Source organism: Acidimicrobiales bacterium (genome assembly GCA_036378675.1).
Lineage (GTDB): Bacteria > Actinomycetota > Acidimicrobiia > Acidimicrobiales > Palsa-688 > DASUWA01.
Genome location: DASUWA010000055.1, coordinates 56,452 through 114,122 on the forward strand (window position 1 = coordinate 56,452; position 57,671 = coordinate 114,122).

The following is a 57,671-nucleotide window of genomic DNA, read 5'->3' on the forward strand; positions in this document are numbered from 1 at the left end:
AGGCGAGGAGGGGGTGAGCGTTTTCAACCGGCGGCGCGAGGCGCCGGCTGCGATGGCCGCGCTTGTGTCGGGGCTCAAGGCTGAGGTCGTGTTGATCTCCGGGAGCGACGAGGGGTGGATCCCCGTCGAGGACCTTGCCGACATGGCGTCGGGATGTGGGGCGGTCGAGATTCTGGCGTTCGACTCGCGTCGCTACATCGGATCGCAGATCGGGGTATTCGACCCTCAGGGGAAAAAGGTCGGCATCGCCGGCAGAGCGCGCAACACCGAATTCCTGGTCGTTGCGGGGCCGGCGAAGGTCGTCTCGCGTATGTGCGTGGGGTATCCCACGGCCACCCGTGAAGGGTTAGCCGGTTAGGAGCTCGCGTGCGCCGCGGTCGGTGGAGGGGTGGCGCAGCTTGGACATCGCCCGCGCCTCGATCTGGCGGATCCTCTCCCGGGTGAGGCTGAAGTGCTCGCCGACCTCGTCCAGGGTGCGGGGCTCGCCCCTGTCCAGACCGAAGCGAAGGCGGAGTATCTCCCGCTCGCGCTCGTCGAGGGCTATCAGCATCTTGTTCACTTCGCCCGACAGGAGGGCTGCCGCAGCCGCGTCGAAGGGGGAGACCGCCGAGCGGTCCTCGACGACGTCGCCCAGCTCGGCGTCGCCGTCCTCGCGAAGGGGCTCGGACAACGAGAGCGGCTCGGCGGCGTGACGCAGGATCTCGGTGACCTTCTCCTCTTCGAGCTCAAGGTCGGCCGCAAGCTCGGCGACCGTCGGCCGGCGCCCGAGCTGGCCTTCCAGCCGGCCCCTCGCCTTAGTGACCCGGGTGAGCAGGTCGCCGGCGTGGACCGGGAGACGCACGGTGCGGCCGGTGTTGGCGATGCCTCTGGTGATCGCCTGACGGATCCACCATGTGGCGTAGGTGGAGAACTTGAAGCCCTTGCGCCAGTCGAACTTCTCGACCGCATGCATCAGACCGAGGTTGCCTTCCTGGACCAGGTCCAGCAGGGGCAGTTCGGCAGCCTGATACTTCTTGGCGATAGACACGACCAGCCGGAGGTTCGCCTTTACGAACGTCTCGGCGGCGTCGTCGCCTTCGCGGATCTGGCGGCGCAGCTCCCGCTTGCGCGCGGGAGTGACGGTCTTACCTGACGCCATCTCGGCTCTCGCCTCACGCCCGGCCTCGATGGCCTGGGCCAAGCGCGCTTCGTCATCCTTGGTGAGAAGTGCGTGCTTCCCGATGTCGTTCAGATAGAGGCGGACCAGGTCCTCCTCGGGCTGAGCGGCGTGGTTGTTGGGCAATCGTCCTCGTCTCTCGATCTACCCGGGCAGAACAATTCGGCGATACCCGCTAAGGCTGGCAGGGGGCCTTCTTAGGTTCGCCAAGGGATTCACATAGTACCTGACCAGGGGCTGTCCGTGAAGGGATATCTTGGCGTTGCTTGCGGTCACAATCAGCTTTCGTCGGGTCGGCAGTAGGGTGTGGCGGGTGAGTGCTGAGGCTGCTTCCCCAGCGTCGCCGGAGGGTGTCCCAGTGACTGTTGTGCAGAGTGCTTCGCCGGAGGAAACCGCGGTTCCTGCTTGGCTCAGCGACTACGAGCAGGGGCTGTGGAGAAGGCTCCTTGCCGCCGAGTGCCGGCTGCGGGAGAGGCTTGATCGGGAGCTGCAGGAAACGCACGGCCTGACCCTCGGCGACTACGACGTGCTGGTCCACCTGTCCGAGGCGGAGGGCGGGTCGTTGAGGATGTCGGAGCTGGCGGAGAGGTTGTTGTTGTCGCGGTCGGGGCTCACCCGGCGGGTGGATGGGTTGGTCAGGGCGGGCTGGGTCGAGAGGAAGTCCTGCCCGGACGACGGGCGAGGGTCGCTGGCCGTGCTCACCACTGCCGGCCTGGAGCTGTTGCGATCCGCCGCGCCGACCCACGTGGCCGGCGTTCGCCGCTATCTGATCGACCCGTTGGCAGGGATCCACGGGCTCGCCGGCCTGGACCGGGGCCTGGCCGCGGTCGAGGAGGCGTTCGGCGAGCGCCTGAAGTCCGGCACGGACAGGTGAACCTCCGCGCCGTTCAGGTCGGCGTGCTGCCGGTGACGAAGTCGCCGCCCTGCTCGATCCACCCTTTGGTGCCTCCCGCGACCGACACGGCGTTATAGCCCGCGTCAACGAGGGCCTTGGTGGCCGCGAGGCTTCTGCCGCCGACGGCACATATGACATAGAGAGGGTCCGCTTCGGGAATGTCGTCCTGGCGCTCGGACAACTCGCCGAGGGGGATGAGCACAGCCCCGGGAACGTGGGCCTCCTCGTATTCGTCCGGATTGCGCACATCGAGAACGGTCGCGCCGCCGGCGTAAGCCTTGGCGAACGTCTCCAGGTCGACTTCGAGCGGATTGGGGGAATCCTGCATGGCAACCATTGTGGCGCACTCAGGCGTACACGGGTTCAGGCGACCCACCTGGGCTAACCCCGGGATAATCGCCGCCTCAACCGCTCCGACCGGGCGCGGACCAGAGCGGCAGCGCGTTCCTTTACGATTTGCCGCGCGCCCGGTTGCGTATAAAACGGCTGCATGAACCACTCTTCGCAAACCGATCCTTCGCTCTGACGTTCGTACGCCACCCACTTTGCGTCTCGCGATAGCTCCTTCCACCGCGGGTCGAGTGCGAGGAAACGGTCTAGAACGTCAACGGCCGGGAGGTGCAGGTCGTCGATGAGAACAACCCCTCCGACGCGAAGCCGACCCGCTCCGTAGTACCAATCGATTATCGGTGCTGGAAAACCGTGGCAGCCGTCGATCAACACGACATCGAAGTCCGACCCGTCGCCAGGCAGATCGGGAAGGCCCCGGTCGGAAGGTTCCGCCACGAACGTGACCGTGTCTGTCGGAATGGCCTGATCGTGGCAAAAGGCGACAATCGCATCGATCTCCTCTTGTCCAGGAGCCACACACGTGTGCAGTGTCCGCCACGCCGCAAATAGGACTGTAGAGATGCCGGCTCCCGTTTCGAGGGTCCTGTAACCCGGCTTACACAGATCCGCAAGGAACCGGTAACAGCTCTCGTCGGTCGACCACACCCCTGTGAGCGTCCCCGCGTCAGCATCTCGCTGCGACATGTAATGAACGAGCGGCGGATCCGCGAGCAGTCTGCTCACGGCCTGTTGGCGCTCAGACGCATCCTCAGCTGAGGTAGGGCGCATGACGAGAGACACCGTAGCCACGGCCAAGGCCGTGCCGCACAAGAGAACGCACGGCAGAAGTCACGGGTTCAGACGGCGGATATTCCAAACGCCCGCACTGAGCCTGTATTGGAAGCGATCGTGCAGGCGATCCCGGTGGCTGACCCAGAACTCCATCTCGTACGGCGCGACTACGTACCCACCCCACCAGGGCGGGCGTGGAACGTCACGGCCGGCGAAGCGGGCGGTGACCACGTCGAGGTGCTCGTCAAGGTCGGCGCGACTAGCGATCGGTTCGCTCTGCTCAGACGCCCAGGCGCCGAGTTGTGCCGCGCGTGGGCGTGTAGCGAAGTATGCGTCTGATTCGTCCGCTGACACCATCGACGCGGTTCCGATGACACGGACCTGCCGCTCGAGGACTCTCCAACGAAAGGCCAGGCCGACGTTCGGGTTCGTTGCGATCTCTTTGGCCTTGCGGCTGTTCCAGTTCGTGTAGAACACGAAGCCGCGACCGCTGAAACCCTTGAGCAGGACGAACCGGACCGCCGGTATCCCGTCGCCCACGGTCGCGACGGCCATAGCGTCTGGTTCCGGCTCCCCGGCGGCAACGGTCTCTCGATACCACGCGTCGAACTGGCAAATCGGATCCGGGTCCAGGTCGTGCTCGCCGAGGAACTGTTCTGTCACGGCTGATTCGCCCGATGGTTGTTAGAGGGGCTCGATGCCCAGGTCTTCCCACGTGAGGAGCGGCGCCCACTTGATGCCCGCTGCGGCGAAGCGCTCCGAGACCTGAGGGCTTCGGTCGAGCAGCGCCGTCGCTGCGACTATCTCGGCGCCGAGTTCGGCGACCTTCTCAACGGCTTTCAGCAGGGATGCGCCGGTGGAGACGACGTCTTCCACGATAAGGACCCGATCACCCTGATCGAGGCGAGCCCCCTCGACCCACGCCCGCCTGCCGTGGCCTTTTGGTTCCTTGCGAACGGAGAACCACGACGCTCCGCTGACTATTGCGATTCCGTGAGCTAGCGCGTCGGCTCCCATCGTCGGACCGCCGACCGCGTCGAAGGGCTCACCGATCGCTTCCACGGCCGCGTCGCTCACCTCTCGTAGCGCGGCGCCGGACGCGACTGCGAACTTTCCGTCGACGTAGTCACGGCTCCACCCGCCAGAGCTCAGTTGGAACGGCTCTTCGCGTCTTTCGTATCCGGTTGTCCGGACTAGGTCCGCCAGGGCTCGGCGAGTGGAGAGGTTGACCGGCATGGGCGGAGTTTAGGTGGGCCTTGAAGAATCTCCGAATGTCCCTTATACCCCCCTATTCCTGCGGTGAGGGGGCGCCGATATCACTGACTGGGAAAAACCCGAAGGCCGAAGATTCGGTCATATCGGGAACTCAGCGAAGGGACTAGACCGGAATAACTCCTGTTGGGGTGGTCAGGACCTCCGCGAACCGTCATAAGAGGCCATTTACCCGGTCTCTCCGTTTGCAGCACATTTACACACCTAATCGGAAAATGATCGCAGGGGGTAATAGACCAAAATGAGACGCACGGCCAAGTTGGCCATTCTCGGGGCAAGCGTGGCGGCCGTTGCAGCAGCCGCAATCGCACCGGCCATGGCCTCCGTCAACGTCCAGTTGACCACCAGTTCCGGTACCAGAACGTTGAACCTCTATCAGCCGGATGGCACAACGCCTCTGACAAGTTCCGACCTGTCCTCTGGCGCCAGCAACTTCCTCGCCCAGGTCACCGACAGCACCTATTCGAACAAGGGCTTCAACGTGCAGGCGACCATGTCCAACCTGTACCAGTGGTCCGCCAGCAACCCCGCCAACGGTGGTTACACCTGCTCGTCGATGGTGCCGTCCTCGGCGATCAGCCTGTCCTCCCCGGCGAGTCTCTTCACTCTCGGCGGGGTGAGCGCAAACCTGACGCCGGTCTTCCAGCTCTCCGGGATCCTCGACAGCTCCGTCATTCCGCTTCTGGGGCTGAACACTGTCAACTTCGGCACCTTGTCGCCGCCCGCCACCGTGAACGGGCTGCTCCCTTCAACCCCGCTGACACAGTCGCAGCTGACCGGCAGCAACGTGACCAACCTGTTCGGCTCGACGCTGAACGGCGTCCTGAACAAGCTCCCACTCAACCTGGCGAGCAACACGATCGGCGGCAGCTTCGCGAGCCCGGATGTCCATCCAACGTGTGACTTGGCGGCCGCAGGTGCGACACCAGTCCAGATCATGGACTGGGCGGCGGATCCCGCCGGCGTGCTCGCCGATGTGAAGAGCCTCATCACGGGGGTAACCGGCGCTGCTCCGAGTCTCACCACCCTCATCAACGACGGTTACCTGACTTCGGCTCAGGTGTCGACGGCTTTGCAGGGCGTACCCAGTCTTGTGAGTGATCTCGGTGTCCTTGGTATCACCAACAACCTCACGACCATCGAGAACACCCTGACCGCTTCGATCAGCAACGTGACCACCCTTGCGAACTCACTCGTGCAGTCAGGTTCCTACACCTCGAGCCCGACACTGTCGGTGAACACCTCGGGGATACCTGCCGGCACCTACAAGGGCGTGATGACCGTCACGCTGCTCGACCAGTAGGCACATGAAGACGAGGATCCGAATCCTCGTTGTGGCAGTAATCGCAGCTGCCGGCGCGCTCACGATGAGCGCGCCGGCGCATGCGGTCCAGACCACGACCTGGGGAATCACCGCTGCGCCGAACGGCAGTGGGCAGAGGACTTCACTCTCCCATCCCGCCGACGGCTCCACCGTCCATGACGCGGTGATCGTGTACAACCGGACTGCTAAGCCGATCACGATTCACCTGTACGTACTCGGGACCAACTACGCCAACGGTTCTTACCAATTCACTAAGCCGACAACCGGGCTTGGAGCAGCAACCAGCCTTAGGCAAAGCACCGTCCAACTTCGGCCGTACCAGGAACTGCGTGTGCCTGTAACGATCCGCACGCCCCGGGGCGTCAAGTCGACGACGCTCGCCGGCATAGGTGCCGAGGCTGCGGGCGTCAACAACGGCGACTTGACCATCATGGAGCAGCTCGTGGTCCTCGTGAAGGCCACCCCGAGCAACCACCTAATTCCTCCGGCCATCACCAAGGACCTGTTCCCCTGGGCGCTGATCGCCATCGCTTTGATTGCCGTGTCCGGCGGCTTTGCCGAGCGGGAGCGTCGGAAGAGCAAGAACGCCGGCACAGAGCTGCGCCGTCCACCGGTTCCAGCAATGGGGCCCTCATGACGGCATATGTTGCGCAGGTCGCTCCGGGTCAGGGCCCGGTATCAGTCAGCATGACCATCAGTGGTTCAAGTCCTACGACGACCGTCCCGACAGCTACACCTCCGGGGCCGACAAGCCCGGGTGTCTCGACGTCCCCGCCGCACAAGCCGTTGCCTCTGACGGGAGCACCGGTGCTGGCGGGTGTCGACCTTGCTCTACTGCTTGCGGTTGCTGGGGCAACTTTCGTGACCGTGGCCAACCGGATGGTCAGCCGGACCGCCGTCAGGCCAGGCTCCTAACTCGGGGCCTGGCCTTGTCTGCCCGCTAGGGAGTCGGGCAGGTTTGGGCGTAGGCGCAGTCGTTGAACGACTGACCATCCGCCGCGAGCGGCGATGGGGTCGCCTCGTTTATCAATCCCGGCGACAGGATCACGGTTGTCGGATTTCCTTCGGCGATGGTCTGCGTGGTGCCTGCGGTGAAGCTATTGGTCGGTCCGAAATGCACGGTGCCGACGGGAGCCAACAACGTCTGCAACACCACCAGGGTCGGGGCCTCGAGGATCCACTCCGCCGAGGATCGTGAGGAGCTGTACGGGACGGTTTTCGAAAAGTTCCACTTCCCAGAATCGACCACGGAGATATTCCAGTTCGAGCCCGAAGCCTGAGTGATGTCTACGCTGACCTGATCACCCGGCGTGACAGTGCAGTTTGGGTCCCCGGCGCAATTCGTGAGTTGCGTCTCACCGTCCGGAAGCAGTTCATACCACGCGAAATATTGCGGACCGAGGACCGGGTTGTCGGGCAGCGATTGCTCGGAGATGCCGGCCTGGATCAGGTCGGTCGAACCCGGCACGAAGCCGCCGATACCAGCCCAGGTCGCGGCGAACCCGGGAGGAACGAGGCCAGCTGCAGGCACCGTGAACGTAGATGAGACTCCGGTTACCGGAGCTGAGGGGGTCACTGCATATCCGGACCAGTTCAGGCTGTTGACCGTGTCGGCCCGCATGGGAAGGAGGCTGTGGGACTTCGCTCGGATCATGACTCCGGTCAGAGCCGACGTCGGGCGGCCACTGGCCGACACCTTCGTCATCCCTCCACTCGCCACCACCAAACCTGCAAGTCCGACAGCAACGACGATGAGCTTGGACGCTCGAACCCGCATCAAACCTCCCCAGTCAGGACACCACCAGGCATCTTCCCAGTGGGTGGCCGTGGATAACTTACCCTGATATTGCCTCAGGCGGAACTGGGTTGGGCGGCGGCCAACCCAGCCGGGAGCCTCCCGGAATGAACCACGGTGAGAGATTGAGTCGCACGAGTTAGGGCGACGTAAAGCGATCGCAAGCCTTGCGGAGACTCCCGAGCGATCCGTTCGGGTTCCACCACGGTCACCGCGTCGAATTCGAGGCCCTTTGCATCCTCGACGCCCAAAAGCGAAACCCTCTCGTCGAGCGCTCCCTGCCCGACTCGGCCCACCGGGATGCCCACGGATTCGAATGCGTCTGCCAGAGCGTCCAGCACCGAGGGTGGGGCGAGCACCCCGATGGTCCCGGCGCCGGGTCCACGATCGGCGTCGAGTGAATCGAGTTCCCGTTTCAGGGCTCCGACCGAAGCGGCCACCAACCCTTCGTCCGGGAGATCGGCGCCTGCCGGGACCGGGACGGTCAGAGGAGGATGGCCGCTGGCTCGGACCGCTTCGGGCGGACGCATCCCGGGTGCGACCTGTGCCAGGATCCGGGAAGCGAGGTCCATGATCTCGGCGGGTGTCCGGTAGTTGACGGTGAGCTCGGAGAGGCGCCACCCGCGCCGGGCGGGTAGGTGCTCGACGACCTGGGCCCACGACGCCGGGGCCCAGTTCCCGGTCGCTTGGGCGACGTCGCCGACGACCGTCATCGACCCGGAGAGACTGCGGCGTCCAACCATTCGCAGCTGCATAGGCGACAGGTCCTGAGCCTCATCGACCACCACGTGACCAAAAGCCCTGATCGGATCCTCGGCTTCACCCTCGCGCCGCCGCCGGCGGGGTCCGAGGAGGGCGAGGGCTTCATCGAGAAGGGCAATGTCGGCGTCGGTCCACGCGATCGGAGCGTTCGGCTCGCCTCGGTCCCGGCGAAGCAGTGCTCTTTCCTCAGCGCTGAGGAGGTCCCGCGCCGCGAGGTCGATCAACGCGGTAGCGCCAAATAGGTCATGGAGAAGCTGTTCGGGGCTCAGAACCGGCCACATACGGTCGAGCGCCTCGGTCATGGCCGGCTCACGGCGCAGAGAGCGCCCCAGTTCCTCGGCGGTCAGCGGTTCCGAGGCAAAGTCGTGATCCGAACTCTCGCCGTTCGGCGCTGCTTGATCCAGCAAGCTTCTGTACAGCACCGATTCGAAAGCCCGGCGCCGGGCGTTGTGGCCCCCGGGGCGCCGGCGGGCGGCGGCGACGATGTTGGCCGACATGCGGGGGGTTATCCGGAGTACTCGTGAGCCGTAGGGGACCTCAGTGGTGTGACGGAGAGGCCGCTCGCGATTGGACACCGCACGCGCGATCACCTTGGCCATCCGTACGTCGCCCTTCAATCGGGCGACGTCGTCGTCTTCCCTTCCGGTGGGCCGAGTTCCGGGGTATAGGGCGGTGACCGTGGAAAGCTCGACCCCGTTTTCGTCTAGGGACGGAAGCACGTGCTCGATGTAGCGGAGAAACGTCGGGTTTGGTCCGACTACCAGTACGCCCTGGCCTTCCAGTGGGAACCGGTGGGTGTAGAGGAGATAGGCGGCCCGGTGCAGAGCAACCGCGGTCTTTCCGGTTCCAGGACCGCCTTGGACGACGAGGATGCCGGCGAGCGGGCCCCGGATGATCTCGTCCTGCTCGCGCTGGATGGTGGCGACGATGTCTTGCATCCGACCGGTACGAGAACGCTCGAGGGCGGCGGTGAGCACCTGGGGTCCAGAAAGGCCGAGGCTCGCCCCGGAGTCGCTCCCCTCTTCGTCGAAGTACTCGTCCTCCAGGTCGAGGACACTCCTACCTTCGGTAAGCAGATGCCGCCGGCGACGCAGACCCATCGGATGGGCGCCGGTTGCCCGGTAGAAGGGCTCGGCGATGGGAGCCCGCCAGTCGACCACCAGCGGCTCTTGGTCGCGGTCGGACACTGCCAGCCGCCCTATGTGGAAGTCCTCCGGCCCGTCTGGGCTGGCCTTGTCGATGCGCCCGAACACGAGCGATGCGTCGCCGATATCGAGTTGCTCGAGGCGGCCAAGGCTGTTACGCACCCTTATGTCCCTTTCCGTAACGGCCTGGAAGGTGCCGCCCCTCTCTCCGAAAGCGTCTTGAAGCATCGCGGCCGTCCTGGCCCGCATGGCGGCTAGCCGCTCATAGGCGAGATCCACGTGTGCCTGCTCGGCCGGAACGTCCGGGTGGGTCATATGGGAACCAACGAGTCTGCGCGCTTGGGAAGACTTCCGCAAGCCACTCGACGCTCAATGACGAATCCCGCGCAAAGAGAAACCTTGACTAGCTTCCCAACAATGACACCGGCAGGCGGCGACACCGACCCCTTCCTGGCGGCATGCCAGGGCAAGCCAACCCCTTACGTCCCGGTGTGGTTCATGCGGCAAGCCGGCAGGGCGCTGCCTGAATATCGGGCCCTCAGAGGTTCCGACAGCATCCTGGACGTCGTCAAGAGGCCAGACCTGGTCGTCGAGCTGACCCTGCAGCCAGTACGCCGATATGGCGTTGACGCTGCGATCCTCTTCTCCGACATAATCGTGCCGGTCGCCTCCGTCGGATTCGGAGTTGACGTCGCCCACGGGGTGGGACCTGTCGTCGAGCGACCCTTCCGTTCCTCGGCCGACCTCGACAGACTCCGTCCGCTCGATCCCGAGGAAGACGTGCCCCACGTCTTGGAGAGCGTGCGGTTGCTCTCACAGGAGTCTCCGGTGCCCGTGATTGGATTCGCCGGAGCTCCCTTCACCGTTGCGAGTTACCTCGTCGAGGGTGGCCCGTCCAGAGATCACGCAAAGACCAAGACGCTGATGTACTCGGCTCCTTCGCTCTGGGCTGAGCTGCTTGATCGGCTGGCAGACATGTCGCTGTCGTTGTTGCGCGCTCAAATCGGTTCCGGCGTCCAGGCTGTACAACTCTTCGACAGCTGGGTCGGAGCGCTCAACCCGGCTGACTACAGCCGCTACGTCCTTCCGTTCTCGCGGAAGATCCTTGAAGGACTCGCCGACCTCGACGTCCCGCGAATCCACTTCGGGGTCGGCACGGGCGAGTTGCTGGGCCTGATGGCCGATGCGTGCGCCGACGTGGTCGGCGTTGACTGGCGAGTCCCGCTCTCAACGGCGCGGACACGGGTCGGTCCCCGCGTCAGCCTGCAAGGCAATCTGGATCCGGCGGCGATTGTGGCCGGCTGGGAGTCGACGCGGTCGTTGGCCGAGGAGACGCTGATCGAGGGCGGCGGCCGACGACACATCTTCAACCTTGGACACGGTGTATTGCCAGACAGCGATCCAGACGTACTAACTCGACTGGTCGATTATTGCCATGGTTGGAGACCCGCAGCTTGAAGATTGCCGTCATTGGTGGAGGGATCGCCGGTCTCGCGGCAGCTTGGGAGTTGCGAGGTTCCGCCGAAGTGACGATCTTCGAACCAGGGCCATTGGGGGGGTGCATTCGAACCAGCTCCTTCGGCGGCAAACCAGTCGACGAGGGAGCCGACTCGTTCATAACTCGGGTTCCTGGGGCCGTAAGTCTTTCTCGAGAACTCGGAATCGATTCGGAGTTGGTCGCTCCGAGCGCCGGGAGCACGCTGTTGTGGTGGGACGGACATTTGCGCCCGATACCAGATGGGCTCGTCGTAGGGGTTCCCAGCCAGTTACCAAGCCTTGTCGGCAGCGGCATCCTGTCCCCACGCGGGGTTGCTCGCGCCGCCCTCGATCTGGTGCTCCCACGCCGCAGAGACCCGAGGGCGTTAACGGTACGCGAACTGATTGGTGACCGCTTCGGCTATGAAGTTGCCGACCGACTGGTCGATCCGCTCGTTGGCACCATCAATGCTGGGTGGACCGGGAACCTCGGCGCGGCCGAGGTCGTGCCTCAGCTGGTCGCCGTCGCAGAACGCTCTCGCAGTCTGATGCGCGGACTTAGGTCGACGGAACAAGTGGACACCGGGCCTCTTTTTCAAGCTCCGGTCGGAGGCATGGGGCGACTCGTAGAGGCGCTCATCGACGCTTTACAGTCGAACGGCGTCTTGCTCATCTCGGAGGCGGTCGACTCGGTCTCAAGCCTTGGCGGTCAGGTCGTGCTGACGCCTACCGGCGAATCGTTTGACGGCGCGGTCGTGGCGACGCCCGCGCGAACGGCCGCCGCGATTCTGGGAAGAGGGCATGACGAGATGGCGCCGCTTGCCGATTTGCCGACCGCGTCTGTGGCCTTGGTGACGGCTGCGTTCAGCGACCTCGAAGCCCCCGATGAAGTGAACGGGTTCCTCGTACCTCGGGGGACCGATCAACTCTTGACCGCATGTTCATTCGGCTCCAACAAGTGGCCCCAGTGGGGCGATCCAGGGCGAGCTGTTGTTCGGCTTTCGGCGGGCAGGTACGGAGATGAAGCCGCCCTCAAGCTCGACGATGTCGAACTAACCGGTCGGCTCATTGAGGAATTGGGGCAAGCTCTCGGGCGCTCAGTCGATCCGCTCGAGGCCCGCGTGTCCCGATGGCCCAGTGCATTTCCCCAATACCTTCCAGGACACACCAGCCGCGTTGAGGCCGTGGATCGGGCTCTGCGGCGACGCCTACCCACCGTCGCGCTGGCCGGTTCCTCCTATCGCGGCATTGGAATTCCGAGTTGCATTGCCTCGGGGCGAAACGCCGCCAGGTTGGTCATGGAGCGATCGCGCGACCTGACGGGCTGAACCAACGATCAACGCATCGTTCTTGCCTTGCTTGGTGCCGCTTCACTCTTGGTTGCGGGCTGAGGGCGGCACTGGAGAACGATCATCTGACTAACTCTGAAAAGCCCAGGGAGCCAGAGAACTCGGCTCAGAGCCCGCTTCTTACGCCCCACGTTCCAGCCGACAGGACGCCGGCGGTCAATGACGAAAGCCCGTCTGACCAAGCGCTGGAACTCCTGCCAGGTGTATTCGCGCAAGTGGCTCGATGCAACGAAGTACTCAGATCGCGGCTGACGGACGCCTGCCAGACGGTCCTTCAGCTTGGCTCTCACGATCGGCGCGCTATGACGGTTCGGCGTAGCCAGCAGCGCACACCCGTCCGGACGAAGCACTCTCGCAAGCTCGCACACCCCTGCCTGATCGTTCGGGAGGTGCTCGATCGTGTCGTCACATACGAGCCCGTCAAAGACGGCACTGCGGAACGGAAGCCGTTCTACGTCTCCTGCCACTCCAAGCAAAGTCAGTCCGCGATAGGCCGCGACCGCTTGCGCAGTTCGCACCATGCCCCAGCCGATGTCGAGGATTACGACCGAGCGTGATCTTCGGCTTGCCAACTCCATGGCAACCGCAGGGTTGGGACCACAACCTGCATCGAGGATGAGTCCGTCGGTTTGATCGAGCCCCTCCACGACCTTTGTCATCGTTTCGGGGGCGGATAGGACCGGGACGTCATAGTCCGGGCCCTCGCCGATGCGCTCCCAGAAGTCTCGTCCGAGCTCGATGTAGAGGTTCTTTATTGCGCCCTCGTTCCGGGAAAGAACCGCCTCCTTACTGAGCGTGCGATGACGTTCAAGAGGATCTCTCGGGGCTTTCGAGCCGTCCTCCTCAGTCACTGAGAGTGCTCGATCATGTCGGCCGCGGTCTTGCCAGCCAGCCTCGCCCGAGGATGCCCCTTTGCCCAGGCTTGCGGGCGGCTATCCCTGTCAGCAGCGAGTGGTCGTTCTTACTCGGGCCTCCTGGACCGTAAGGGAAGAGAAATCGTTTTCCACGACGGACCACGTCGAAGCCGCTCATCGAGAGAAAATTCTCCATGCCAGGACTATTGGGCACCCACCATTGGTCCTCGTAGGGGTGGACCGCCGCGCTCGCATAACGCGGAGCGACTATCTCAAGCAGTGGATCTATTGCTTCAGCCAGAACGAGTGATCCAGCACAAACATCGCGAATCTTCTCGAGAGCTAGAACGGGGTCTCGAAGGTGCAGCAGCATCGCCCCGCAGAAGACCACATCGAATCGACCATCCTCCGCAGGATCCAACTCGTATACGGACCGGTTGCGGCGGTTAACCGCGGACCCCAGGGCGGCCTTCGCTGTGGCAAACCCGGGCCCTCGTTCGGCGCCGATTTCCCGAATAAGTTCCGGACCCGCAGTTTTCATATCGAGAACGAAGTCGAGCCCCTCGGGGTCATCGACGTCTATCGCCACGACCTCCCGGGCACCCCGGCGTTCCATCTCGAACGCCCAGTATCCATCGAACGTCCCGACGTCGAGACAGCGACCGCCCCTTACGGAATCCGGCCAAGGAATAAGCGGGGCTACGGGCCTGGTATCGATCCATCCCGGCGTTGTTGATCCGTCGGGTAGTTCGATCGTGTGGTACCAGGTTCGCGATTGCGACGACATCCCGTGGATCGTAGCGCCGATGTCAATTATCAAACGGGCGCTTTGGGCTGCACTACGCTCCCGTGCTCGCATGCTTGCGATGATTGAGGGCTGCTTCTCGGGTTCGACAGGCCGGGCGGGAACGCGGGTGCGTCCAGGACGTGGCTTTCGTCGGACGGTAAAGATGCGAGCGGGTACCCGATGACTGCAACCGGTGTGAACACCGATGGAGCCTGGCAGCCCTCAAGTTCGTTCTGGTTCGAGAGGCCGACCGCGGTTACGGGTGCAAGCGGATTCCTCGGATCGCATCTCGTCGCATCGCTGGTGCGGCTCGGGAGTTCCGTCGTGACCGTTCGTCGTGACGAAATAGTGCCTACGTCCGTCATCGATGCCTGGTCGGGACGCGTTTCTGTGGTTCACGGCAACGTCCAAGATCTCTTGCTGATGGAACGGGTGCTGGGCGAATACGAGATCGAGACCGTATTCCATCTCGCTGCTCAGTCACAGGTTGGAGTCGCAAATCGCAACCCTTCCTCGACCTTCGAAACCAACATCCGAGGAGCCTGGACGATCCTAGAGGCGGCCCGCCGATCGCCCAACGTTCGCCAGATAGTCATGGCAAGCAGCGACAAGGCGTACGGGACTCAGGATCGCCTTCCGTATACGGAGGACATGCCCTTATTGGCAGTCCACCCGTACGACGTCTCAAAGGCCTGCGCGGACCTGATCGCGATGTCATACTCCGAGTGCTACGCCTCGCCGGTAGCGATTACGCGCTGTGGGAACATCTTCGGGCCCGGCGATTTGAACTGGGGACGCCTGATCCCGGGAACCATCAGATCTCTGATCGAAGGCAGGCGTCCCGTAATCCGTTCCGATGGCAAGATGGTCCGCGACTACCTTTACGTGGCAGACGCCGTTCGCGCGTACCTGATGCTGGCAGAGGCCCTGGCCGGGGACCCCGCACTCGCGGGAGCGGCCTTCAATTTCTCGCTCGAACAACCCTTGTCGGTATTGGAAGTTGTCGACCGCTTGCAAGTTGCGGCGGGAACCTCGTTCAAGCCTGATATTCGTTCATCCGCCTCGAACGAGATCCCAGCTCAGGCTCTTAGCTCTTCGCGGGCGAGATCTGTGTTGGGATGGGAGCCATCACTTACCCTCGACGGAGCACTCGCGGAAACTGTCCGGTGGTACGGCAACCATCTGGCGAATCGTTGATCGCGGCATAATCGTGCCTCATGAGTAGCGCCCTTGGGGACGCTCCAATAGTCGTCGCGGTCGCTATCGACGATCAGTATGCGCCTTGGGCGGCGACGTTGCTCCGTTCCTGCATCATGGCGAACCCCTCGATAGCGTTGTCCTTCGAAATCGTCCACAACGGAACACTGTCGGAGGAGGACCGAAGTCGTCTAGTCCTATCCGCTAAAAGCGAGCATTCCTCGGTTCGCTTCCACACTGTCTCAGGTGACGATCTCCGGGGTTTGCCGACCACTCCACATTTTGGGACGGTCGTCTGGATGCGGTTCTTCATCCCCGATCTCCTGCTCGACAGGACTCGAGTCATCTACCTTGACTCCGACACTCTGGTTATGTCCGGGTTGCTAGATCTATGGAGTGTTCCTCTTGACTCAACCTCGATAGCTGCCGTCGCCAACGTCGTCGAACCGTCCGTAAGGCCGCATGTCAGATCCATGGGAATCGAATACCCGGGCGGGTTTTTCAACAGCGGTGTGCTGGTCATGGATCTGGAGCGGATGCGGATTGACCGCTCCGCCGAGGAGCTGCTGAAAACTGCCTTCGATCATCGCGACAGACTGGTCTGGCCAGACCAGGACGCCCTAAATCTGGTCTTCAGGCGCCGATGGCTTCCCCTCCACCCTCGGTGGAATGCCCAGAACAGCTTTTGGGCTTGGGACGAATGGGCAACCGACGTGTTCGGCCGGGTCCCACTCGAAGAGGCAAAAATCCGTCCGGCGATCCGTCACTTTGAGGGGCCGGGGCTCAGCAAGCCGTGGCACTATCTGTGCCCGTATCCAGGGCGAAAGCACTACCGAGCCGTCATGGCCCAAACTCCATGGGCAGGGACTCCGCTACAGGATAAGACTGCAGCAACCCGATTCGTCCGGTGGTTCCCCCCCGAGGCCCGGATCCAGGCGTATATCCGGTTGGACCGCGTACGCCGGCGTCTAGCTGAACGCAATCAGAACCGCGGCCGGCAACGATAGGCTCGGTGAAGATGACCCCTGCGGCGATCACCGGTCAGCGCGCCATTGATTACCGCGTTGACAGTCTCCCTCAGCCCAAGCTTAGGAACATATTCCTTATCCAATTCCGGTCCAAAGCGCAGTACAAAATAACGGGATACCTTCTCGATATTGAATCCGCTGACTTGCAGTAGCTGACGATTACCCCGGTCGTTTCCCACCCACCACTGGAAGTCGGGACCCTCCCCCCTCAATTCGAACAGGGGGCGTCGGCGAGAGCGGACCATGAGTGGAGTGTGTACGTAGTCGGCAACGATCAGCTGGCCTCCAACTACGCCGCGGACCGCGTTAAGGGCACGGACCGGATCGCGGAGATGAAGTAGGAGACTGCCGACCACAACCACGTCGAAGACCCCCAAATCATCTCGATTCAAGTCGTAGACGTTGCATCCTCGCCATTTGACTCTCGAACCGAGCACCTCGTGCAGCAAGTCGAATCCGGGTCGACTCGGACCGAGATGCGACCGGCTGGGATCGTATGCCAGTTGGTGGCGAACTTCGGGAGGGTAATCGAGGTCCGTCAGATCCGAAAGGTCCACGGCAACGACTTCGGCGGCACCTCGCTGCTCCATATGGAATGCGTACAAGCCGTCACAAGTTCCTACGTCCAAACACCGCTTGCCGCGGAGATCAGGGAAGGGAATGATGGACAGAGCATGGCGGTTGTCGAACATGCCCTTGGTAGTTATGCCCGGCGCGACATCAATCGTGTGGTACCAGAACAATTCGTCGAGGCGGCTCTTCAGGTCACTCATTGCTGGACTTGAGGTGCGCCCAAGATTTGCTCCTATTGCGGGCTGGGGACGATTGGCGTGACAGTAGCCCAAGTGGGCAAGGCCGATCGTGACGAATGAGCTTGGTACTGTCCGGTTGTGGTCGTCGCAGGGCAACTGGTTCGAAAACCAAAAGTGGGCGCGATAGCCGGGTGGTTCGATCCCCACTACCGGCCGATCTGGTCTGGCGTCCCGCACTCGATCCTGGGGGAACTCCCAAGTCTGGTCAGTGTGGCACAAACCCACAGTGCTACGCCCTATACGTTCCCGGCAAAGCTAGTACATCGGGTTCGATTCAGCGGCCGTCTAGGTTCCACTGGGAACCGATCGTTGTGGACCTTGACCCCCGAAATGCGGCTGCTCTCGCGCCTAACGGCCGTTGGCCGTCGCCTGAGCACACCTGCCGATGTCGACGCGTGGCTTCATCTCTGCGGGGCCTACGGACGCTTCGTTCGAGGGAGATATGTGACTCTGAGTGAGATCTCTCCTTCTCGGATGATCGAGCAACTCCGATGGGCGGGCTCATTCGGTTATCCGGGTGCCACTCGCCGTCAGCTCGAGTGGGTTGGGCGCAGGCATCTAGAGGCCTACCGAGGGGCTTACGCTTGCTGTGCAGCGAGCCGCTGGATCGCCGACGGTCTCATCCGTGACGGCGTCCATCATTCGAAGATCCGAATCGTTGGGTACGGCCCCAACCACGGGCATACATGTCCGGAGGATCGCGATTGGTCCAGACCACGGTTCTTGTTCGTGGGATGGGACTGGGTCCGGAAGAACGGCGATTCGGTCGTTCGCGCCTTCTTGGCACTTCGACAGCGATTCCCGGAAGCGACCCTTGACGTGGTGGGGCACCATCCGCCATTGGACGACCCAGGCATCACCGGACACGGACCGCTCTCGTTGCTCGATCAGGACGCCAGGGCGACGGTTGAGCGGCTATTTCGCCAGTCGACCTGTTTCGTGATGCCTTCACTGATCGAGCCCTTTGGAATTGTGTACGTCGAAGCGGCGATGGCTGGGATCCCGAGCATTGGCACGACGATCGGTGGGACGCCAGACTCCATCGGGGAAGGCGGCATGTGTGTAGATCCGGAGGATCCGAATGCGCTCCTGAGCGCCATGATCGAGCTGAGCGATCCTGCAACAGCGGCAGCGCTGGGAAGGATGGCAAAAGCTAGGGCCGCGAGGCTCACCTGGCGATTCACCGCAGAGCGAATACTCAGATCGGCCGACCTCACCTGGCCCGAACCGGTCGAGCTTGCTGACTTTCTCTGAAGGCCAAACAGCCGGCCCTGCGTTCGCGGCCGTGCTGGCACAAACTTCGCGAATGGTCATAAAATCACCCCCCATTGCGCTGATGCGAAGCCTGTGACTCGTCCAAGAAGGACAATCAATGCACGCCGTCGAAACCCGTCTAGTGGGGCCAGTGCTCGCGGGACTCTTAGGCTTATGCCGCGCCATGCGGGCCGACTGCCACGGCACGGTTCAGTGCCATGACTGAGATGTCGGAACTAGCCGCCCCACGAATAATCGAACTGACCAGCGGTCCGGACACTAGGTTTACCTGGCTGTCCGACCTGCGTCGTCACCTGGATGTGCTGATGGTGTTGGCACGGAAGGATTTCCAGACTCGATACAAGCGGGCGTCGCTCGGTTTGGCGTGGGCCGTGGTCGTCCCCGTCTTTCAAGGTCTCATAATGGCTGCGATCTTCTCCCGCGTCGTCAAATCCGCGGGCGGTAATGGCTATGCCGACTACGTGATAAGCGGGATGTTTGCTTTCGCTTACTTCTCGCAAACCCTCGGCACCGCAGTAACTTCGATCGTCGACGGCGCGTCGCTTTCTGACAAGGTCTGGTTTCCGAGAATTCTTCTCGTAACCGTCCCGGCTTTGGCGAACCTTGTAGGTCTCGCGATCACTTTCGCCTTTCTCTTGGCCGCCCTTCCGTTACTCGGCGGGCGTTACAGCATCCACCTGCTTCTGTTGGTTCCTGCGCTTCTTCTGCTAGTCAGCTTTACAACGGCACTTGCCCTTGTCCTGTCCGCCCTGCACGTCTACTTCCGCGATGTCAAGTTCCTCGTGCAGGCAGCTCTCATGGTCTGGATCTACCTGACCCCAGTGATCTACCCGATATCGCTCGTCCACCGTTTCGCCCCGTTCGTGATCGCCAACCCCATGACCGGCATAGTCGCGCTTGTTCACCTCGCCACATTGGGCACCAGCCGCGGAGCCGTTCTCGTTCCTCTCCTGATCAGTGTCGGTACTACGGCCCTGCTCGCTATTGCCGGAGCGGAGGCACAAAGGCGGCACGACCGGCTGTTCGTGGATCTGCTGTGACGTACTCCCTGGAACTCGACCGCGTGGGCAAGCGCTATTCGCAGCTCCAGGAGCAGGCCATGCTCCTCAAGTCATTGCTCCCCGGGCGCACCGCCAAGAAGCGCGACCTCTGGGCTCTCCGCGATGTGAGCTTCGCCGTCGAACCGGGCGAAACGGTGGGAATCATCGGCAGGAACGGCGCCGGCAAGACGACACTGCTCCGGTTATGTGCGGGTGTTAGCAGGCCTTCTGAGGGCAGGGTTCGGATGCACGGGCGGATCGCACCGCTAATCAGCGTCGGAGTCGGCTTCCATCATGAGATGTCCGGCCGGGAAAACGTCCTAGTGAACGGGATGCTTCTCGGGCTCAGTCGTCGTCAGGTCGCCCGGCGGTTCGACGAGATCGTCGCCTTTGCCGAACTTGACGATCTCATAGACACGCCTGTGAAGTTCTACTCGTCCGGCCAGTACGTGCGACTCGGCTTCGCGGTCGCGGTCCACTCCGACCCCGAGATACTTCTGGTAGACGAGGTCCTCGCAGTAGGCGACTTGGGCTTCCAACTCAAATGCTTCGATCGCATGCGAGAGCTGCAGGGTGCCGGCACCACAATCCTCCTCGTCAGCCACTCCCTCCACGCAGTACGGCTTTTGTGTCCCCGCGTCCTTCTCTTCACCAAGGGTCGACTCGTCATGGACGCTCCGGCCGAAACCGCGATTGGCCGGTATCACGAGCTCCTCTCCACAGAGTCCACCGACCTCGGCGCGGCCGATGATCGTGTCACTGTGCTTTCGCGGAGCGTCGAGAATTCCGACGGCCCTACCCATCACCCCAACCGGGGCGATGAACTCCGATATCGGGTCGACCTTCAGTTCAACCAAGCTGTCGATAGCCCATCCATATCGTTCCAGGTAGCCTCGGAATCGGGAATCGTCTGTTACGCGATGAACACCCAGCCGAGGCAATCATGGCGGCGCTTCAAGCCCGGAGACAGAGTCGAGTTGGAAGTCGCCTTCAAAGCACGACTTGGCGGCGGAACCTACCGGCTTTCCGTAGTCGTCGCGGACCGAAACGCCCACACCCTGCTGGCCACGAACGTCGGCGAGGTTCCCATCTACATAGCACCTCGTCCAGGTAGCTTGGGATGGGCGGATCTCGAAGCCACGATCACAGCGTCCGGCTTGGAACTCAGCGAATACGCGGACCTCACACTAAAGGCAGATCGTGAAATGGACAGGAGGCCGAGCTCAGAGCAAACTCAGGCGAGATTCGCTGACCTACACCAGCACAACGTCACGAGTCTTCAGAACATCGCCCCCGAACCGCTCCCGGGCACCTCTTAAGGTTCCCGGGACTCGCATGGGCAGATAGCGGCGGAGGAGGAAGCATCGGACTCAAAGTCATCGGTGCCGGGGTCGGCCGCACCGGTACCACCTCATTGAAAGCAGCCCTCGAGCGCCTACTCGGCGGGACTTGTTACCACATGCACGAGGTGTTTCAGCGACCCGAACACATCCCGCTGTGGCATGACGCCGCGCGCGGCCGTCCGATGGACTGGGCGTTCCTCTACCGCGACTACACAGCCACGCTCGATTGGCCGGGCGCAGCATTCTGGTCGCCCCTGAGCCGTAGATTCCCTGATGCGCTAGTGGTGCTGAGTATGCGGGACAGTACTGAGTGGTTCAGAAGCTTGGATGCGACGATCAACGAGTTGATGATGCGCCGGCCTCAGGCAAGTACGCGGGCTTGGTACGCAATGGTCCATGACCTTCTGAAGTCGACCTTCGCGCCCTTTCCGGTCGGCAAACAAGCTGCTGTCGAAGCCTACAACCGGCATAATGCTGCCGTTCAAGCGGCTACCCCTCCCGACCGATTAGTGGTCTGGCAACCGGGCGACGGTTGGGAGCCCCTTTGCTCCCGCCTCGGACTGCCCGTCCCGCCGGAGCCATTCCCACACCTGAATACGACAGACGACTACCGGGAAATTCTCGACGGCCTCCCCGGACGAAGATGGCGATGGCGGCTGCAACGAGGAAGGTGACCCGAGGCATCGGAGCCATCGGTAGGCGACGCTTGGGTAGGCGATCCGAACCTATCGTTTCGTTTTGCGCCGGGACGCGCTGAAGCGAATGCAGGCGCGACCAAACGCACTGTCGTCGGTGCATTTCCTCTCAACGAGCGAGCGGATGGAAGATCGTGTTTCCACAAGACGGCGGTATACGCCCAAACGCCAGCTGCCAGGCAGCAAGGCGACGACCATTGTCGATACCGTCCGATCTTGCAGGGGTTCGTCTGCCCACGGGGTCAGGGCGAGCGTTTCACGGTAGGCGTCTCTGTGCGGAGCGGGACATAGGTAATGCCAGGGCTTAGCCACACTGGGGCCCTCGAAATGGCGGATCGCCGGATCGCTTACAGCCTCGTCGACGGTGGACGCGCCGAAGACGTCGATCGCCCAATCGCGCCAACTCCACAAACTGTTCTGGGCGTTCCACCGAGGGTGCAACGAGTGCCATCGCCCACTGAAAACCACGTTCAGTGCGTCTTGATCAGGCCAAACAAGCTTGCGACCATTCTGAACGGCGAAGTTCACAAGCTCAGCCGTGGAGTGCTCCTCCCTCATGCGATCAAGCTGGAACAGAATTACGCCACTGTTGAAGAAACCTCCCGGATAGCTCACACCCATACGCGCGATGTGGTCTCTAGCTGCGGGCTCAACAACGTTGGCCACGGCACCCAATGGGGATGTCCCAAGATCCTCTTGCCAAAGCGGACGAAGGGACGACAGGACCAGCACATCGCAGTCGAGGTACAGCGCTCTCGGCGTGTCTTGCAACAGATCGGGGAGAAATAAGCGCGACCACACGATCAGTCCGAACCGATCAATGACCGGTAGACCCTGAAGACGTCCTTCATCCATCAGATGAAAGTTGATCTCGGCTCCACCCACCCTGCACATTTCTTCGAGCATCTTGAGGTCTGGGCTCGAAAGGCTCTCATCGTGTATGACTTCGAATCGGAGTTCCTCGCCTTCATGTTGGAGCAGGCATGAGCGGATAACGGTCGACGCCGGGGCGAGGTAACTCTCGTTGAAGGCCAAAACCACGACAATCCGATCCCGTGCGCCTGGCACTCCAGCAACCATCTATCTCCGCTCAAACAAGCAGTAACGGTCATGGATTTCGAGCACATCCCTGGTGCCGACATCCTCGATCGCTGGGACTTCGGCAATCAATCGATACCCGTTGGACTCGATCGTCTGCAGGTAATCCTTGCGAGTGGAGTCTCCTTCGGTAGTCAAGAAACCGCTCGCCTCATTTGGGACCACGAATACGTACGGGATTCCGAGACGGGCCACCTGGGACATCCACCACTCGATCGCGTCGAGTCGACACTCAGAGAAGCTGTGCACATTGACGGCAAGGTCGAACGCGCCTTCTTCAAGCGACGGAACCTCGTCAAGTGGCTTCACCCGCGCCGGTGGCGAGATCTGCCGAAATCCAAGATAGAACTCGCAAAGAAACGTGCTTTCTGCGATCGCGTCGACGCAGCAATAGTCCGACAGACCATTTATCGCCTGGCTCGCTCGGTGGGCCAACCGCCCGTAGCCAGCACCTATGTCCAGAATACGAAATGCTTTTCTGCTAATGACCGATAGGTGTTTGTCCAGGAATAGCAGCTCATTGACAGAATCAAGCAAATCTCGACTGCAACGGGGATAACCGGGAAAGTCGTAGGTCCAGCAGCCAAAAGCCCCATCCTCTCCGAGTCGGTCTACAAGCTCGCTACCTCCGCGATCGAGAACATAACGAAGGTAGGTGAAGTAGAACAAACGAGTAAATTCTGGACCGTTATATTGCGGGTCTTCGCGGTAATGCCAGACGATGATGTTGTCGCCGCGGAAGTACTTAAGATTCAACCAACCGCGAACGGTTTCATCCCGCCACCGTGAGTGCTCGCAAACCGGCCAGTCGAGCCGCGCATATAACTCTCGAAGATATCGCAGACGTTGGTTATCGGCCCTTAAGTACTCAGCCGCGCCGAGCGGCAACGAAGACTCGTCTGCGTGAAAACGGTGGTCGAACGTGCCGTCACGAATGTCCGGCGGGCGACCGGGCTCAACCCCTGCGGAGGACAGGCGGCGAATTTCCAATCCGAAACGATTGAGCGTCCCGTTCAGCAGGCTACCGATCTTCCTATGCGAGATCACGGGCATCGCGGACGCTCAGATTGGTTTGTCATCGCGAAGCTTCGTTAACAACTTGACCAGGCGGACACTGCGCTTGTCGCTAGGGTCGTCGAGGATCGCCACGGTATCCATGAAGTTGGAGATGGTTAGATAGCCATGGCGCTCGAGAGATGATCGGCATGAATCACGCTCGTCCGGTCTCAAATGGTAGTGTTCGAATAAAATGAAAGCTGGACGATATCTGTCCAAATCGATCTGTCTGATGATCTCGTAGTCATATCCTTCAGTGTCTATCTGGATCAGATCCAATCGCTCAATGCCACGGTTCCTGCACAAGGAGTCAAATGTCAAAGTGGTTACATCGATCGTCGCGATCCTCGATTCGATATCGGGAATCCAAGGAGTGTGCGTGAGAAGGACGTCCCTCCGAAACGTGGCAAGGGCGTCGTACCAGGGCGGCAGATTGTCGTCCTCGTCCTTAGGAAGGTAATAGAGACTGGCGGTTCCGTCGTGATCCGAGATGGCTGCATTAACCAAGGTGAGTCTCGGGTTGGATCCGTGCCGTCTCGTAAGACTGGCAAATACGTAGGGGATCGGCTCTACTAGGACGCCCCTCCAGTCACGGGTTTGGACATACGTTTCCAGATAGTCGCCTTTACTCCCGTCGTTGGCGCCAATCTGCATAAAGAGCGCATGTGGGTAAAGGTTGGCAAACTCATACATCAGGCACGTGAGTGGCTCAGTCGGCCTGCCAGTTGGTAAACGATGCCGAACTGCCCGAAGGGTTGGGCGGAGCCTGGAATCCCCCGGTATCAACCGCGTCGCGGCGGCAGCCACACGATCGACAGCGGTGCCGACCAGCGGGCGTGCTGCATCTCGAATACGCCTCATCGTTCCTAGGCTTCTGGCCGTTTCGCTCTAGCAGCGAGCACCAGAGAGTTGGCGATTCGGGCTCCATCAGAGTAGGGACGATCAAAGAGCTCTACGAGAGCTTGCATTCCCGCGACGTAGGGACGTCTAAGTGCCCGGGGCAATTTGAACATAGTCGCCTGCTGAAAGAGCTGAACCGCCGTGGGCGCCAGACCCATAATCCCTCGCAGTTCGATTCCAGACATACCTGCTCGACTTAGAAGGCTCCTCAGTCCAGCGGACGTCCAGCGCCAGTAATCCTCAGGGTCGGGGTGGTAGTGCATGATGCCATGGGTCGTGATGACCACGGCACCCCCCGGCTTCAGAAGGCGGTGGCATTCCGATACGTACAACTCGGGATCGGCTACGTGCTCGAGTACCTGGGTGGAAAGGATCAAGTCGAATTGGGCGCCGGCCAAGGGGATGGTCCCGTCGTCATTCAACCGCACGTCGGCGAGGGCGTTGCCGTCGAGATCTGCGCCCGTGTAGTCAACCCCAGCGCCAAAGAGTTGTCTGTACGGCTGCTCTGCACATCCGTAATCGAGCACGCGAGATCCTGCGGGAGCCACCGGGACGGCAAGATCCCGCACGGCTTTCTCCAGCTCAGCAGCAACATAGCGGTATGGAGCGGATCGGGCCTGAGAGTGAACCTCCGGCCGATATTCGTGGTACCGGCCAGCTTCAGCCCGCAAGGTCAAGAAATCGTCGTCGCTGGGCGATCGCTCCTCAACGCCGGGCCCATTGAGGTGATCATTGGTCACCTGAGCCCCTAGCATGCAATCGAGACGGATCGCAACGAGCTACAGCAAATGACCGACCAACCCGACCGAGTGTCCCCACCTCACAAAGATTACCTTATCGGCAGCTCAGGCGAGGCGTCTCATAAGAGCCTTCGCGCGCGAGTCAACGGGATTCTAAGAGTCGCCAAAGAGGTTCGGAAACGTCCTGAAACGACTGGTCCGAGAGCGCCCATTCCAGCCCCCGACGAGACGGGGCATGCCTTAGAAGACTGGGAACGAAGGATAATTGACGAGGTTCGTCCCTTCACAATGACCAGTCCAGCGCGGATTCTGGCGACGATGGACGCAGTTACCTATGTGGTTCAGCGGGGCATTCCTGGCGCGCTCGTAGAGTGCGGCGTCTGGCGTGGCGGTTCAGTCTTGGCGATGATTCGCACCCTCCAAAAGGCAGGCGTCGATGATAGAGCCATTTATCTCTTCGACACGTTTGAGGGCATGACGCGGCCGTCTGAGCGCGACACATCCACGTTCGACTTGCCCGCGCTGCAAACCTGGACAGCCAGTGAATCGGCCGGCCGGATTCCTTGGGAATGGGCCTTCGACCCGGATCTGTTCAACTTCGATGATGTGCGTTCCCTTATTCTCGGCAGCGGATATCCGGTCGACCAAGTCCATTTCGTGAGAGGTCGAGTCGAAGACACTCTGCCCGGGGCCGCACCGGAACCGATCGCCGTGCTACGACTCGATACGGATTGGTACGAGTCCACATGGCACGAATTAGTTCACCTATACCCCCGGGTCGCGAAGGCTGGGATTCTCATCATCGATGACTATGGCCATTGGGACGGCTGCCGCAAGGCTGTGGATCAATATTTCGACGAGGTGGAGACACCCGTATTCCTGGCCCGTTCCGATTACACCGGCCGGATAGCAATGAAACTCACGTGACCCCGGTCGGGCTGCACAGTTAGGTCTGGGTCAGTTCCCGGGCCTATGTGTGGAAGCTGAGCAGGCGATCAGCCAAAACTTCGGCATCGCCAGCTGGAACTACCGACCCGTTGATGCCTTCCTGAACGTACTCGGACATGCCCGTCTGATCCGTGACTATGACGGGCACTCCGACGGCCAGAGCCTCCATGGGTGCATATCCGAATCCATCCTCAAAGCTGGGATGCACGTACACGTTGGCGCGTTGTAGGAGCGGAAGCGGGTCAGAGTATGGCAGCAGTCGGATGCGGGAATCGCGCTCGATCCGCGTCTCGATGTGCTTGCGTATTCCACGGCTCGAGAACTGACCCATGAGAGTCAACCGCCAATCGTCATCGGCAGCCTTTTCGAAGGCGTCGAGCAGGACGGGTATCCCCTTGATAAGGTCGAATCGGCCCACGTAGGCGATGTTGAAGGTGTCGTCGGACGGCAGAGAATTCCGCTTTGTGAAGCGTGGATCGGGGGTGAGATCGATCCTTACCAGCTTGTCAGGATTTACTCCGAAGTCGACGAATGTAGACCGTTGATACTCCGAGCTGATGAAGATCACATCGGCGAGTTTGTATTCCTCTATCGTGCGCTTCCTAAGGGAATCAGTTAGCCATCCTCTATCGATGGGATAGAGGGACCGCGCAAGGTTCTGCTGCCTCCAGAGGTTGTCGACGTGGCTGTTCGGGGCGACGAGACCAAGGTGTGAGATCCCAATTCGCCGGGCTCTGCGGAGGCTAAACAAGGCGTGGCTTGCGAATCCGGTAAATCCATCGGATGAGGGAACTATCTTTCGAGACGCTGCAAGGTCGAAGTTGGTAGCCGCTATACGTATAAACGTGGCGTACGCCCGAGCACTCGGTATCCGACCGAGATAGTTGGCTCCCGGAATCGAATGGCTTGCAGGAACATGTGAGCGGTCTGATGGAAACCGAGGCCCGGGAGAGATATAGCGGAAGGAAGAGAACCGTGATTCGGCGAACTGGATGAGCTCATCAAAGTGGCGGCCCAGCCCACCAGCACCTGGTGCAACTGAACACGCGATCGTTTCGAGCGCCGAAAGACGAGCATCGTCCCCAACCCGGAGAGCTGCCTGAGAAGAAATTTGTTGGACCCGACCCTACGACTTACTTACGGCGACGAAAAAAGAACCAAGGAGCAGCATATCGACCGACCTGTGAGGGCGATGGCCGAACCTAGCACCCTGACCCGGACGAGCCGGGCTCAAAGTCGGCTTTTGTGGCTCAGGCTTGTCTACTCAAACGTTTGACCACGAAGCTGCACAGCCGGATGAGACGTTCACTACACGATCGCGCCTAACTGGCGCGAAAAGGCGAGTTCGGAGGGTATGATAATTGTTTTGGGGGACGCAAAGGGAAGTGAGTGACGAGTCCGTCTCGGGGCATCTATTTTCTTGCCAACGATCCATACATTGGGTGGGTTCGAGCCTTCTTGGAGAGTTTGCGGGCGTGGAATCCCGGCATCGCCTTACGCCTCATCCCTTTCGATGACCGAATCGATGGAGTCATGAGCATGGCGAGCACATATGACTTCGCCATCCACTCGGGCCCCGGGTTAGAGGACCTGGACGAGTTGGGTCGGTCCCTTCTCATGGGCACCGGACTCGTACCAGGGACCTTTAGGAAACTGGCTTGCTTCTGGGGCCCGTTCGACCAATTCATCTTCCTGGATGCTGACATCATTGTGACAGTTGAGGTCGATCGATTGATCGCCACGCTTGACCAGCGTGAGTGCGACTTCGCGTTTGCGCACCCGACCGCGTGGGACAGCGTCTACACGTCAGCTCCGCTGCAAGCCGAAGTCCGGGCTGGAGGATACCAATCGGGTATCAACACCGGCGCGTGGGCGTCCCGACGCGGCCTCTTTTCACTCGATCTATTCCGGCGGCTCGGGACGGAGATCTTGCCTCGGCGACAGGAGCTCGTGCTCGATGGTGAGCAGAGCTTCGTCAATTGGAGCCTCTACCGACAGAGCGTGAAGGTCGACACCTTCTCCTCAGTGATGGAAGGTGGAGGCTTCTTATGGGCTGGCGACACTTTTCCCCTTCGAATTGCATTGAGCGAAGGGCGACCGATCCTTCAGGGAAAGTCCGGAGACCCGGCGTTCCTGGTCCATTGGGCAGGCTTCGGCCTAGGGGCTGGAATGCCGTACCGCGATCTATGGCGAAAATATCAGTGGCCAAGCACCAAGAAGTCAGCTCGTCTGGCTCGTGGCTTGGACCACGTAAGCGCGTTCGTCGCACGGGCGGGCAGACGTCTTCGGTCGTCAGCAACTTGAATCCGCGGCCTTTCCGGCGACAGCCCGGGATCCTGTGTCTCACATCTTGGCGGCCGAGCAGGCGCGTCCGTTTAACAGGCCGCGCGCCGTGGTCGCCTCTAGTCTGGGTTGAATGGTCGCCACCTTCTTAACCCGTGTCCGACTAGCCGTCGCCGCGGGCAAGGGCAAGTGGGAAGAGTTCATTCTCTTTGTGGGTCGGCGAACTTATCGACCTCGAACGGTTGCGGTACTCGAATACGAAGTTCGACCTGCAGCACGTTATGGCTGGGGTTGTCCGCCGCATAGCCGGCTGCTCGACCTACTTAGAAGCAGAGAAGAAGAATCTGAAGGCACCATCGAAGCAATCACGTCCGTTTCGGATGACCTTCTTTCCATCCCGGGGGGGCGAGGCTCGTCGGGAGATTTGTCATGGGACAACGACTGGTGGGGCGGCCTGGATGCGATGGTCCTTTACGCGGCTCTCCGAGATCGCAATCCCCAGAAATATGTCGAGGTCGGCTCGGGCTATAGCACGAGGTTCGCGAGACGTGCAGTATCCGACCACTCCCTGCGTACACAGATCGTCTCGCTTGATCCCCGGCCGCGAACCGATGTGGACGATCTCTGCGATACGGTCATACGTTCGCCGCTGGAACAAGCAGATCTAAGCGTATTCACAGGTCTTGGCGCAGGCGACATTGTCGTGATGGATGGTTCGCATACAGCCTTTATGAACTCTGATGCTGTCGTCTTTTTCCTCGACGTGCTTCCTAGCCTCGCTCCAGGAGTGCTTGTAGGGATCGACGACATCTTCCTACCTTGGGACTATCCACCCTCTTGGACCGGTCGCTGGTATGGCGAACAGTATCTGCTCGCATCGATGCTGCTGGCTGACGAACCTGGCTGGACTCTTCGATTCCCTGCCTGGTATCTGACTCAGGAGAGCGCGAACCAGAGTCGGTTTGAATCCCTGTGGCGCCACATAGACCCCGTGCACGGTCGATACGCCATGTCATTCTGGATGCAAAAGACCTCCTAACCGGGCGGGCAATGCCGGGGGGAGCTCGCAAACCCGGCGTCGCAGTTGCACAGCCACCCAGCGGGCAGCTAGCCACCGCGACTGGTGATTGGGAAGTAGTTATCGTGTGGAGATGGCCGCAAACCACGCCTTATCAGAACCGCAGGTGAAGGACGCAGTCTCGTCCGTTCGTGGTTGGTACCACACGTTAGACCTGCCGCATGGCGTCACCACCCCAGGCTGGTTCGACCTCCGGCCCCTAGTACAAAAGCTCCCCTGGCCTGACGTCTCGGGATTGAGGTGCCTCGATATCGCGACTTGGGACGGGTTCTTTGCTTTCGAGTTAGAAAGGCGAGGGGCCTCCGAGGTGGTTGCGACAGACATCGGAAGCCATCAGGAATGGGATTTCCTCCCGGGCACTGAAACCGCGGGGGCTGATTTCCACGAGGCCACGATGGGCGAAAAAGGGAAGGGTTTCCGAGTGGCCGCCGAATGCCTTGGCTCCCAGGCACGCCGCGAGGTTATCAACGTATATGACTTGTCTCCAGATCGGATCGGCACCTTCGATGTCGTGGTCTGTGGCGCACTTATGCTCCACTTGCGCGACCCGTTCCGCGCTCTAGCGGCCATCAGGAGCATCTGTGAGCGATACTTCTTGTCGATAGAGGCCGTAGACGTAAGCCGGGGATCGCTCCTCGGTCGACAACCCTCTCTGGTTCTTCAGGGCGCCCATGGACAGTGGGCGGTTCCCTCGCTGACTGGCCATCAACGAATGCTCGAAATGGCGGGATTCGACATTGTGCGGACGACACGACCATTTGTGGAGCCGATGGGTGTGGCCCATCCGACGCCCCATTGGTCGATAACCGACCGACTTCGAGGAATGTGGCTAGGCGGACTCGGGGTTCCTAAGGCTGCTGTACTTGGAGTGCCTCGCGGGTAAGGGGGGTACCTGCCTTACGACGAAGAGACATCCTGGGACGAATCCACGACACCGTGCTCTGTAGATTCTCGCGACGCGAGGTTTGGAGGTCGAGTCGCGATGTAAACCTCGTCGGGCGGCGCGATCGGCAATTGTGCGTAAACGCTGGGGTCGGCGGATAACCCATAACGGAGTACTAGATCCGGAGGAAGAAGGCGCGAGGGTTGTTCCATCCTCACGTTGAGTCCCACGTCGGAGAGTCGATCGGCGAAATCTCTTCCGTATAGTCGCACATGATCAAACTGCCAGTAGGCGGCAGCTCGCTGCGCCGCAGTGGTGAGGCTTGGGTCCTCGTAGGTGTGTTCCCGAGAGCCATCGATCGGCACCATGAGAATGGCAGAGCCACCGGGTTGCAATACCCTCAGTATCTCTTTCATCGCGGCACGGTCGTCCGCCACATGCTCCAACACATGGCTGGCGATCACCACGTCAAGGCTCGCCGTCCGAAAAGGTATCTGCTGAAGATCAAAGCGAATCATCACTGGAAGCTCCGCCAGGTCCCCCGTTATGTAAGTGACTCCGGCTTGTGCTTCAAGCCACGGACGCAGGGCAGCGTCCGGTGCCTGGTGAAGAACCCGCAGAGGCCGATCAAGGTTCGACAGCCACCCTCCAAGAAACACTCGCAGGGCCCGGTGGCGCTCCTCCGAAAAGCAGGTCGGGCACTTCGCATTGGGCCGGTTGTAGTCCGGCATGAAGCAACGAGACCGCCTGCGGCAACAGGGACACTCGACTGTTCTTCCTGCGTACAACAGCCGTCGGGTACTGCGCTGAATCGGACTGGAACCGATCAGCCACATAAGCCCGCGAAGACGGAAAGACTGAAGACTCCCAATCGCTGGCCACCGCGCCTTCAACCGGGACAACCGAGGCCTATCGACCAAGCGCCGCACGACGCCTTGGAAACGTTGCATGGCCCTCGCTAGTGCTACATGATCTCCAAGACCCAGTTGAACCCATAGCCCTCCCCCAAATGGTAACCGCTCACCTAAAGCGTTTTCACCAAACTTGAATGCTCCGTCGATACGATTAGCCCAGTGACTCCCGGCAGTATCTGGACCTTAGTGCTGTGCGGCGGCAAAGGGACTCGGGCATACCCACATACCCTCGAACTTCCCAAACCGTTGCTGGACGTAGCGGGACAACCCATCCTTCGACATGTGCTCGACATCTTCGCCCGACAGGGCGTCCGCCACTTCATACTCGCCGCGGGCTACAAGATCGCAATGATCCGTGAGTTCGCGACGACCCTCCCAGACGATTGGGAGGTCAAGGTCCTCGACACTGGAGAAGACGCCAATACGGGGTCCCGAATCCTCCAGTGCCGTCATCTGCTGAGGGAGCGATTCCTGGCCACGTACGGCGACGGCGTCGGGGACATAGACCTTCCGGCCCTGGTCCGCTTTCACGAGGCGAGTGGAGGAACGGCAACAATCACTACGGTCCCGTTGCCATCCCAGTTCGGGACAGTGGACACTGACGGGGCTGGTCGTGTCCTCGAGTTCAAGGAGAAGCCCAGGCTATTCGACCATTGGATCAATGGAGGGTTCTTCGTTTTCGAGCCGACCGTCTTCGCCACTTGGGCGGGAGACGACCTAGAAAAGGACGTACTGCCTGCGCTCGCCAGCGCTGGGCAACTGCACGCGTACAGGCATTTGGGATTCTGGAAGTCGATGGACACCTACAAGGACGCTATAGACCTCACTGACCTCGCCAAAAGCGGTCGACCTCCCTGGTTGAGGGAGCACGCGAACCCCAACTGACTAAAGTTTGGCCGTGCCACGGCCCGCCGGAGCGTCCGCGAGCCCACCGGACATCGCGGTGGTCGTTCCAACCTTTCGGAGAGTAGATGGGCTTGACCGCTTACTTCGAGCCTTGGCATTGCAGACGCTCCCTGTCGATCGATGGGAGTTGATAATCGTCGATGACTGTTCAGGATCGCCGATCGCCGAAACAATTGAAGAACTTGCGCGCAAAGCCCCTTTTCGCGCGCACGTGGTTCACGCTGACCGTAACGGCGGGCCGGGTAAGGCACGCAACCTTGGTTGGAAGTCGTGTGACGCTCCCTTTCTCTCGTTCACCGACGATGACTGTGTTCCGCACCCCGAATGGTTGGCTTCCGGTCTCTCGCTACTTCGATCCTCGCCGAGACTAGGAATAGTTCAGGGTCCCACGGTGCGGCCACCGGAAAGCGAGAATCACCGGATGACATGTTTCACGGTTGTTCGCGAGGTGCTCCGGCCAAGTCCGTGGTTTGAGGGTTGCAATCTGTTCTGGCGACGCGAAGCACTTGAATCCGTCGGAGGTTTCGACGAACAACTTGGGCGATTCGGCGAGGAGACATCTGCGGCTTGGTCGGCCATGGATTCAGGTTGGGAGCGCGGGTGGGCCGAAGACGGCGTCGTCGAACACTGTGTCGAGGAGCGCTCCTGGAAATGGCACCTCTGGTTCTACTATATGGACCGCAACACCGTCTATCTTGCGTCTAAGCATCCAGGACTTCGTTCGGAATTCTGGCGGCCATGGGCCTTGCGGAAAGAGAATGCCCTGTTCGCGTTGGCGGTTGCCGGCCTCCTTCTCGGCGCGCGTTGGCGTTTCGCTCTCCTTCTCACCGCCCCTTACCTCAAGTGGCTGCACCCGCCACTGCGCCACCCACGCTACTGGCCAGGGTGGCTCTCGACCGTGTTCTACATCACTGTGCACGCTGCGTCATTCGCCGGCAAACTCGAAGGCTCTGCCAAGAGCCGGATCTTTGTGGTGTGATCACGTTCCGCCGGCTCCCTCACGAGCGTGGGGCATGACGGCGATATATTTCCTCGAGCCGGGGGACTATGGAGCGCCGCCAATCGTATCGCTCAGAGGCTGCGCGGCAAGCCTCCGCAGTGCCATGAAGCTGAGCCAATTCGATTGCCAGACCGCAGGCCTCGGCAAGCTCAGTTGAGGTGGATCCGCTGGCAACCCCGATGCCTGGTTGGATCAGTTCGGCAGGGCCTCCACCGTCCTCCAAGGCAACGATTGGCGTACCACACGCTAGAGACTCAATAAGACAAAGACCGAACGCTTCGTGTTTCGACGGCAGGACCGTAGCCCAGGCCCGGCCATAGCGCAGACCTTGCTCGTCCGGCGAACCAAGACCCAGATGCATGACAGCATCCTTCGCTGCCGGTGGGCTGGCCGCGATCAGAGCGGAAGGATCTCCGGGCCCGGACAGCCACAGCTCGAGTTGCGGATGTTTCGCGCGCAGAATAGCGACTGCCTCGAGAAGCAGGCGAAGGTTCTTCCGCTCCTCGGCAAGAGTCCCTGAATACAGCAGTGCGGGTCGGTCGTGTCGGCGAGCTGAGGGAGTAAATCGGTCGATGTCGACTCCCCCGCTTACTACCTCGGCTGATCGGCTCCAGCCAGCTCTCAAACCTGCTGCAGAGGCTTGGGACAGACAAATGTACGAGTCGATGCGGGCCGCAACAAACTCGTGAAGTATCCGGTCGGGACGGTTGTTCCAGTAACCCTTCTCGGGAAGACCCAGCGAAGTGTGCACAGAACGAAACTTCCTCGGGCGAGCGAGGAGCGTGGCGCTTGCGGCATCCGCTGTGCCGAGTGCGTGCCACACGTCTACGGGACGTCGTGCCACCCAGGACAACGCCTGAAGTCCGAACGCGACTTCGTCAGACTGAGCGCCGAAGAACCTTTCTGGCAAGAATCTCCGTCGCAGGCGCTCAACCGGGACATCTTGGATGTTTGTGCGTTCCCTGTGAAGGCCAGTCGAGAGAATTGTGACTTGGTGCCCGGCCAGAGTTAAGGCTGACGCGACCTCGTGTAGATATCGTTCGCCCCCGCGTCTGACTTCGGGCCAAGAGTACACGTGCGACAGCACGATTCGCAGCGGGTCGTCACTCTTTTTTGTGTTCATCTCTGCACGAACAGCAAACCGGTTCGTGAACGCAACCGACGCATCAGATCGTCATCGTCCTCAGTCCTCAGCGTCGAGCCAGTTCCGCGGATCGAGGCGCAAACCGTATAGCAGTCCGCTGGCGAAGGCACCAAGCGCGGGTGGGCCGAAGCGTCGGTTCCACCGGAACACCGCCCGCTGGTACCCCAGGCGCCGGCGCAGAACGGGCCAACCCTCAGTGAAGGAACGTCTGAGCGCTGCCCCGGTGACAGCGCCACCGCCTCTCTCGTACCCCAAAGCGTTTCGACGGTTCTCTTCGGGGCTGCGCCAGTCCATGTGCTCAACCGGATCCGCCGCGGCGATCACGACGCGCCACCCCTTGCGACGGACGCGCAGGATGAAGTCATGGTCCTCCCCCGAAGCCGGGGTCCCTGGGCCAAGACGTTCGTCGAATCCGCCCGCGTCCAGGGCGGCTCGGCGGCGCACCGCAATCGCCGCCCCATGGGCGAAGCTCCACGGCTCGAACGGAGCCGGGCCCGGGAGAGGACCCGGGGCTTCGTCGACACCCGGCACGCGGGAGAGACCCCGCACGGGCCCGCACGCCAAGCCAACGTCACCTTCCGTAAACGGAGCCGCCATGGCGTCCGCCCACCCTGACGGAACGCGGACGTCGTCGTCGGTGATCAGCAGAAGCTCTCCCGAAGCCGCACGTATAGCGGTGTTCAGCTGCCGACACTTGCCCGGCGGTTCCACCCGCAAATGGATCGAGCGGACACCGACGGGCTCCTTCGCGTCTAGTAAGGCTCGGGCCGCATCGCCTCCGGCCTCGGCGACTATGAGCTCGTCGCCCTCGACCAGGCAAGCGCCAAGGCACGCCAGGGACTCGCGGAGCAGGGACGTTCTCCCCATCGTGCACACAATGGCGCTGACAGTCATTCGGCGGCTGGCCGGATTCACCGTGACCTCGGGGAACAGTCCGGTGCCCGCTAGTGGTCCTGCCCAGAGTCCACATCGTCATGCTGAACCCCCGGCTCCATGGGGGGAACGCTACATGACCACATTCGACGATGAGGACGACTGTCGACCGGCATACTTGAATCAGGGACCGATGCCGGGGAGACAGTCGGATTACCCTTCCTCAGGTAAACGGAGTCAACACTCCTTCCAAGTAGATCTTGGCTATCCGATCCCAGGAAAAGCGATCCTCGACCAAGCGGCGACCGGCCCTTGCTAATTGCTCTGCGTACGTGTCATCAGTAAGCAGTCGCACGATCCCTGAAGCCACGCCCTCGGCGTCCGCGGCGATCTCGGCCGATACTCCTTGTTGCAGACCGAGCCCTTCCAAACCCACAGGCGTTCCGACCACGGGGCGGCAGGCCGCCATGGCTTCGAGTGCCTTCAGTCGCGTTCCGGAACCGATCCTCACCGGCACGACCACGACTCGCGCCGAGGAGAGATACGGTCGGATGGACGGAACGTCGAAATGAGTGTCGACGCCCCTCTGCGCTGCTAGGCGCCGCATCCGGTGATCAGGCTGCCGACCGACAATTGCTACCGTCGCCATCGGAACTTCGTGGCGCACCAACGGGAGGATCTCACCGCAGAACCACAATGCCGCATCGACGTTCGGCTCGTAGTTGAACGAGCCGCTGAAGAGCAAACGGGGTGCTGACGGGATGGGTTCAGCGTTGAAGCGATCCAAGTCGACTCCGTTTGGAACGACGACCGCCCGCTCCAAGCCGGCCGCATCGGCATCAGAGACAGCGATGGTCACGTCGTAGCTTCGGCTTATCCATCGTTCGAGCCGGGCGGCGTTGTCAGCATCACCCTCGAGCAACCAGCGCACCCTACGCTTATGCGCGACGGCTGCTCCCTGCCTCGCCCGTACTGATATCAGGTTGTGAAGCGTGATCGCCCAACGATTCCTTTTTTGGGCGGGCAGGAGCGGTGCAAACCACTCGTGTTCGACCTGAACCAACGAATAGGAAGAGGTGTCACCCAGATGGCGATCCAGCAACTCTCGGGTGCGCCGTGCCCACCGGAGTTCCATCGGCGTTCTGAGCAGTGCGACGTCCCGCACATCACTGAGCCGGCGAACAAGTGCGGGCCGAATCGGTCCCTGGAACGGGGGTACCTCATGCACAGCTCTCAACGCTTGCCGCAGATCGCGGTTACGAAGAGAGCCGACCAAAAGCAAGTCGATCTCTGCCGAGTCGGATATCCGGGTCAATAGTTCGTATTGCCGGATACTCCCGCCCCCTAATTCAGGGTCCGGTACCTCGTCCGTGACCCACAGCAATTTGGGCTTCATGGTTTGAAGTACATGCGCATGGGTCGATGATCAATTCGTACACGGTACTCAGGAGGGTCGCACAGCACAATTGACCTTGAAGTCATTTGCCGCCATCAAACCCTTCCACCTCCCGCTTACAATCGTTTCGTGCAAGCAGGGCGGCCGGGATGGCCTTGGATGGGCCCAACTCCGCGGTGGGCGCGATCCGCTTCGTCCCGAGCCCAAGCCACCTGGGCTCTAGTCCTCAGAATCGCTGGTCGGACATGGATCTGGGTGACACCTCTTTTCGTCCTCGAGGTCATCCGGCATGGCGAGTCGAAGGCCATACGACTGATCGAACTCCTAATCGCCGTGGGACTTTTGTCGTTCCTGGTACGGAAGCCCTCCCGGGCACTTTCAGCGCTGGTCATCGGTCTGCCTTTCTCCACGATCGCCTTGGCGGCGTTACTCCGCATGGGGCTACCGGCGTCGGTCGTCAGGTCGCTGGGCTTCTGGAAAGAGGCGATGGTGCTCGGTATCGCTCTCGCCGCGCTACGCAGAGTCCTCAACAACAGATCTGCGGACCAGTCGCAGCGCCTAAAATTCGACAGGGCCGACCGCTTCGGTTTCGCGTACCTCGCTCTCGGAACTCTGTACCTGCTCCTTCCAGGTTTGTTCGTCGGCTCGGGCCCGGGGGCAGGATTGTCGTTCTACGCCCGGGAGCTGGGATGGCGAAGCGACGTGCTGTACGTGGGCCTGTTCCTTGTCGTCCGGCACTGCGGCCTGACGAGCGAGGAGGTCAACAGGCTCTTCCGCCAATTTGTCATCGTAGCTTCGGTTGTTGCCGGTGTCGGTATTTTCGAGTTCTTCGCTACGAACACCTGGGTTCGCTTCGTAACGAAGACGATCAAGCTTACGGATTATGAACTCCGGGTTCTCAGGATTGCCAACCCGACATACCAGGAGGTGTACGGATCAGTCGGCGGTCACCATTTCCCGCGGGTCGGATCGGTGCTACTCAACTATCTCGACGCGGGGTTCTACCTCGTGCTCGCGCTCGCCATAGCGGTTGAATTCTTTACCCGGGGACGACCAGGCTGGTTCGTTCGTCTGGGAGTGCCCCTTATTTCGGTGGCGCTCGTCTTCAATCAAGGTCGCGCCGCCTTGGTGGCGGGAGTGATCGCTGCATTGCTCGGACTTCGGACGCAGATCGGCAGATCCGTCGCGCACGCCGAACGGTTGGGCTTCGCTTTGGCCATTGCCCTTGTTGCTTGTATCCCGCTCATCGCGAGTAGCGGACTCGCTCATCACTACGTCGCGTCGCAGGGATCCAACACGAGTCACATCACCTCTACAAGGTACGGGCTGCAGGCGCTGTCAACGCACCCGATGGGCACGGGCCTCGCTACCGGCGCGGGCGCAGGGCAGTTGGCGTCACTGAAGGGATTGGAAACGACACAAACCTTCATTGTTAGCGAGGACGGTTACCTTAATATTGGCATTCAGTTGGGCTATGCGGGCCTCGCTCTTTATGTGCTCGCATTGCTCTATATGGTGCGGGCATTGCGCCCTCTGCCAGGATTGAATAGCGCCTCTTCTTACACTGGACCCGCGTTTGGGGCCAGGAATGGCCTAATCGGACTACTGATTGCCGGTCTTGTTCTGCAACCGTTCGTGAGCCAGGTCGTCGATTGGCCTGTATTTGCACTGTGTGGTGCCGGGGCCGCTGCTCTGGACTGCTCGCGGAAGGCCGCAGCCAAAGAACGGGAGGCAGTGCGGCCGTCCTTGGAGTTGGCCAGCTTCGCCCGAAAAGGCTGAAATTTCAGGCCCACGGAGAGAGCTGAGCCCTGGCTCGACTTAGGCACTAGTAGGATTGGGCTTAGGGAGGCAATGGTGGTGCCACGAGTGTTGGGCAAGGGAGTCTAAGCAGTGGAGCTTCGACGATATCTGCGTCTGCTCCGGCATCGATGGTTTTTTGTAGTCGTGACCGTGGCCGTCGGGTTGGCGGCTGGGTACCTCATAACACCGAGAACGGCGTTGTATCGGGCCAACGCCGTGCTCTACGTCGGGCCTGGACAGCTTGCCCAAAATCCAGCCGAACTGTATGCACTGCCCGGGCTCAATCAGATCCTTTATACCTTCACCCAAATGATTCCTAATCCTGTGATCGCTCAGAAGACGATTTCGGCGACAGGAGTTCCACGGAATGCCCAAGAAGTAACCAGCGAGACCAAGGCCACGGTGGTCCCGGGTTCAAACCTAATCGCTGTGACGGTTACCGATCCGGATCCGCTGGTGGCTGAACGACTGGCGAACGGAATGAGCGCTTCGTTTGTCTCCCAGATTCAGAGCTATTCGCCCGGGGCCTCGGCCGGTCCCGGTACGATCCCTGCCGAGCCGGCGTACGTGTTTCAGAACGCGAGCCTGCCCATTGCGCCGCTGTCCAATGGGCTCACACGTCATCTTGAGCTGGGCGCGATCTTTGGATTTGTCGTTGCCGTGGCGCTGGTGTTGCTGCTCGACTACCTCGATATCACTGTAAGAAACCCGGAGGATCTCGAGCGGAAGCTCGATCTTCCGGTACTCGGGATAATCCCGCTACGGGGTGGTCTCGTCGAAAGACAATCCGTTGGCTAAATCACTCAAATCCACCGCCAGCTACGCATCGCGCTCGTCCTGGGACACTTCGACGGCGTTCGAAGAGTCCTTCCGTATTCTTCGCTCGAACCTCTCGGTGGCTCTTGCCGACACGGAGCGCCCAACGGTGATCGTCACCAGTGCGAGTCCCGAAGAGGGCAAGACCCTGACGTGTGTCAACCTGGCGTTTGCCTTCGCTGCGGCGGGACGCCGAACAGTCCTCGTCGACCTCGACTTGCGCCACCCGAACGCCCACCGTCTCGTCAACGCGCACAACGAATATGGTGTTTCGGAAGTGCTGCTAGGCAAGCGCAAGTTGGAAGACACGCTCCAGTACGTCGAGCTACCGGCACAGCCGAGCGGACTTCAGACCGGCCTCTACTTCCTCGGAACCGGGGCGGACGTAGCCAGTCCTGCCGAACTACTGGGAACTGGACGCACCTCGCGCCTGTTGAGCGGTTTGGCGGAGCAGGCAGACTTGGTGCTGATCGACACCCCACCTGTTCTGCCGGTTGCCGATACTCTCGTCATTGGGCGCATCGCGTCCGGCGCGTTACTCGTGACCGCTGCAAGGTCGTCATCGACGATTGCGGTGTCCAAGGCCAAGGACCTACTCATCCGTAATCAAACGAGGTTATTTGGTGTGGTCTTGAACAAGTTCCGCGCGAGCGACGCCTCATTTGGATTTGGCTACGGGTATGGGTACGGATCCGGTGCTTCTTCGGAACCCGAAGCAGTTGGCTCGGACACACCCAGCCGCAATGGAGCCGATTCCGCTCACATTCCTGGCACGTTGTAGCGACTGAGCCGCCAGCCATGGATGTTTTGGACCGTTTCCGAGAGGTCAAACGGGTCGCGGTGCTAGTCGAGAGATTCGGCCTGCTCCAGTCCGTGCTCCGTCTCCAAAGCAGGCGGCGGCTTCGCCGCCTGCGCCCCGGGGTCACGATCGTGATCGCAACATGGAACAGTGACGAGTTCCTTCCGATCGCGCTCAAAGGCATCCGTCGGTTCACCGATGCCACGACCCAGATTCTCGTGGTGGACAATCACAGCGATGTCAACCCCCGTCCGCTCTGTGATCTCTTCTCGGCGCGGTTGATCAGGCTGCCAGCCAACTTGCGTCATAGCGTCGCGCTCGACATCGGATTCTTGCTTAGCTCGACGGAATACGTGATGAGCCTGGACGCCGATGCATTCCCTTTCAGCGAAAGCTGGCTGCCGACCTTCTTGGAACCGTTAGGAAAGGGATTCGACGTCGTCGGCTGCGAATGTGCCCGAGAATACGCTCACCCTTGCTGTCTCGCGATGCGCACGGAAACCTTTGTCTCCGGAAGACACACCTTCAGGGCACAGGAGTCTCAGGATGGTGGGCATGAAGGGTGGAACGACGTTGGCGAGCTGATCAGCCGTCGCGCCGGACCGGACCGCGTAGCGATCGTTCCGAAGACCGATAGTGTCCATGGTGGCGAGTGGTTTGTTGGGGCAACATTCGGCGATGTCGTCTATCACAACGCCTACTCCTCGAGGCACCTTCATCTCCCGAGCCCCAACAGCGATGGTTTGGATCCTTCCGAGGATTTCGTCATGACCCGTCATTTCGCCCTTGACACATGGAATGAGGCGCTCGGGCGCTGGGGCCCGGCCACCTGGCACTGAGCGCCTCCTGACCAAAGAATGCTGACCGCCAAGCGACCGTCCTCCGTCACGTTCTTCGACGCCTACCCCCACGTGACCGGGGGTAGCCACCAGGTATCGATAACGATCGCCACGGAGTTACGGTCCCGGACCGGGGTGCACTTTCTGACGACCGGTGAAGGTCCCTTCACAGAGGAGCTTGACAGCCTTGGGTTCGACCGGTCTGTCGTCCAGTTGCCCGGGTCGCTCATGACTTACGGACACAACACCCAGGGACACAAGGCGATGCTCGCCGCATCCTTGCTGCCACTGGCGTGGGACCGGATCCGCCGACGCATCCCCCCGGGCACAGATATCCTGCACGCGAGTGACCTGCGTGGCGTTCTTTTAGCCGGTCCTGCAGCTAGGGCAATGAAGGTGCCTGTGGTGTGGCACGTTCACTTGGGCGAGCGCTCCACCACTTTGAATCGCCTCGCCGGCCTCACCTCCAACTCGATCGTCATTCCTGATCCATCCACCCTCGAGAGCGCTCCGGGACTTCCGATGCAGAAGGTTCAGGTCGTCCCCAACGCAGTACAACACGATGTCCTCGCGAGGGATCCCGTCACCCGCGGTGGCTGCCGGCTCGTCACATCGTCGCGTCTTGTTCCCCAAAAGGGACTTGATCTTCTCCTCGAAGCTGTAGCGTCAGTCCGAAACTCGTTTTCTGCTATCCGGCTCGACGTATTCGGAGGCGAGCAAAAAGGGTACGAGGCATACGCTCGCAAGATACGGCTTCGACTGACGGAACTTGGTCTCGATCAGACCGTGACGCTCAGGGGCCACCGTTCTCGTCCGTACACGTACTGGTCAGAGGCAGCTGTCTACGTTCAAGCATCAAGATGGGAGAACTACCCGGTAGCGGTACTGGAAGCGATGGCTTTGGGGCTTCCAGTTGTCGCAACTGACGTTGGTGCGATGGCCAAGATCGTGGAGAATGGGCGTACCGGCATCCTTGTACCTCCTGGCGATCCGCCGTCGTTGGCTCTTGCGATCATCCGGCTTCTGGATAATCCGGTTGAAGCCGACGCCATGGGATCGGCAGGACGTGAACGAGTCCTCCGGGACTTCGTGCCATCGGTCATGGCGAACAGGATTATGTCGATTTTCGAAGCCGTAACCGTAGGTTCGAATTGAGCACCGTCCTGTTGTACGGCCATCGCCTCGAGCAGCCGGGTGCCACTGGAATCGGCTACTACGTTCGACGACTGATTCCTGCCATCGCGTCCAGCGAACACCACGGCATTACCTACTCAGTTGGCGCGTCCCCTGAGCCTCCTTCTGAGATCGGGCCACCGCCGGGTCTTCCGATACTGCGGCCAAACGTTCCTCGATCCCAATGGTCTCGAAGAATGCTCCACCTGTCCTGGTTGGTGAGTGGTCGCCCGCGGGTGGATCGCGCATTCCGAAAACCCGATCTGCTGCACATCCTCTATCCAGCGATACCCGTTCCGACCCGTGCCCGTTTGGTGTTCACCATCCACGACCTCATGCCCCTGGCCAATCCGGACTGGGTGACCCGTTATGAGCACATACGGTATGTACGTAGCTTCAAGCAGGCGGCAGATCGAGCCGAGATGCTCATAGCCGACTCCCACAAGACCGCACGCGAGATACCCGAAATACTGGGTGTGGAGGAAAGCCGCATACGAGTGGTCCACCTTGGAGTTGATCCAGTGTTCTGGGTGCCAGTTGACCGGAGTCACATCGATGAGGCCTGCAGGAAGTACGAGCTCGTTCCGGGTCGATATTTCGTCGTCCTCGGCAACGTGTCGGCCCGTAAGAACCTCCAGGTAGTTCTCAATGCCCTTGCCACAATCACCACCCAACTCGACTACCCGGTAGTCGCGATCGGTCCCCGAGGACTCGGTGTGGATGCCATCGAGGACCAGATCGAACGCCTCGGTCTCCGCCACCTGGTTCGGCTGCCCGGATGGTTGCCAGAGTCAGAAATGCTCGCGTTGATGCACGGGGCTGTCGCCCTGCTACATCCGTCGCGCGACGAAGGCTTCGGGCTCACGCCACTCGAGGGAATGGCCGCGGCAATCCCGGTAGCCGCCTCGAACAGCGGCTCGATTCCCGAGGTCACCGCCGATGCTGCGTTGCTCAACGACCCGGATGACGCGGATGGTTGGTCTAACGCCATACTCCGAATGGCACGGGACGACGAACTCCGGGCTGAAATGATCGCTCGCGGGCAAGCACGGGCACGGTTGTTCACGTGGGAGCGAACGGCCAAGGAGACAATCGCCGTACACCAGGAATTGCTGTCGGGAATCACCCCAACATCTCAGCGATAAAGCCGACGTACCGTGCGCCGATGGCACTCCACGAGTACCGTTCTTCAACGAGGTGTCGTGCTTGTTGAGTCAGGACAGAAGCGTGATCGTCGTCATCCAACAAGCGACAAACCCGATCAGAGAACGATTGGGGATCATCTGCGATCTCTGCATTGATCCGATCGGCTATCTCGAGGCCCCCGAGTCCCACTGATGTGCCAACCACCGGTCGACCTGCCGCCATCGCTTCGAGGGCCTTGAGCCTTGTCCCCGTACCGATTTTCAACGGCACGACTGAGACACGCGCCGCTCGCAGATGTGGAACGACATCGGGGACGTCTTCATGGACGCGCACGCCAGGAAGTCGGCCGAGATCTCGTATCTCGGGCGGGGCATTGGACCCGACTATGTCGAGAGTAACGTCCGTACGGACTCGCCTGACCAAGGGTAAAACGTCGTGGCAGAACCAAAGCAGCCCGTAATAGTTCGGACCAGTGTTGAGTGCGCCCGTGAAGATGAGCCTCGGTTCGTCGGGCAGGTCAGTCGGCCGGAAGCGCTCGATGTCGACGCCATTGGGTATGACCTCGGAACGGCGACCCCTTCGGTCTCTGAAGTGAACTGCATCCTCAGAGGACACGGTTACGACCCGGTCATAGCGTGATGGCTGCTTCGATTCCCAACGCTCCCAGATTCTTGAGTCTCGGGAGTGGAGCCATGCCTGGCGCCCTCCGCTGTTGATGGCTTGCTCCTGTCGCTCCATCACGGACCCGACGTTGTGAAGGGTAAGGATCCAGGGTTGCTCTAAGTCCGCCCGATAATCGATGAGCGGCGCGAGGCCCGCGTATTCCACGATGACGGCCTCGGCGTCCGTGCCTCCCAAAGGCCCAGCCAGAGCCTTGCGAAGACCGCGAAAGTTGGACACCTCACGAGGCTCACGGCCGTACAGAACCACAGCCAGATCCCGAGTCCTTCTCGCCCATTTCGATCGAGTGGCCCAATCGGTAGCCGGCGCATCGATCAGGTGAAACGATGAGACCGCCTCTCGCACCAACAGGTCCTTTGACTCCCGGTTGGCGTAGAGCCCTATCTCCGCAACCTCGGCCAGCGCCAGGAGAAGATACGCCTGGCGAATCTGGCCTCCTCCACCGTGGCGATCAGGGACGAACGGCGTGACCCACGTGATACTGGGGCGCCTCATAGGCCCTAAAGGTCGCCGAGCGTCTCGACGACTCCCGATAGGTCACGGACCTCGGCGAGTGTCTCACCTCTGAACAGACCCGAGGAGGGACCTCCGCCGTAGATAGCATGGTCGGCCAACAACACTGCGGCAGCGGTATATGTGGTCCTCTCGCCACCGGGGTATCTGACGCACTGCGGATGTACACAGCCAGTCCAGTAAGCCCCATCGTCGTCTCGCAGGTGTCGGGTCCAGTCGAGCAGCCTCTCTGCTTCATCGGACATACCGACTGCGTCGAGAGCCATGACACATTCCGCCGTTTCAGCGGCAGTGACCCAGGATTGATCAGCCACGCACCGAATTCCCACGCCTTGAATGACGAACTCAGACCAGCGGGAAGTCAGTCGGTCACGACCCGACTGACGATCTACCGCACCGGAAAGTACCGGGTAGTACCAGTCCATAGCCCATCTGTGTTTCGGAGCAAAGCTCTGGGGCCGATGGACAATTGCTTCAACGATCAAATCCGCTGCCAGCTCCCACTCGGGCTTCTCGTATCCGAGGTATTCGGCAATGGCGACGGCACAGCGCAGACTGTGGTGTATCGACGACGTTGAGGTGAGCAAGGCGTAACGGCCGAGGTGACCGTCTGGGTCCATCGACCACAGGACTTCGCCGCCGGGCTGCTGTAACCGGAGGACGAAACCGATTGCTTTCTCGATTGCCGGCCACATCGACTCGAGAAAGCCCGAATCTCCTGTCAGCAGGTAGTGCCACCAAGAGCCCGTAGCGACGTAAGCCCCTACGTTGGGGTCCCTCCGAGGATCCTCAACTCCGTCGGCGAGATAGTAACGGCACCACGTGCCGTTGGGCAGTTGACTATCAATGAGCCACTGGTAGGCCCTCTCAGCGTCGGTCCGCTGTCCCCCCAACATCAAGGCCATTGCGGCCTCGGTGTGGTTCCACGGATCGGAGTGACCTCCATGAAACCAAGGAATCATCCCGTCCGGTCGCTGTATGGACGCGATCCAGTCGACGGTGTCGGCGACTTCCCTCGTTGTCAAGGGATGGCTCACGAGGGTTTCCTCACGTAGATAACAAGGCTCTTTCCGAGCAATGGATTCAGAACAGCGTCGGGGACGCGAGTCAGTGGAGTGGCAGCCGTGATATCCCAGACCAGCAGCCGATGGTAGGCACGGACGAGAGGGTGGGTGTCATCCCGGACGCCGACGGCTGCCTTTAACCACCAGTAGGGGCTATGAAGAGCATGCGCGTGATGTGTCGCGAATACCTTCAGGTCAGCATCCCTCAGACGTTCCACAAGAGCCGACTTCCGGTAGATGCGGATATGGCCGCCCGGATTGCTGTGGTACTCGTCGGAGAGTGCCCAGGTGAGCAGTTCGGGCCACCATCTGGGCACGGTTATCGCCATTGTCCCGCCGGGCCTGATGACTCGGGCGAGTTCCGAGATGGCAGTTCGGTCGTCTCGGATGTGCTCCAAGACTTCAGCAGCGATTACCCGGTCGAACGTCTGGCTGGCAAAGGGAAGCTTCAATGCGTCACCCGCAACAGGAAAGCCACCGCCATAGGTTCGCTGACCCCCAGCTTCCTCGAGCAACGCTGTCATCAGAGCGGAAACATCCTTGACTTCCAACTCGTCCGCATCGAGCGCGGTTACGTTCGCTCCCAGTCGCATGGCTTCGAACGCGTGACGACCACCTCCCGCCCCCAGGTCGAGAACATGATCACCCGGTTTCACGCCGAGCACTGGGTATCGAACAGTCAGCACCTAACCGACCAGGTACGCGTTTTGTGGTCCTCGATGGTCCAGCGGTAGTGCTCCGCGGTGGCGCTAGCACACGCCTGCCACGTGTACCGCTCCAGCACTCGCCGCCGGCCGGCCGAGGAGAGTCTCGCTGCCAACTCGGGCTCGTCCAGAACCGTGCGGATAGCTTCCGCCAGAGCACCTGGGTCACCAGGGGCCACCAGGAGACCCGTCTTGCCGTCTTCACCCACGACCTCTGGCAGGGCACCACCGGTCGTGGCGACGAGCGGTACTCCGCAGGCGAGCGCCTCAACCGCGGGCAACGAGAACCCCTCGTAGAGGGATGGCACCACCGCGACCTGGGCTTGTGCATAAAGTTCGACCATCCGGTCATCGCTGACGGCGGACTCAAAGGTGACCGCGCCTTGCAGCCCCAGCCTTTCGATCGCTCCCGCGACCGGTGACTCGGCGCGGAGCCTGCCGACCACCAGGAGATGGGCGTCAGGCCGCTCGGTGCGAAGCTTGGCAACCGCTTCCACCAGCGGAAGGAGACCCTTGAAGGGCACATCTGCGCTGGCCGTGGTCATGATCCGACCGGGTACCTTCGGAATCTCAGGTCGAGGGCGGAAGTGCGTGTGGTCGGCGCCTATCGGGACCACAGCTAGCTGTTCGGACCGCAGGCCGTACTGCTCAACAATGTCGCGCTTCGATGACGAGGAGACCGTCAGAACACGAGGAATCTGGCGTGCGACCTTCATTTGCATCCCGAGAAAGCCGTACCAGCGGCGCAAAGTCACCCTGCGGCGGAGGTTCTCGGCGTGCTCGATGTCGAGCGTCTTGTCGACCGTGACTGGATGGTGGCACGTGCCGAGCAGAGGCCATCCGTCGGCCATGACGCCGAGAAGGCTCCGACCGAAGGTTTGGTTGTCATGCACCACGTCGTACTGCCCCGCACGCGCAGCGAGCGCCCTCCGGACCCTCCAGCTAAACGTTCTGGGCTCCGGGAACCCAGCCGTGCACATGAGCCCGAATTCGGCCAGGTCGATCGGAGACCTGAACTCCCACGGAAGTGGGACGCGAAACGGGTCCGGCTCTCTGTACAGGTCCAGGCTGGGCACAGGCACGAAGCCGGTTCCTTCGTCTAGCACGGGCCAAGGCTGACCCGCGAACACGGTCACCTCGTGGCCGAGGTTGACCAATTCCCTCGCGAGGTACCTCGTGTATACCCCCTGACCTCCCGAGTGTGGGTTGCCGCGATAGACCAGGAGAGCTACTCGAAGGGCATCGGTCCCGGCCATGAGGTACAAACTGTTATCGCCGGAAGCCTTCAGGTCAAACTGGTTCGATCAGATCGGCGAACCCGGTTGCCAGAGCTACCAACCGGTCCCGCGTTCTGATGTAGACCCCTAAGGGTTTCCCGATGGGATCGGGAACGTCCTCGGACAGCGGCAGGTCCAGAATTCGGGCGCGATGGCGGCCTGCGCCAATACGAGCCACCCACGAATCCAGGGACTCGTCCGATCGTCTTGCCGGACTGGCCTCCCCCAGGCGCACCAGCTCCGAGAAGGTGAACGTTCGTGACCAGGTGGTCGGGTCCACTAGCGAGAGATCGACGACGTGCTGCCTGGTCATCCCGACCACGATCCGGGCGGAATCCAATAGAGCCTCTGAAAGCGCCCTGCTCCTGTGCGGGGACAGGTCGTAACCGAGCGGGCCCATGACCTCTAGTACCTCAGGCGGGCAGGGGATGCCCTCGCTTACGAACCCTCCCGAAGCGACGTTGAATGCAGAGCCGCGTTCCGAGAGCAGGCGGGTCAGTATGGCTGCCGCCATCGGGGACCGACACTGGTTCCCGGTGCACACGAGCAGGATGTCCACCCCGGGAAGGTCGGTTTCGCCTTGGCTCACTATCGCAATGTCATCTTTCCGGGGGGCCGGTTTGTCGTGGCAACCGAGAGTCCCATCTGGCGATAACCAGCGCGAACAGAAGAAGAAGGGCCGAGACAATTGCGAACGGACCGTCACCCACCGCTACGTACACAGTTGTACCGGACTCACGGTTGGCCGTCCCCTCGATAACAGTCTGCATGCCGAGAATCGATCGATTTAGGATCCGTCCCGAGGGCGTAACGATCGCTGAATATCCCGTTGGAGTGACCTGAAGTACCCATCGTCCGGTTTCCCACGCGCGCAAACGGGCGGCGGCCAATTCCTGTGTCGGAACCTGGCTCGAACGATATGAGGCGGTGTTCGTCGGGACAATCAAGATCTGCCCGCCCGACCGGACTCCACCTCGCGCCCTTTCGTCGAAGAAAACCTCGTACGACACCATCACCCCCAGAGGTGCCGCCGGAGTCTTCATATATCCCGCGCCGTGACCCGCGATCGCGTCCAGCGGGACGTCGGACACGTTGAACAGCCGGGCAATGACCGAACGGAAGGGCACGTACTCGCCGAACGGAACCAGATGATTCTTCACGTAGGTAGCGGTGACGGCGCCGGACGAAGACCAAGCCGCCACTTCGTTGAGGTAGTGCTTTGTTCCGACGTCCTGTTCGACACCGACAACCACGGTGGACGCCAGATTCTGCGCGAGCCCGGCGATTTCCGCCGCGTCTGCACTGTTCGTGAACGCCTGGTCAGTCTGCAGTATCCCTTCAGGCATCACCACCAAATCGACAGGCCCGTATATTCCTTGTGCCGCGGTTAAGTGGCGGTCGAATACTACCTGGGGGTCAGTGTGAATCGCCCTCGTTCCACGCGGACCACCCCCTTGGACGAGCGCGATCTTCAATGGTGAGAGATGTCCCCCAAAGCCTGCCGGCGAGAGCCGGCCGGCAATCGGCACAGCCACCGCGGCGGCTGCAAACAGTGCAAGGGCTCGAGGTGCTGCGCCTGCGGCCGATCGTGACTTTCCGAGGCGGTTAGGCCGGTGGGTTCCAGCTCTCCAGCCGAGGGCGACTCGGATCGCTTGAGCAATCGTCACTCCGACGAGGACGGTCTCGCCGGTCAACAACAGGCTTCCTCCGAGGCGGGTGCTTGGCACGAGAGGAGAAGCAGCTTGGCCGAGGGAGGTGCCACCGAGCGGGAAACCGCCCAACGGAAATCTCGCTCGAACCCAGTCGCTGAGGATGAACGCCGCCGGCATCGCCAACCCAAGTGTCCCTGGCCGACGGACCGGGACGATCAGCAGCGTCGATGCGACGAACAACGCCCCCAGGATCATGAGAGCGGCGCAACCAGGAATCGAGAACTCACTGACCCATGCGAGCCCGACCACATACTGGCCGAGACCGGCACCGAATCCGAGAGCAAAGCGGTCGCGGGCCGGACGCCCAGGCAACGCTAGTGCGATCCCGGCGAATCCCACCCAAGCGAGAGGCCAGAATCCGAAGGGCGGAACGGAGAGCGCGATCAATAGGCCACATACGACACCAGTAGCCACCCATTGCAGGATCACCGCGATTTGTCGCCGACCGCCGCGGGTCCGGGATGCTGACTGGCTCGGGGTAGTCGATTGGCGACGGTCACTTAGCATGAGGGATTAATGATCTCGGTCGTCATGCCGGCACACAACGAGGAGGGATACCTCGAGCAGGCCGTCGGGACGGTTGTGGCTGGCCTCCGTGAGAGAGGCCAAGAGTTCGAGGTCATCATCGCGGAAAACGGGTCGAGCGACCGAACACCCGAAGAACTCGGATCGTTGGAGTCGACTTACGAGGAGGTCACTGGTATCCGCCTCCCGGCTCCGGACTATGGCAGAGCGCTACGATCGGGATTCCTCGCTTCTCGCGGGGACATCGTTGTGAACTTCGACGTCGACTTCGTGGATCTGCGTTTCCTGGACGAGGCTGTCGAGCGATTCAAGGACTCTGAAGTAGCGCTGGTGGTCGGTTCCAAACGCGCGCCAGGAGCTCTCGACCGAAGGAGCCCAGGCAGGAGGGTCGTGACCAACGTCTTCTCTTCGCTACTGCGTTACGGTTTCGGGCTTCAGGTCAGCGATACCCATGGCATCAAGGCCATGAGGCGACAAACCCTTGAACCCTTCGTGAGGATCTGCAGCTTCGGCGAAGACGTGTTTGACACCGAGCTAATTCTCCGAGCGGAACGGGCCGGGGTCCGCGTCGTCGAGGTACCAGTCGACGTCACAGAGCTGCGACCCCCTCGCACCTCCATCTGGTCCCGTATCCCCAGGTCATTGGTTCGCCTTGTGCAGCTTCGTGCTCGGCTATGGCGAGAGCGAATTGGTGGTGACGGCAAGGCTGGAAAGACCATCGGATAACGTTGCCCGCGAATGGAGCCTGAAGGGACGTCTCGAGACGATCTGGATGTCCGCCTGCAGTGGCCTGGGGCAGAACCAGAGGAAGCGGAGGATGGCCTGAGCGCGGCGCCCGAAGACGGGATGCCCGCTGAGACGACGCGAGCGGGGCGGGAGGACACCGTCGCCGAACTGGCGAACATGCAGGCTGTGCTCGCCTCAATCTCCGACCGGTTGGATGCCCTGACGCGAGCGTCGGCATCGCCGAGTGGGATCGACGGGACGAGCGCAGACCGCGCGCTCATGACGGCCATGGACAGACTCGAACAGTCGATGGCTCTACAGACCGAATCCTCTGCACAGTCGGAGGATCGCTTGCAGGTTTCCCTCGGCGAAATCAACGACGAGATCAGGGCGGTGGCCAGCCAGCAGGCTGACTTCCGGCAGCGCTTGAACGAAATCACTCATCAGATCGAGACATTGCGCCGGCGGATAACTCTTAGAGCTCGTTCCGACCACCCGCTGTCGCCAGAAGCCGTACAGATGATCGCTGACGCGGTGGTGGAAAGACTTTCTGCGAACGGTCCCTCATCTCTCAAGGGCGCGCGCCAACCTGGCCAAGACATTCGCCGAAAGTGAACCATCGTCGGGCGAAGTCCGGTCGCCGGAGTCCCAGACGGCATCCACGGTGGCTGTTGCCGGCACTGCTAATTGCCGCCGGGTTCGTCGTGTTGGTACTTCTCGTCGCGGTCATCGGCATAATTCACGGCGTACGCCTCGAACGCAAGCTGAGGGCGCTTCCCGCGACGCTCCAGGCGGTGACCGCTGAAGCCGAGGAGGGTCATGTTGGCGTCGCCGAGGAGAAACTTGTCCAGGCCCAGAACACCCTAACGAGCGTCAACTCGGCCTTGTATAACAGTCCTGATTTCGAAGTGCTCAACGCCCTCCCCATTGGCCGGCAGAACCTGCAAGCTGTCCGGTCGGGCGTGCAACTTGGGCTGCAAATGGTCGGCGGTGCTGAGGACATACTGAACGCCGCTTCGCCCCTAGCCGTGAACGGTCAATTGGCGGTCCCCCTTCGACAAGGTCAGACGCCCCTTGACACCGTGGAAGCAGTTCAGTCAGCGGTCCAACAAGTCGCCAGCACCCTTCCCGATGCGCCGGCAGGCCTCGACAGCTCCCTCGTTTTCAGCCCTGTGAGGTCGGCAGTAAACCGGGTATTCCGAGAAGCCTCGAAGCGTCAAGCGGAACTCCTGTCAGTTGGCGCTGCGCTTCGAGTTGTCGAAGACATCTCCGGAGCTTCGGGCGACAGGCGATATCTCATCGCAGTTGCCAACAGCGCCGAGATGCGCGGGTCTGGAGGGATGATCCTCTCTTACGGCGTTCTGACTTCGCATGGCGGCAAGGTGACTCTGGTCCACATCGGCCCAATTGATGAAATCAAACTGAACAGCCCCGAGACCTCGGCGACTTTTCCCGCTGACTTTATGAAGACCTACGCTGGACTCGCGCCTACCTCCGACTGGCGGGACTCGAACATGATGTCCGACTTCACCGTCGACGGTCCCGTCCTGGAGGCGATGTACGAACACGAAAGCGGACAGCATGTCGACGGAGTCATCCAGGTTGATTCCGCCGGCCTGGCCGCGATACTCGCCGGCGTCGGTCCGGTGAGCACCCCTGATCTGGGAACAGTCAGCTCTGACAACGCGGTGTCAGTGACCCTGAGCACCGCGTATCAGCTTTTTCCGCAGCGGACAGCGCGTCAGGACTTCACGGGCGAGGTCGCCCAAGCTGCCTTCCAACGGCTGACGTCCGGAGAGTTCACGACGCTCAAACCCCTGGGCGTGGCCCTGATCAGTGCTTCCAAGCAGCGCCACGTGATGATGTACGCCGACGATCCAACTGATGAAACCGCCATACGACTTCTCGGATTTGACGGAGCCCTACCGTCTCCCACGACCGATTTCACCCAGCTCACGGTCCAGAATTTCGGGTCGAACAAGCTGGACTACTACCTGACTTCGTCCCTTCGCCTGACCGGTCAGCGGCCTAGCGAATCGGGGAGCTTCATGAACGCCACCATCGACCTGGACAACACGGCTCCGGCTGGTCAAACCGTCCCCCAGGAGGTCTTCGGACCGTTCAGTCCAGCACAAACAGCTGGAGAGTACGAAGGGCTGGTCACCCTTTATCTCCCTGCCGGATCATTCCTCAAGGGAGCCTCGATCGATGGGTCCGTTACTACGAGTCCGGTATCGGGGTCGCAGAACGGGGTCGAGACAGTGTCATACACAGTCACAATTCCGGCACGATCCAGTTCACACGTGGTCCTCCAGGTGTTCATCCCGCCGACACCCTCTTCCCGACTACAGTTCGGCTTCGTCCCATCACCCCGGGTGATACCGACGACCTTTTTGAGCAAGTTGTCATGATTAGGCATGAGAAGGCGCCCTCTGGCCTTCTTTGTCTTGATTCGGCACCGCAATTGATGGAGGATATCGCTGCCGCAACGGCGAAAACTGCTGGGGTGCCTTGAGGACGTCCGGTGATCCGGAGTCGAAGGATGGGGTGTTGAGTAAAAATACGAGAAACGCCGGAGGGTTGCAGCGGTTCGGCCTAGCTCGCCGAGTCGGCATGCTGCTGGTGGCAGCGGTGCTACTCGGTTTCGTGACGGCCGTCCTATCGGGTTCTCCCGCCCGAGCGAATCCAGGTGTGGGCGCACCCGCCTCGCCGACCTCCTGCCCCAACCAGGGTTACAACACCTCCACCACGATCGCTAACTGCCGACCAACAACCACGACAGGGTCGCAAACTCTGAGTTTGACCGTCAGCTACAACAACGGCAAGCTGAAGTGGCAGGCTTGCGCCCAGCCAGCGGACCAGGGTTCGACAGTACAGCTGTATGTCGACGGTAACCCTGTCGACAGCCGCACCATCGAAGCGAGCGGCTGCACGAGTGCCGGAAGTACGGGCATTTGCTTGTCGCCCGGTCAGCACCAGGCCACAGCCACCGACGCTCAATACAGCCTGGTAGCGCAACAGCAGTTTTCCGTTCAAGACAGCGGATGCAAGAGTCCGAGCGTAGCGGCGGCCTCGGCGGCAAATGCCAGCGGATCCACGACAGGGTCCAGCGGCTCACAACCCAGCGGATTCCTGGCCTTCACGGGCGCCAATATCGCGCTCATGGTCATCGGAGCGATCATCCTGATCGCGCTGGGATACGGGACCCTAAGGGTTGCCAGGCAGCGTAGAAGCGCCTGATCGACAGGCCATTAGCCAGCTGGGGGGCATGGCATAACAATGAGAACTAACCCGATTTCGAGGGGAGCATCGATGCTCCCAATGTCGTCGACATTGAACGTCGAAACATCACGCCACACCGTTCCAGCCTTTACCGGTGGTGTTCGAGGTGCAGTCGGCGACGTCATCGACTTGAGGGATGACACTGAGGGACGACGCCACAGCAAATTGGTTGTGCAGTCACTCAACCCGGCGTGGCTCCGCGTTGTGTGCGGCTGGCACCAAGCTGGACGCTCGGCAGGGCCAATCTTGGCGGACCTCGGTCTGGCAGGGCTGGCTCTTTCCCTCGCCGGCTCCACCGCTGTGGGCATCTCGACCGGTGTCGCAGTTCTCCTGTGCACCGGTCTCTTGTTTGGCCTTTGGAAGAGGCGCTTGCCGTACGAAACGCAGGGCATTCTGTGGTACGGGCGACACCTGACGCCAGCGGCTGCAGCAGTTGGGCTCGCACTCGCGGTCGGACAGCCAAGCGTGACCACAGACCAGGTTGCGCTGGCCACCATTTCTATGAGTCTTGCGTTGATTGGGATCCGTGCCGCCTTGTGGCTCACGATCGCGTCGGCCCGTCGCAACGGCTTAGGACTCCAAGGCGCGCTGGTAATAGGCTCCGCGAAGCGAATCGACCAGATACAGCACCGGCTCTTGACCTATCCCGAAGCCGGCCTCCGATACGCCGCAAGCTTCATCCCTGTCGAGAACGAAGGCGCGTCTCCGGAGTCCGGACGAAGGCTCGTAAACGATCTATTGGGCGAATACCCGGTCGACCACGTGCTCTGCGTCCCTGATCGCCTCGACGAAACAGTCTTTCTCGACTTCGTGCGATTCTCAAAAGGACAGGTCGACGTCACACTTGCGCTTCCTATCGCAACTCTCTCAGCCGGCCAGCTGAGATCGAGTATCGGCGATCTTGGTGTGCTTCCACTTCGTCTTCGGCCCTCTTGGGGATCGGTCGCGGCCAAGCGAGTCTTCGATGTGGTTGCATCCGTCCTGGCTCTCATGGTTCTCAGCCCGATTCTGTTGGCTTCAGCCGCGGCGATCTGGATTTCGGACAGAGGCCCCGTTCTGTTCAGACAGAAGCGCGTCGGTAGGGACGGTAAGCAGTTCACCATCTTCAAGTTCCGATCCATGGTGGTGGATGCCGAACAACATCAGCTGGATTACACCTCGCGGAATTTCGCAAAGGGTGGTTTGCTGTTCAAGCTCGAGGATGATCCTCGAGTCACCCCCGTGGGCGCAGTCCTTCGTCGGCTCTCGATCGACGAGCTGCCCCAGCTGCTGAACATCGTTCGAGGCGACATGAGTCTGGTGGGCCCCCGGCCTCTTCCAGTCAAGCCCGAGGATTTCGACATTCGTGCCCAGATTCGGCACCAGGCTTCGCCCGGCGTCACTGGTCTGTGGCAAGCCCTCGGCGCCAACATCCTGGGTTACGAGGACATGCTCGATCTCGATCTTGCTTACGTGGCCACTAAGAGCTTCGGTGTCGACGTCTTGACCCTGCTACGGACGATCCCAGCGGTGCTCAACCGGCGATCTCCCGCCTGACATCTTGCGAGTCCTACACGTCTCACAGTCGGTCGGAGGGGGTCTCGCTCGCCACGTCGCCGACATCGTGAACCACACAAGAGGGATCGAGCACGCTTTGGTGCTACCACCCAAGTCGGTACCTCAGGGTTCGGGCGCTGCCTATGACGATTCGGCTGTCTTGGCGATGACCCGGCGAGGAGTGCGACTCGAGTACCTGGAGATGCGACGAAGCGTCGCGGACGCCCGGAACCTTGTAGCGATCACCGAGTTGCGACGTAAATTTCGTGAGCTCCAGCCATCAGTCGTGCACGCTCATTCGTCAATCGCCGGCGCCCTCGTTCGGTTGGCAAACCTTCCTCGCGACTTTCCCGTCATTTACACGCCGAATGGGCTCACCACTGATCGCCTGGGGCGAACGGCGGAGAGGGCCCTGGGCCGTTTGGCGTCGAGGATCGTCGCGGTATCGGAAAGCGAGGCCAGTCGGGCGCGAGCCTGGCGGCTCGCCGAGCCGTCGAGGATCGTCGTTATACCGAACGGAATCGACCCGGAGCTCCCAGCACCAGGGTTCGACATCAGGAATCAGCTCATGATTCCGGATGGAGTTCCGCTCGTGGGGACAATCGCCAGGCTGGTGCCACAGAAGGCACCCGACGTGTTTGTCAAGGTTGCGTCCGCTCTCGCCCGAAGACGTCCCGACGCCCATTATCTGATGATCGGGATGGGACCGCTCGAGCAGCAAGTACGGGCTGAGGTAGCGAGAGAGGGTCTGGCGGAGAGGTTTCACCTTGTTCCGCAGATCGACAACGCTTCGGCGGTGCTCCATCAGTTCGATGTCTTCGCTCTCACCTCGCGATTTGAGGGCGGTCCGTATGCTCCACTTGAGGCGATGCGGGCGGGCGTCCCGGTGGTCTTGTCCGACGTGGTTGGCAATTGCGATGCTGTCGAGCACGGCACGTCGGGCTTTCTCGTCCCCTTCGGTGAATCTGCACAGATGGCCGATGCCATTTTTGAGTTGCTGGAAGACCAGGGCCTGCGAACTTCTATAACCAAGGCGGCCCGTGATCGCCTTCATTCCAAGTTCGACGCCCGCCAGATGGGCGCTCGTCTCGGAGAGCTTTACGATCAGGTGGCTGCAGAATGGACCCGCCGGAGCACTCGCAGACTCCCACAGCAAAGGTCGACGGCTTCGACCCAATCTCCCGAGTCAACGGCAGCCGTATAGATCTCATACGGAGGTCGTCCCCCGTCTGCCGGATTGGGGAAGACGTCGTGAATGGCCATCAAGCCTCCAGGCGCGACCTTGGCTCCCCATGAGTGGTAGTCGGTCCATGCGGGTTCCTCACCGTGGCCCCCGTCGATGAAGAGAAAGCCGAGCGATCGGCTCCAAGCAGCGGCGACCGTCTCCGACCTGCCGATCACTAGAACGACATAGTCCTCGAGCCCGGCGTCTTCAATGGTCCGTCTTGCAAAAGGCAAGGTGTCGATTCGACCTGTGCGATCGTCAACTATCGAAGGATCGTGATGTACCCAACCGACCTGGTTCTCCTCCGACCCACGATGGTGGTCGAGGCTGAACAGGATGTTCGACGCTTCCATAGCAGCAGCGCCGAGATAGATGGCCGACTTTCCGCAATAGGTGCCGATCTCGAGGAGTGGTCCGAGGCCGGATTTGGCCGCCGCGAGGCCCGCACGGTACAACGCGAATCCTTCGTCTTGGGGCATGAAGCCCCGTGCATCCTGTGCTCGAGCGAGCAAGTCGCGTTTCAGAGCGTCCTACCCGGGGACGCGTATGCCGCTCGGGCCGCTCGAGTTGACGGCGAGGCCCTCAGTGTCTTCCTTAGCCTGGTGATGCCTGTGGACGAACATGAGCTTGTTGAAGATCATGAATTTTCCGATCCAAAGGACCCCGAAAGCCGCGATATAGACGATGGCAACGAGAGCGGTAGTCAAAGTATGCGAAAACCCGTGGTGTTTGGCGTAGTGCTCCATTAAGTACACCGAGTATGTGGACAGCGCCCACCCTGCGAACGCCAGGGCCCAGAACGGCAGCACCTCCTTTAGAAGATGGCTGCGCCCGTGCTTTCCCCAGGCCCACTTCCTATTCATGTAATAGTTCGGGATCGCGGCTATGGATGTAGCAAGCGAGCTTGCCACCGCGGCACTCATCCCGACCACCCCATTGAAGAGGACCAGGCAGACCTCGCTGACGATAACCGCGACGATCGATGCGACCGAGTAACGCCACAGCTTCTGGCCTCCCGGGCCGCGAAGCCGGTCGGCGACTGGCTCAGGGAGCCGATCGACGACGCGAAGAGCCAGGGATTCCAGGTTCACGAGAGGAATTTACCGTATGTGCCCCTGATCCAACCGCCGGGCAAATGTAGGGGCCGTGACCGTTGCCCTCGATTCTCGCATCTCTGTCGTCCGGGAAAGACTCCCACCAACGCGTCGGCGCACCAACACGTAGCTTTGGCCGGGTCTCATCGCGCCGTAGTACCGTTTCTGCGTTTTCATCGCTTCGGGGTGAGAATTCAGCTGCTGGGGTAGATG

General features: G+C 61.1%; 56 protein-coding genes (1 of these 56 running past the window's edge). 30 read left to right on the forward strand and 26 right to left on the reverse strand.

Features of this window, described 5'->3' with window-relative positions; genetic code table 11:
• Positions 1-358, forward strand: the final stretch of a protein-coding gene (locus VFZ97_17595; GenBank protein HEX6395251.1) for a DNA adenine methylase. Its footprint begins 713 nt before the window's first position; only the last 358 of its 1,071 coding nucleotides appear in the window; its start codon lies beyond the left edge, outside the window; its stop codon occupies positions 356-358.
• Here VFZ97_17595 and VFZ97_17600 read toward each other — a convergent pair.
• Positions 347-1,282: a sigma-70 family RNA polymerase sigma factor gene (locus VFZ97_17600; GenBank protein ID HEX6395252.1), complete on the reverse strand. Its 936-nt coding sequence runs from the start codon at positions 1,280-1,282 to the stop codon at positions 347-349. The genes VFZ97_17595 and VFZ97_17600 overlap by 12 nt on opposite strands.
• 232 nt (positions 1,283-1,514) lie before the next feature.
• On the opposite strand from VFZ97_17600, the gene VFZ97_17605 reads away from it, so the two are divergent.
• Positions 1,515-2,030, forward strand: coding sequence for a MarR family transcriptional regulator (locus tag VFZ97_17605; protein HEX6395253.1), 516 nt, complete (start codon positions 1,515-1,517; stop codon positions 2,028-2,030).
• A 13-nt stretch (positions 2,031-2,043) separates the two neighbouring features.
• Here VFZ97_17605 and VFZ97_17610 read toward each other — a convergent pair whose 3' ends face one another.
• The 4 genes from VFZ97_17610 to VFZ97_17625 form a co-directional block, all read right to left on the reverse strand.
• Complete coding sequence (locus VFZ97_17610; protein HEX6395254.1) at positions 2,044-2,379, reverse strand: rhodanese-like domain-containing protein; 336 nt, start codon at positions 2,377-2,379, stop codon at positions 2,044-2,046.
• 53 nt (positions 2,380-2,432) lie between these two features.
• Positions 2,433-3,125 carry a class I SAM-dependent methyltransferase gene (locus VFZ97_17615; GenBank protein HEX6395255.1) on the reverse strand — a complete coding sequence of 231 codons (693 nt, stop codon included), beginning with the start codon at positions 3,123-3,125 and terminating at the stop codon, positions 2,433-2,435.
• 105 nt (positions 3,126-3,230) lie between these two features.
• Positions 3,231-3,836 carry a pyridoxamine 5'-phosphate oxidase gene (gene pdxH, locus VFZ97_17620; GenBank protein HEX6395256.1) on the reverse strand — a complete coding sequence of 202 codons (606 nt, stop codon included), beginning with the start codon at positions 3,834-3,836 and terminating at the stop codon, positions 3,231-3,233.
• Positions 3,837-3,857: 21 nt separating this feature from the next.
• Positions 3,858-4,409, reverse strand: a complete 552-nt coding sequence (locus tag VFZ97_17625; protein ID HEX6395257.1) for an orotate phosphoribosyltransferase — start codon at positions 4,407-4,409, stop codon at positions 3,858-3,860.
• Positions 4,410-4,686: 277 nt separating this feature from the next.
• Between VFZ97_17625 and VFZ97_17630 the strand changes: the two genes are divergently transcribed.
• Positions 4,687-5,748 carry a hypothetical protein gene (locus VFZ97_17630; GenBank protein ID HEX6395258.1) on the forward strand — a complete coding sequence of 354 codons (1,062 nt, stop codon included), beginning with the start codon at positions 4,687-4,689 and terminating at the stop codon, positions 5,746-5,748.
• 4 nt (positions 5,749-5,752) lie between these two features.
• A complete protein-coding gene (locus VFZ97_17635; GenBank protein HEX6395259.1) occupies positions 5,753-6,406 on the forward strand; it encodes a hypothetical protein in 654 nt (217 codons plus the stop codon).
• 303 nt (positions 6,407-6,709) lie between these two features.
• On the opposite strand, the gene VFZ97_17640 is transcribed toward VFZ97_17635, so the two are convergent.
• Positions 6,710-7,546 carry a G1 family glutamic endopeptidase gene (locus VFZ97_17640; protein ID HEX6395260.1) on the reverse strand — a complete coding sequence of 279 codons (837 nt, stop codon included), beginning with the start codon at positions 7,544-7,546 and terminating at the stop codon, positions 6,710-6,712.
• 74 nt (positions 7,547-7,620) lie between these two features.
• Positions 7,621-9,786 carry an AAA family ATPase gene (locus VFZ97_17645; protein HEX6395261.1) on the reverse strand — a complete coding sequence of 722 codons (2,166 nt, stop codon included), beginning with the start codon at positions 9,784-9,786 and terminating at the stop codon, positions 7,621-7,623.
• Positions 9,787-9,888: 102 nt separating this feature from the next.
• Between VFZ97_17645 and hemE the strand changes: the two genes are divergently transcribed.
• Both hemE and hemG read left to right on the forward strand, forming a co-directional pair.
• Entirely contained in the window at positions 9,889-10,929 is a 1,041-nt protein-coding gene (gene hemE, locus VFZ97_17650; GenBank protein HEX6395262.1) for a uroporphyrinogen decarboxylase, read from the forward strand.
• A complete protein-coding gene (gene hemG, locus VFZ97_17655; GenBank protein HEX6395263.1) occupies positions 10,911-12,275 on the forward strand; it encodes a protoporphyrinogen oxidase in 1,365 nt (454 codons plus the stop codon). Before hemE ends, hemG begins: the two co-directional genes overlap by 19 nt.
• An 8-nt stretch (positions 12,276-12,283) precedes the next feature.
• Here the strand turns inward: hemG and VFZ97_17660 are convergent, their stop codons facing one another.
• Together VFZ97_17660 and VFZ97_17665 are read right to left on the reverse strand one after the other, a co-directional pair.
• Positions 12,284-13,147 (reverse strand): class I SAM-dependent methyltransferase, encoded by an 864-nt coding sequence (locus VFZ97_17660; GenBank protein HEX6395264.1) that lies wholly within the window; start codon positions 13,145-13,147, stop codon positions 12,284-12,286.
• Positions 13,148-13,160: 13 nt separating this feature from the next.
• Complete coding sequence (locus VFZ97_17665) at positions 13,161-13,937, reverse strand: class I SAM-dependent methyltransferase (protein ID HEX6395265.1); 777 nt, start codon at positions 13,935-13,937, stop codon at positions 13,161-13,163.
• Positions 13,938-14,117: 180 nt separating this feature from the next.
• On the opposite strand from VFZ97_17665, the gene VFZ97_17670 reads away from it, so the two are divergent.
• Positions 14,118-15,134: an NAD-dependent epimerase/dehydratase family protein gene (locus VFZ97_17670; protein ID HEX6395266.1), complete on the forward strand. Its 1,017-nt coding sequence runs from the start codon at positions 14,118-14,120 to the stop codon at positions 15,132-15,134.
• Between the two features lie 20 nt (positions 15,135-15,154).
• Positions 15,155-16,141: a glycosyltransferase family 8 protein gene (locus VFZ97_17675; protein HEX6395267.1), complete on the forward strand. Its 987-nt coding sequence runs from the start codon at positions 15,155-15,157 to the stop codon at positions 16,139-16,141.
• Here the strand turns inward: VFZ97_17675 and VFZ97_17680 are convergent.
• The gene (locus VFZ97_17680) at positions 16,117-16,935 is read right to left on the reverse strand and encodes a methyltransferase domain-containing protein (GenBank protein ID HEX6395268.1); all 819 of its coding nucleotides are present in this window, start codon (positions 16,933-16,935) and stop codon (positions 16,117-16,119) included. The two genes, VFZ97_17675 and VFZ97_17680, sit on opposite strands and share 25 nt — an antisense overlap.
• 513 nt (positions 16,936-17,448) lie before the next feature.
• Here VFZ97_17680 and VFZ97_17685 point away from each other — a divergent pair.
• From VFZ97_17685 to VFZ97_17695, 3 genes are all read left to right on the forward strand, one after another.
• Positions 17,449-18,228 carry a glycosyltransferase family 4 protein gene (locus VFZ97_17685; GenBank protein HEX6395269.1) on the forward strand — a complete coding sequence of 260 codons (780 nt, stop codon included), beginning with the start codon at positions 17,449-17,451 and terminating at the stop codon, positions 18,226-18,228.
• Between the two features lie 218 nt (positions 18,229-18,446).
• Complete coding sequence (locus VFZ97_17690) at positions 18,447-19,289, forward strand: ABC transporter permease (protein HEX6395270.1); 843 nt, start codon at positions 18,447-18,449, stop codon at positions 19,287-19,289.
• Positions 19,286-20,608: an ABC transporter ATP-binding protein gene (locus VFZ97_17695; GenBank protein HEX6395271.1), complete on the forward strand. Its 1,323-nt coding sequence runs from the start codon at positions 19,286-19,288 to the stop codon at positions 20,606-20,608. Before VFZ97_17690 ends, VFZ97_17695 begins: the two co-directional genes overlap by 4 nt.
• A 749-nt stretch (positions 20,609-21,357) precedes the next feature.
• Here the strand turns inward: VFZ97_17695 and VFZ97_17700 are convergent.
• Genes VFZ97_17700 through VFZ97_17710 form a run of 3 tightly spaced genes read right to left on the reverse strand, consistent with a single transcriptional unit; the run spans position 21,358 to position 24,174 of the window.
• On the reverse strand, positions 21,358-22,407 hold the full coding sequence (locus VFZ97_17700; GenBank protein HEX6395272.1) for a glycosyltransferase family 8 protein: 1,050 nt from the start codon (positions 22,405-22,407) through the stop codon (positions 21,358-21,360).
• The gene (locus VFZ97_17705; protein ID HEX6395273.1) at positions 22,408-23,478 is read right to left on the reverse strand and encodes a putative sugar O-methyltransferase; all 1,071 of its coding nucleotides are present in this window, start codon (positions 23,476-23,478) and stop codon (positions 22,408-22,410) included.
• A 9-nt stretch (positions 23,479-23,487) separates the two neighbouring features.
• Entirely contained in the window at positions 23,488-24,174 is a 687-nt protein-coding gene (locus VFZ97_17710; protein HEX6395274.1) for an FkbM family methyltransferase, read from the reverse strand.
• 476 nt (positions 24,175-24,650) lie between these two features.
• On the opposite strand from VFZ97_17710, the gene VFZ97_17715 reads away from it, so the two are divergent.
• Positions 24,651-25,133: a hypothetical protein gene (locus VFZ97_17715; GenBank protein HEX6395275.1), complete on the forward strand. Its 483-nt coding sequence runs from the start codon at positions 24,651-24,653 to the stop codon at positions 25,131-25,133.
• Positions 25,134-25,409: 276 nt separating this feature from the next.
• Positions 25,410-26,048, forward strand: a complete 639-nt coding sequence (locus VFZ97_17720) for a TylF/MycF/NovP-related O-methyltransferase (protein HEX6395276.1) — start codon at positions 25,410-25,412, stop codon at positions 26,046-26,048.
• Positions 26,049-26,091: 43 nt separating this feature from the next.
• Here VFZ97_17720 and VFZ97_17725 read toward each other — a convergent pair whose 3' ends face one another.
• Positions 26,092-26,637 carry a glycosyltransferase family 4 protein gene (locus tag VFZ97_17725; GenBank protein ID HEX6395277.1) on the reverse strand — a complete coding sequence of 182 codons (546 nt, stop codon included), beginning with the start codon at positions 26,635-26,637 and terminating at the stop codon, positions 26,092-26,094.
• Between the two features lie 971 nt (positions 26,638-27,608).
• Here VFZ97_17725 and VFZ97_17730 point away from each other — a divergent pair.
• The 3 genes from VFZ97_17730 (at position 27,609) to VFZ97_17740 (ending at position 30,313) form a co-directional block, all read left to right on the forward strand.
• Positions 27,609-28,373 (forward strand): hypothetical protein, encoded by a 765-nt coding sequence (locus tag VFZ97_17730; protein ID HEX6395278.1) that lies wholly within the window; start codon positions 27,609-27,611, stop codon positions 28,371-28,373.
• Positions 28,374-28,485: 112 nt separating this feature from the next.
• Positions 28,486-29,391 (forward strand): class I SAM-dependent methyltransferase, encoded by a 906-nt coding sequence (locus VFZ97_17735; GenBank protein HEX6395279.1) that lies wholly within the window; start codon positions 28,486-28,488, stop codon positions 29,389-29,391.
• Positions 29,392-29,503: 112 nt separating this feature from the next.
• Entirely contained in the window at positions 29,504-30,313 is an 810-nt protein-coding gene (locus VFZ97_17740) for a methyltransferase domain-containing protein (GenBank protein HEX6395280.1), read from the forward strand.
• Positions 30,314-30,327: 14 nt separating this feature from the next.
• Here VFZ97_17740 and VFZ97_17745 read toward each other — a convergent pair whose 3' ends face one another.
• Positions 30,328-31,044, reverse strand: a complete 717-nt coding sequence (locus VFZ97_17745; protein ID HEX6395281.1) for a class I SAM-dependent methyltransferase — start codon at positions 31,042-31,044, stop codon at positions 30,328-30,330.
• A gap of 369 nt (positions 31,045-31,413) precedes the next feature.
• Between VFZ97_17745 and VFZ97_17750 the strand changes: the two genes are divergently transcribed.
• A complete protein-coding gene (locus tag VFZ97_17750; protein HEX6395282.1) occupies positions 31,414-32,112 on the forward strand; it encodes a sugar phosphate nucleotidyltransferase in 699 nt (232 codons plus the stop codon).
• Positions 32,113-32,125: 13 nt separating this feature from the next.
• Complete coding sequence (locus VFZ97_17755; protein HEX6395283.1) at positions 32,126-33,112, forward strand: glycosyltransferase; 987 nt, start codon at positions 32,126-32,128, stop codon at positions 33,110-33,112.
• A 19-nt stretch (positions 33,113-33,131) separates the two neighbouring features.
• On the opposite strand, the gene VFZ97_17760 is transcribed toward VFZ97_17755, so the two are convergent.
• The 3 genes from VFZ97_17760 to VFZ97_17770 form a co-directional block, all read right to left on the reverse strand.
• Positions 33,132-34,256: a glycosyltransferase family 4 protein gene (locus VFZ97_17760; GenBank protein ID HEX6395284.1), complete on the reverse strand. Its 1,125-nt coding sequence runs from the start codon at positions 34,254-34,256 to the stop codon at positions 33,132-33,134.
• Between the two features lie 60 nt (positions 34,257-34,316).
• Entirely contained in the window at positions 34,317-35,171 is an 855-nt protein-coding gene (locus VFZ97_17765; protein HEX6395285.1) for a glycosyltransferase, read from the reverse strand.
• Between the two features lie 202 nt (positions 35,172-35,373).
• On the reverse strand, positions 35,374-36,546 hold the full coding sequence (locus VFZ97_17770; GenBank protein ID HEX6395286.1) for a glycosyltransferase: 1,173 nt from the start codon (positions 36,544-36,546) through the stop codon (positions 35,374-35,376).
• A 255-nt stretch (positions 36,547-36,801) separates the two neighbouring features.
• Here VFZ97_17770 and VFZ97_17775 point away from each other — a divergent pair, with 255 nt between their 5' ends.
• From VFZ97_17775 to VFZ97_17800, 6 genes are all read left to right on the forward strand, one after another.
• The gene (locus VFZ97_17775) at positions 36,802-38,325 is read left to right on the forward strand and encodes a hypothetical protein (protein HEX6395287.1); all 1,524 of its coding nucleotides are present in this window, start codon (positions 36,802-36,804) and stop codon (positions 38,323-38,325) included.
• Between the two features lie 165 nt (positions 38,326-38,490).
• On the forward strand, positions 38,491-39,144 hold the full coding sequence (locus VFZ97_17780; protein ID HEX6395288.1) for a hypothetical protein: 654 nt from the start codon (positions 38,491-38,493) through the stop codon (positions 39,142-39,144).
• On the forward strand, positions 39,137-39,943 hold the full coding sequence (locus VFZ97_17785; protein ID HEX6395289.1) for a CpsD/CapB family tyrosine-protein kinase: 807 nt from the start codon (positions 39,137-39,139) through the stop codon (positions 39,941-39,943). Before VFZ97_17780 ends, VFZ97_17785 begins: the two co-directional genes overlap by 8 nt.
• Before the next feature lie 17 nt (positions 39,944-39,960).
• Positions 39,961-40,800, forward strand: coding sequence for a glycosyltransferase (locus tag VFZ97_17790; protein ID HEX6395290.1), 840 nt, complete (start codon positions 39,961-39,963; stop codon positions 40,798-40,800).
• Between the two features lie 18 nt (positions 40,801-40,818).
• A complete protein-coding gene (locus VFZ97_17795) occupies positions 40,819-41,955 on the forward strand; it encodes a glycosyltransferase family 4 protein (GenBank protein ID HEX6395291.1) in 1,137 nt (378 codons plus the stop codon).
• An 11-nt stretch (positions 41,956-41,966) separates the two neighbouring features.
• Complete coding sequence (locus tag VFZ97_17800; protein ID HEX6395292.1) at positions 41,967-43,118, forward strand: glycosyltransferase family 1 protein; 1,152 nt, start codon at positions 41,967-41,969, stop codon at positions 43,116-43,118.
• Here the strand turns inward: VFZ97_17800 and VFZ97_17805 are convergent.
• The 6 genes from VFZ97_17805 to lnt are packed head-to-tail and all read right to left on the reverse strand — an operon-like array spanning position 43,096 to position 49,484.
• Positions 43,096-44,295 carry a glycosyltransferase gene (locus VFZ97_17805; GenBank protein ID HEX6395293.1) on the reverse strand — a complete coding sequence of 400 codons (1,200 nt, stop codon included), beginning with the start codon at positions 44,293-44,295 and terminating at the stop codon, positions 43,096-43,098. The two genes, VFZ97_17800 and VFZ97_17805, sit on opposite strands and share 23 nt — an antisense overlap.
• A gap of 5 nt (positions 44,296-44,300) precedes the next feature.
• Positions 44,301-45,350, reverse strand: coding sequence for a prenyltransferase/squalene oxidase repeat-containing protein (locus tag VFZ97_17810; protein ID HEX6395294.1), 1,050 nt, complete (start codon positions 45,348-45,350; stop codon positions 44,301-44,303).
• Entirely contained in the window at positions 45,347-46,063 is a 717-nt protein-coding gene (locus tag VFZ97_17815; GenBank protein ID HEX6395295.1) for a class I SAM-dependent methyltransferase, read from the reverse strand. The genes VFZ97_17810 and VFZ97_17815 overlap by 4 nt, the downstream gene beginning before the upstream one ends.
• Positions 46,057-47,337 (reverse strand): glycosyltransferase family 4 protein, encoded by a 1,281-nt coding sequence (locus VFZ97_17820; protein ID HEX6395296.1) that lies wholly within the window; start codon positions 47,335-47,337, stop codon positions 46,057-46,059. Before VFZ97_17820 ends, VFZ97_17815 begins: the two co-directional genes overlap by 7 nt.
• 34 nt (positions 47,338-47,371) lie before the next feature.
• The gene (locus tag VFZ97_17825) at positions 47,372-47,947 is read right to left on the reverse strand and encodes a hypothetical protein (protein HEX6395297.1); all 576 of its coding nucleotides are present in this window, start codon (positions 47,945-47,947) and stop codon (positions 47,372-47,374) included.
• 10 nt (positions 47,948-47,957) lie between these two features.
• On the reverse strand, positions 47,958-49,484 hold the full coding sequence (gene lnt / locus VFZ97_17830) for an apolipoprotein N-acyltransferase (GenBank protein ID HEX6395298.1): 1,527 nt from the start codon (positions 49,482-49,484) through the stop codon (positions 47,958-47,960).
• A 102-nt stretch (positions 49,485-49,586) separates the two neighbouring features.
• On the opposite strand from lnt, the gene VFZ97_17835 reads away from it, so the two are divergent.
• The 6 genes from VFZ97_17835 (at position 49,587) to VFZ97_17860 (ending at position 56,343) form a co-directional block, all read left to right on the forward strand.
• Positions 49,587-50,321 carry a glycosyltransferase family 2 protein gene (locus VFZ97_17835; protein ID HEX6395299.1) on the forward strand — a complete coding sequence of 245 codons (735 nt, stop codon included), beginning with the start codon at positions 49,587-49,589 and terminating at the stop codon, positions 50,319-50,321.
• 12 nt (positions 50,322-50,333) lie between these two features.
• Positions 50,334-50,936: a hypothetical protein gene (locus VFZ97_17840; protein ID HEX6395300.1), complete on the forward strand. Its 603-nt coding sequence runs from the start codon at positions 50,334-50,336 to the stop codon at positions 50,934-50,936.
• 56 nt (positions 50,937-50,992) lie between these two features.
• On the forward strand, positions 50,993-52,732 hold the full coding sequence (locus tag VFZ97_17845) for a DUF4012 domain-containing protein (protein HEX6395301.1): 1,740 nt from the start codon (positions 50,993-50,995) through the stop codon (positions 52,730-52,732).
• A gap of 139 nt (positions 52,733-52,871) precedes the next feature.
• Positions 52,872-53,561 (forward strand): hypothetical protein, encoded by a 690-nt coding sequence (locus VFZ97_17850; protein ID HEX6395302.1) that lies wholly within the window; start codon positions 52,872-52,874, stop codon positions 53,559-53,561.
• Between the two features lie 81 nt (positions 53,562-53,642).
• Positions 53,643-55,139: a sugar transferase gene (locus VFZ97_17855; protein ID HEX6395303.1), complete on the forward strand. Its 1,497-nt coding sequence runs from the start codon at positions 53,643-53,645 to the stop codon at positions 55,137-55,139.
• Between the two features lie 4 nt (positions 55,140-55,143).
• Positions 55,144-56,343, forward strand: coding sequence for a glycosyltransferase (locus VFZ97_17860; protein ID HEX6395304.1), 1,200 nt, complete (start codon positions 55,144-55,146; stop codon positions 56,341-56,343).
• Here the strand turns inward: VFZ97_17860 and VFZ97_17865 are convergent.
• Complete coding sequence (locus VFZ97_17865; GenBank protein ID HEX6395305.1) at positions 56,244-56,843, reverse strand: class I SAM-dependent methyltransferase; 600 nt, start codon at positions 56,841-56,843, stop codon at positions 56,244-56,246. The two genes, VFZ97_17860 and VFZ97_17865, sit on opposite strands and share 100 nt — an antisense overlap.
• A gap of 51 nt (positions 56,844-56,894) precedes the next feature.
• A complete protein-coding gene (locus VFZ97_17870) occupies positions 56,895-57,455 on the reverse strand; it encodes a GtrA family protein (GenBank protein ID HEX6395306.1) in 561 nt (186 codons plus the stop codon).
• Positions 57,456-57,671 lie beyond the last annotated feature (216 nt).

Coding starts and splice junctions, on each gene's coding strand:
- VFZ97_17715 (HEX6395275.1), top strand. CDS start 24,651: ATGGGTCGTGATGACCACGGCACCCCCCGGCTTCAGAAGGCGGTGGCA.
- VFZ97_17645 (HEX6395261.1), bottom strand. CDS start 9,786: ATGACCCACCCGGACGTTCCGGCCGAGCAGGCACACGTGGATCTCGCC.
- VFZ97_17745 (HEX6395281.1), bottom strand. CDS start 31,044: ATGCCGGACTACAACCGGCCCAATGCGAAGTGCCCGACCTGCTTTTCG.
- VFZ97_17610 (HEX6395254.1), bottom strand. CDS start 2,379: ATGCAGGATTCCCCCAATCCGCTCGAAGTCGACCTGGAGACGTTCGCC.
- VFZ97_17805 (HEX6395293.1), bottom strand. CDS start 44,295: ATGAGGCGCCCCAGTATCACGTGGGTCACGCCGTTCGTCCCTGATCGC.
- VFZ97_17680 (HEX6395268.1), bottom strand. CDS start 16,935: ATGAGTGACCTGAAGAGCCGCCTCGACGAATTGTTCTGGTACCACACG.
- VFZ97_17735 (HEX6395279.1), top strand. CDS start 28,486: ATGGTCGCCACCTTCTTAACCCGTGTCCGACTAGCCGTCGCCGCGGGC.
- VFZ97_17835 (HEX6395299.1), top strand. CDS start 49,587: ATGATCTCGGTCGTCATGCCGGCACACAACGAGGAGGGATACCTCGAG.
- VFZ97_17865 (HEX6395305.1), bottom strand. CDS start 56,843: ATGCCCCAAGACGAAGGATTCGCGTTGTACCGTGCGGGCCTCGCGGCG.
- VFZ97_17795 (HEX6395291.1), top strand. CDS start 40,819: ATGCTGACCGCCAAGCGACCGTCCTCCGTCACGTTCTTCGACGCCTAC.
- hemE (HEX6395262.1), top strand. CDS start 9,889: ATGACACCGGCAGGCGGCGACACCGACCCCTTCCTGGCGGCATGCCAG.
- VFZ97_17630 (HEX6395258.1), top strand. CDS start 4,687: ATGAGACGCACGGCCAAGTTGGCCATTCTCGGGGCAAGCGTGGCGGCC.
- VFZ97_17820 (HEX6395296.1), bottom strand. CDS start 47,337: ATGGCCGGGACCGATGCCCTTCGAGTAGCTCTCCTGGTCTATCGCGGC.
- VFZ97_17770 (HEX6395286.1), bottom strand. CDS start 36,546: ATGAAGCCCAAATTGCTGTGGGTCACGGACGAGGTACCGGACCCTGAA.
- VFZ97_17740 (HEX6395280.1), top strand. CDS start 29,504: ATGGCCGCAAACCACGCCTTATCAGAACCGCAGGTGAAGGACGCAGTC.
- VFZ97_17790 (HEX6395290.1), top strand. CDS start 39,961: ATGGATGTTTTGGACCGTTTCCGAGAGGTCAAACGGGTCGCGGTGCTA.
- VFZ97_17720 (HEX6395276.1), top strand. CDS start 25,410: ATGACCAGTCCAGCGCGGATTCTGGCGACGATGGACGCAGTTACCTAT.
- VFZ97_17625 (HEX6395257.1), bottom strand. CDS start 4,409: ATGCCGGTCAACCTCTCCACTCGCCGAGCCCTGGCGGACCTAGTCCGG.
- VFZ97_17760 (HEX6395284.1), bottom strand. CDS start 34,256: ATGAACACAAAAAAGAGTGACGACCCGCTGCGAATCGTGCTGTCGCAC.
- VFZ97_17640 (HEX6395260.1), bottom strand. CDS start 7,546: ATGCGGGTTCGAGCGTCCAAGCTCATCGTCGTTGCTGTCGGACTTGCA.
- VFZ97_17675 (HEX6395267.1), top strand. CDS start 15,155: ATGAGTAGCGCCCTTGGGGACGCTCCAATAGTCGTCGCGGTCGCTATC.
- VFZ97_17705 (HEX6395273.1), bottom strand. CDS start 23,478: ATGCCCGTGATCTCGCATAGGAAGATCGGTAGCCTGCTGAACGGGACG.
- VFZ97_17670 (HEX6395266.1), top strand. CDS start 14,118: ATGACTGCAACCGGTGTGAACACCGATGGAGCCTGGCAGCCCTCAAGT.
- VFZ97_17665 (HEX6395265.1), bottom strand. CDS start 13,937: ATGTCGTCGCAATCGCGAACCTGGTACCACACGATCGAACTACCCGAC.
- VFZ97_17690 (HEX6395270.1), top strand. CDS start 18,447: ATGACTGAGATGTCGGAACTAGCCGCCCCACGAATAATCGAACTGACC.
- VFZ97_17855 (HEX6395303.1), top strand. CDS start 53,643: ATGTCGTCGACATTGAACGTCGAAACATCACGCCACACCGTTCCAGCC.
- VFZ97_17685 (HEX6395269.1), top strand. CDS start 17,449: ATGATCGAGCAACTCCGATGGGCGGGCTCATTCGGTTATCCGGGTGCC.
- VFZ97_17700 (HEX6395272.1), bottom strand. CDS start 22,407: ATGGTTGCTGGAGTGCCAGGCGCACGGGATCGGATTGTCGTGGTTTTG.
- VFZ97_17730 (HEX6395278.1), top strand. CDS start 27,609: ATGGCGAGCACATATGACTTCGCCATCCACTCGGGCCCCGGGTTAGAG.
- VFZ97_17710 (HEX6395274.1), bottom strand. CDS start 24,174: ATGTATGAGTTTGCCAACCTTTACCCACATGCGCTCTTTATGCAGATT.
- VFZ97_17765 (HEX6395285.1), bottom strand. CDS start 35,171: ATGACTGTCAGCGCCATTGTGTGCACGATGGGGAGAACGTCCCTGCTC.
- VFZ97_17635 (HEX6395259.1), top strand. CDS start 5,753: ATGAAGACGAGGATCCGAATCCTCGTTGTGGCAGTAATCGCAGCTGCC.
- VFZ97_17840 (HEX6395300.1), top strand. CDS start 50,334: ATGGAGCCTGAAGGGACGTCTCGAGACGATCTGGATGTCCGCCTGCAG.